Source organism: Streptococcus fryi, assembly GCF_053206505.1.
Genome location: NZ_JBRUGW010000015.1, coordinates 1 through 46,098 on the forward strand (window position 1 = coordinate 1; position 46,098 = coordinate 46,098).

The following is a 46,098-nucleotide window of genomic DNA, read 5'->3' on the forward strand; positions in this document are numbered from 1 at the left end:
ACCACTGCTCTTTCAAGATGGTTTGTACGAACATACTCACCATAAGGGTAAAAGACAGAGGATGCATGATAAGTTCGATGAAAGACCTTATTAACGCGATCGATATTTTCACGACTGATTGTCTCTTTTTGAACCCAACCACTGGTGACATCACTACTATCTGGTGTTTCAGTTCCAGAATCTGTACTTGAGTTCTCAACTGGTACAAACGCATCCAATCGTCCATCGGTTGCTGGTGGCAGGGTAACTGGCGAGCTCACTACCTTATCATACTCAAAATTTTCCTTTGTCGAGACCATTAATTCCACAACTAAAGGACTAAATAGATTGATAGAAGTATCGTCATTCGGGATGAGTGAATACGTTATATCAATACTTTCCTTAAGTGGAGAGCCAATAGCTAAGCTATATTCTCCTCCGCCTAGGTGAGTAGCGGAGATGCCAGAAACATTTAGTGCATAACCTTCTGGTACTCTCATTAGGATTTCAGAAACTTCTCCCTCAATAGACGGAGTGGATAACTGCTGGGGTTGTCCTATTGCTTGCCTAACAACGTTTTTGGCATCATTAAAATAAGTTTCTTGATGACTAATGGATTCTAAGAGAAGGGAATCAAGTCCATGCGCTTGTGCATAAGACAACGCAAACGCATTAAGTGCCTTCAAATACTGTTTATCCTCTTCAGAGAGATTCATGGCTTCAATCGCCTGATCACTATAACCAGAAAAACGATTAAACTCCATCTCAAAAGATTCTGTTAATAAGGATTCAATTGATTTTAAGTAATTACCTAAAGTAGCTGCTTGATCCTGAACATCAAAAGAAGAACTATTTTCTAGCGACTCCTTAACAGCCGCCTGTATTTTTGCATCATAGTCTGATAGAGCAGTGTCAATGTTCCCATTTAGTTCTCTAAGCTTAGCTGTAAAAGCTTCAACATCTTGTTTAATTTGATTTGCTTTAGTCTGTGTATCAGCTAAAATTTCAGGATTGCTATGTTCTGATGATATCTGTTCATTTAAAGCTGACAATTGGCTTAACTGCTCTTCAACATTCAGTTTAGAAAATTCATCATCATAGGTTTTGAGACTTTCTTCCCGCTTAAGAATAGACTCCTGCCATTCTTCTTGCAAAGATTTTATCTGCTCAAGTTCTGCTGTATAAACCTTATTGACATCGATAATTGATGTAAAGGCATCATTGGATTCGAGCAGACTTTTTTGAAAACTGGTATAAGCAGACAACAATTCCGTCGGAGAGGAAGAAACTCCTGTAAATTGTCTGGAATACATGGTCAGGGGGCTGATTAGATTATTATCAAAACTATTTAATACTCTACCGTCAGCACTAACAACATCACCGACTTGACCTTGAGCAGTCTGGAGATTTCCAACAACACTAAGGAAGTAAACGTGAATCAAATCTTGATTAAACAGTCTCTTCAAATCAACAACCGCTTGTTCAGCTTGTTTCACCAAATGGTTTTTATCTGATTTAATTTGATATTGAAATACTGCTTGAGCTGGAGAAGTGCTCTCCAAAGCTAATGAATCTTGTGAAAACTTAGTGGGTAACACAACCATCAACTGATACACACTATTCTCAAGTCCCCTCTCTGCAATAGAACGACTAACCACTTCAACAGAGTAACCGCCCTTATCAGCAAAGGAAGTTGTCAATAATTCACCAATATTGACCTGTTGGCCATTATAAAGCATACCAGCATCTTCATTAACAACCGCTATTTTTAGAGCATTATTTCTAGACAAAACCTGTTCTGATGACTCTGTCGAAAGAGTGCTAGGTTTAATAATTCCCCAGTAGGAGACTATAGAGACTATTGATAGCAACAAACCTATCAGTATTAAATTTTTTCTTGTCATACCATATTACTCCTTTGGGATAACATAACAAAAGGGCTGAGGAAGCCTCCCCAACCCAACACGTGTGTTTGTCTTTTCTTAATTAAGACCAAAGTTACGAGACAAATCTTGGTCGTTTTGTTGCATGGCTTGAGCCGTCTTGTCAAGCTGAGTATTGATTTGTTGCATCAATTCTGCAAAGTTCTGAACTTTTGGCTTCAATTCATTAAATTGGTTGTCAAAGCCTTGGAATGCAGCACCTTCCCATTCGCTACGAAGCGTGTCTTGAAGACGTTGCAAGTTGTTCAAAATTGTTGTGATATCATTTGAGGCTTTTCCATACTCTCGAGCACGACTTTGAAGCGTTTCTGGGGATACACGGATTTGTCCTGACATAAGGTTGGTCTCCTTTGTATTTGATTAATCTATTCTATCATGAAATAAAACTTATTACAAGTATTTTTGTACCAAATTCACAAACAATTTAATACTTTTTATCCCCCTACTTTTTAACGATTTAATCAAAGAGTATGCAAATACCATCATAAACCCCCACTAAGTAAGGACACTCACTATAAGGGAAACAATTCCACAATCATAAAGCTCTTGAAATCGAGCTATTTCAAATGTTTCGGAGTTTAAGATTGTATCAATTTCTATACACTCACTTCTACCGACCATATCGGTGACTTAAGAGAGGGGGGACATCTATTCCCTCATACTCCTTTACCCATGTCCCCTCCATGTGTCTGAGGAAATAAATCATCTAAAAATACACCAGCATATCAGCCACTTCAACTAAGGTAATTACTCTGATACTTCCCCACCCCAAGCTAAAAAGCCTTGTCTCCAAGGTTTTCTAGGCTTTCACCAGCAGAACGACTACCTTGACGTGTGCTGATAGGTCATATCTATATTATGGAACGGAATTAATTAGATTAAGTTTGAAATTATACTTTATCTTTATTTTTAAGAATCCCAATAGCGATAGTATCATATGTCTTGTCGGATAGTTTCAAGTTGTTGCTCCAAATCATCAATCCTGTCTTCAAGTGGCGTAGTGTCTTTTGCCATGTCAATTAAACGTTCCGTATTGGCAATAATCTCATCTCGATTACTGAGGAGCTGATTGATGGCTGAAAGAAACCATGCTTTAATCTCTTCTTCCGTCACATGAGGTGTCTGACATTTGTGCTCACCCTTATACTTGGCATTGCACTGGTAGATGGTTCGTTTGTACTTACTGGTCGAATGCCACACCTTACTTCCAAAAGCTGACCCACAATCACCGCAGAACAGCCTTCCTGTGAAGATATTACTGGTTTGCCGTTTCTTTTCCAACTTATCCAATTCAACCTGAACCAAATCAAAGACCGCTCGGTCAATAATGGCATCATGGTTGTTCTCCACGTAGTACTGAGGACCTTAGTCCCTACAGGATAGATTGTTTTTAGGTGGTTAAAGATTTTTGAGTTCATGTTATTCTCCAATGTAAGGAATGATACTTGCGGTTGTTGGGTAGATTTCATAGAGTTTTTCAAGTGTTGTTGTCATGGTTTTGTTCTCCTCTTCTTTTGTTGTGTACATATTAACTCTAAAGGAGATTTATATCCAGTCATTTCTCGATTATTTTGAAGATATTTTTGATAATGCTTCGCTTGCTAATATGGAGTTCGCTTCATCAAAGGTCAAAGTCTGTCCATCACGCAATACCGTCACGTTGTCATTTCCTGCTGACTCTATATAACGTTTGACAATAACATCCACGAACTTTTCATCAAGCTCAATGCCGTAGCACACTCGACCTGTTTGGTCTGCGGCCATTAGGGTTGAACCAGAACCAAGGAATGGATCTAGGACAAGCGTTCCTCGCATGGATGAATTTTGAATAGGATAGGCCATCAGAGGAATTGGTTTCATCGTTGGGTGGTCTTTGCTAGACTTTGGACGGTCATACTCCCAGATTGTTGTCTGTTTACGGTCACTGAACCATTGGTGTTTTCCTTTTTGTCGCCACCCGTACAAAACTGGCTCATGTCGCCATTGGTAGGGACTACGTCCGAGAACAAGTGAATTCTTCTTCCAAATGCAACACCCACTCAAATAAAATCCAGCATCCTTGAAAGCTTTTCTAAAGTTTAGACCTTCTGTATCCGCATGGAAAACATAGATAGAGGCATCAGCTTCCATATGCTTTTCTACTTGAGTGAACATGGAAAAGAGAAATTGGTAAAAGTCACTATCAGGCATATTGTCATTCAAAATCTTTCCAGCTGTTTCTTCTACATTAACGTTATAAGGAGGATCTGTCACAACAAGATTGACTTTCTTATCACCTAGTAGTTGATCGTAGGTTTCTGCCTTAGTGGAGTCACCACAAATCACTCGGTGTTTTCCGAGTTGCCAGATGTCTCCACGTCTAGCGACTGTTGGTTTCTTCAGCTCCTCATCCACATCGAAATCGTCTTCAGATAACTCCTTGTCATGAATGTTGGAGAGGATGTCATCAATTTCTGGCGGTTCAAAACCAGTCAGGTCGAGATTGAAATCAGACTCCTGTAAATCCAAAAGCAAGTCCGCCAAAAGCTGGTCATCCCATTGACCGGTGATTTTATTAAGGGCAATGTTTAAGGCCTTTTCATCTTCCTTGGATAAATCGACAATGACACATTTGGCAGTTTCATAGTCTAAGTCCTTCAATACAGTTAATCGTTGATGACCACCAATAACCGTCAAATCCTTGTTGACAATGATGGGGTCTACATAGCCAAACTTGAGCAGGCTTTGCTTAATCTTTTCGTATTCCTTGTCACCCTTTTTTAGCTTTTTTCGAGGATTATATGAGGCTGGGTGTAGTTCAGACAATCGAATTTCTCTAATTTCCATTGTTGGTTGGCTTGTCATTGGTTTCTCCTTTATAAAAGCGTGATTGAATGTAACACGAATGGCTACAAAATTTTCTATTTGGATTGGCATAAGATAAAAATGACCTGCCACAGTTTTGGCAAGTCAATTCATCGTATGCAGTTTTGGTTTTATCATGTTGGCTTTGATGGTTTCGCCACCAAATCGCTCGACAGCTATTCGAGCAGAACTTTTTAGGTCTGCCTTGGACTGCATGGTGTAATTTTTTCATGCAGTTCTTACAATAAGGACGTTCTCCTTCATCAAGCTGATACTTGACGAACTGACCCATTCCTTTTAATTCTGGGTATCTACGGCAATATTGCTTCACCGAACCAAGAGACAGATTTAACATTTGAGCAATGGCACCATAGCCAAATCCATCTCGCCTAAGCTTCCAAATGTCTCGACGCTGATTATCGTTCATTTGTTTTCCTCCAAGAACTAAAAATGATTGATTGCTCTATTTTTCATGTATTTACCCCTTCAAAAACAGGCTAAAACAGACACTAGCAAACGATACTTACCCTGCTAGAAAGATTGACACCATAATGGTTCACGTCACTTTTTAGCTGTTTTCGGTATGCCCCTAACGAATTTTGCGAAATTGCACGTTTGAGGGGGCGTCGGTCTTTGTGGGGCAAGGGTTTAGAGATTTGTACCCCCCTACCCCTGAAGATAAGTTTTATTTGCGTTTAATAATAATTTTCGTTATAATGTATATACGATATATACAGGAGGTTAAATCATGACTACTATTACTAAAAATTCTCAATTTAGCTTTAGAACAAACGAAGATTTACTATCCAAAGCTAAAGAAATTGTTAGCTACGAAAACATTGATATGTCAACACTCTTCAATAACCTGTTAATCCAAGTAGTGAATCAAGGTCAAGTTCCCTCTCTGCTTTTAAACGAGGAGCAGTCCAAAAAAGAACGTATCATCGATGAGCTCTATGGCGAGATACAACAAGGCTATCAAAGTTACCTTGAAGGAGAAGGTAAGTCATTAGATGAGGTGTTCGCAAAATATGGCGCATAATGTATTAATTACACCAGAAGCAGAAAACGACTTAGATGGTATTTATAACTACATCCTTAATCACTTTCTTGCACCTCAAGCTGCCGAAAATACAATGTCTAACATCAAACTTGCCATTACAAAAATTGCGGAAGTGCCAAGTCTCGGCATTGATGTATCTGAACGTGTCGGTCGTCAATTTTCAAACGAACATCCATTAAAAATGATGATTGCTGGCAATTACCTTGTCTTCTACGTTTTTGATGACACAACGGTCGCAATTCTTAGAGTTCTCTACCAAAAACAAAATTGGGTGCAACTCTTCAAATAAAACGAACCACTTACGAGTGGTTTTTTTGTTAGAACCAATAAGTATATTCCACATATCGGTCAGTCGTCTTAGTCTTTCTATCATGACAGGGTTTGCACAAGGCTTGCCAGTTGGATTGATTCCAAAAAAGGTCTTGGTCTCCTCGGTGAGGAATGATGTGGTCAACCACCGTTGCCTTGGTCAGTCGCCCTTTTCTTTGGCAGTAAACACACAGAGGATGGAGCTTCAGATAACGAAGCCGAGCCTTGTTCCACTGAGCGTTGTAGCCTTTTGATTTGGTGGACTTAGCATCAAGTAAGTGGTTGCTTTTATGGTCTTCACAGTACTTGTTTCCATAGGTCACAAGGTTGGGACAACCATGCTGCTTGCAAGGGGTGCTTGGTCGACGTGGCATCTTACTGCTCCCAAGGAAGATAAGGCTTGGTGAAATGCCCAAGGCAAGTGGTCTTGGTGTAGTCCACATCCAAGAGGTTCAGCTCCTTGATAATTCCTTGTGGGGTAAGATCATAGCGTTCACGAACCACTCCTACTAGTTGTTCAAGAGGATAATCACTTGTCCCAAAGATGTTCACATAAACACCTACAGGCTCTGCAACCCCAATGGCATAAGCTAACTGGACTTCACAGCGTTTGGCATATCCTTCACGGACAAAGTCCTTGGCAATCTTCCGTGCCATGTAAGCGGCTGAACGGTCGACCTTGCTTGGATCTTTCCCAGAGAAAGCTCCACCACCGTGGTGGGCAAAGCCACCGTAGGTATCTGCTACAATCTTACGACCAGTCACACCAGCATCAGCGTAAGAGCCACCAAGAACAAAGCGACCAGTTGGGTTAACCAAAACCCTGAAGTCAAGGTTCTGACGGTAGCGTTGAGCAACCGACATCATAGCTTGGGTGACAATGCGTTTGACTGAGGCAAGGTCAACCTCCTCGTCGTGTTGGATAGACACTAAGAAAGTCTCGATACGCTTGTTTTCATAATCGTATGTGACTTGAGCTTTGGCATCTTTGCCCAAGGCAGGGTGACCAAGGCTGGTTAACTTTTCAAGAACACGAGTCGCCAACACATAAGGAAGTGGTAAGAACTCAGGGGTTTCATCGGTCGCATAACCAAACATAATCCCTTGGTCACCTGCACCACCCTTATCCACACCTTGAGCGATGTCTGGGCTTTGAACTCCAAGAAGGTTCGTCACCATGACATCTGTCATACCGTAAGGTTCAAGAACCTTTTTGACAATACCTTCAAGGTTAAAGAAGTGCTTGGTTGAGACTTCACCTGCCACAACCACTTGGTTATCTTTGATTAAGGTTTCAACCGACACACGGCTATTCTTATCATGCTTGAGACATTCCGTCACAATAGCATCTGAGATTTGGTCACAGAGCTTGTCGGGGTGTCCACTTGAAACTTGTTCACTGGTAAAAATCATGTTTTCCTCCACGCAAAAAGCCCAACCCTTGAGGGCTAGGCTTTGATTTATTCTACTGATTGTTGGCCTGCTTCGTAGGCTCCCTCGAGTGCTCTTTTAATTCCCCAAACCGAAACATCGTAGAAATCGAGGTTATCGCTTCGGAGTGTTTCCAAAATTTTAGCTTGGAAATTTTTACATTTTTTGACATCTTAAGTATAACACAGTCTCAAAATAAAAACAGTTCGAATTTGGTACAAATTTGGTTCGAAAACAGTTCGAATTTGGTTCGAATTTAGTTCGAAAGAGGAATTTGAAACGCTGATTCATCTAAATCAATGTTCCTACTCATCCAACCATAACATTTCTTTAGTTGCTGATGCACTTTACGTTTACGGTAAGAGATTGTGGAACGACTAATCTCATAGTGACGAGAAATATCGTCCCAGCTCATCTCATTGAAAATCAAGTCCTTCGTAAATTGCTTCAAGTCATCTGGTATAAGGTTGACCATACTTTCAAAGAACTCTAGCTCAGTCTTAAGAAAATGATAACACTCCATCAAACTATTCCAATATTCCTTGTTTTCTTTCGCCAACTTTTCTCGGAAACTGAGTGCAATAGTCTCTGAACGTGAATTGGTCTGAGAAGTTTTTACCCTCTCCATATCTTGTTTTTCATAAACCAGTGACTGAATCACACTCTCCTCGCTGATGGGACGAAAGTTTAACAGTTGATTCTCCACCAATGCAAGCTTCAACTTCACATCGCTATAGTTTTTCATCAAATACTCAATCCTATCCATCCGTTCCTCCTACTTGTGCTTTGACGGCTTCAATCATCCGTGACTGTTGAGCATATTTGTTTTCCAGGGATTTAAGGATTTCCTCGTCAATAGTGCCTTCCGTTACAATGTGCTGGACGACCACAGTCTCTGCTTGTTGTCCTTGTCGCCACAGACGAGCGTTGGTTTGTTGGTAGAGTTCCAAGGACCAAGTCAGACCAAACCAAACGAGGTGGTGTCCACCTTTTTGCAGGTTCAGTCCATGACCACTACTCGCTGGATGAAGGAGACCAACTGTAATATTACCCTTGTTCCACTCACGAAAGTCCTGCTCAGTTTTAAGGACTGTTCCCTTAACTTTGATTTTTGCCAACCGTTCCTCAATACGCTGAAGGTCGTGCTTAAACCAATAAGCAACAAGAATTGGCTCATTATTAGCTGCTTCGATAATATCTTCAAGAGCATCCAACTTTTGATCATGGAGACTCAACACTTGATGGTCATCTGAGTAGACAGCCCCATTAGACATTTGAACCAACTTGTTTGACAGACTAGCCGCATTCGCAGCTGTCACTTCTATACCTTCTATCTCTGATAAAACGTACTCCTTCTTGAACTCTCCATACCGCTCTTTCTCTTTATCAGACATCCTCACTATCCTCTTGGTCGATATCAATTCAGGCATTTCCAGATAATCCATGGCTTTCATGGAAATGGTGATGTCATCAATCTTGTCAAAAATCTGACACTCTGCATAGTCCATAGGGATATACTCATAGACGACATTGCCATTTCTACGACCTTCTTCAAAGTATCGACTTCGGTATTCTCCGATGAACCGACCCAAACGTTCCCCACCATCAATGACCTTAAACTCCGCAAAGAGATCCATGAGTCCATTTGAACTCGGTGTCCCCGTCAAGCCAACCACTCGCTTCATGTAGGGACGCATGGTCATAAATGCCTTAAAGCGTTTGGACTGCCAAGACTTGAAAGAAGAGAGCTCATCAATGACCACCATATCCCATTTGAAGTAGGTGCTACATTGTTCCACCAGCCAAGGGAGGTTTTCTCGGTTAACAATATAGATGTCCGCATCTTTCTCGAGAGCTGCTTGTCTCTGTTTAGGTGTTCCTACAATCTTCGAATAGCGAAGGTGCTTGAATGCCTCCCACTGCTCAATTTCATCACTCCATACCGTGTTTGCGACACGAAGGGGGGCAATCACCAAGACCTTTGAAACTTCGTAACGGTCAAACATCAGCTCATTGATAGCTGACAAGGTGGTGGCTGTCTTTCCCATCCCCATGTCTAAGATGACTGCCGCATAGGGGGTTCTTATGATGAAGTCCTTGGTGACTTCCTGATACTCATGTAGTTTCAATTTCATCTAGTACTTCTCCAATCTTTTCAACACTATCTAGGACATAAACGTCAAAGCCTAATCGCTTGAACATCTTATGCCTTGATTCCTGTAACTTCCGCGGTTTCTTGTTAGGAGCCTTTACTTCCACCATACCACACTTGCCATTAGGCAAAAATACTAGCCTATCTGGCACCCCTGCAAAAGAAGGCGATATCCATTTGGGACAAATCCCACCACGCTTTTTCACTTCACTTACTAACTTTCTCTCAACAACTTTTTCTCGCATACCAAATCCTTTCGTCAAAACATCGCCAAGTGACAAGTGCAGTTCACGATAGTCAGTTGCATTACTTTCCTATATCTCTTTTATCTTTTTTATTTTTCTTTATATCAAAGTTATAGAAAAGACCTACTAAACCTGCACTTTAAAATCCCCTATGGCAATTTTTATATCCGACCTTCTCGACCTACACTTTTTACTCACCATGCAAGTCGTGGTAGTCTTTTATAAACTTTTCTCACCACTAAAAACAACAACTTTCAGTTATTCTGTAACTTGACTATCACGACTTGCACCAACACCTTTTGGCTATAAGGGAGTAACTTGCACTGATTTACACTATCAGTCACTGATTTACACTATCAGTCAAGGAAATCATCGTCCATTTTCAACTGTAAACCTTTTACCATAACACCCTTGTTTGTTCTTTTCTTAGTGAAGCCAGCATTCACAAGAGCTGTGTAAAAGTCCGTAGTGCTGCGCGTGTATTCGTTAATGCGGGTACAGTAGGCTCTATAAGCTGAGTAGAGTTCGCCTGATTTTTCCGTCAAATGTTCTCCAACCTCACAACAGTCACCGAGGAACTGCCCCATCCAGTCGTTGGCTTCTCGATAGGCTGAAACAGAGTCCGACACCACTTGTGGTAATATCAGCTTGAAGTTTGCCTTGATAGCTTTCTCTGCCCCTTCAATAATCCATGCCATAATTGCTTCGGATGCTTCATCGTAGAGGTAGTCCGCAAAATTCTTGATATCCGCTCGACCTGAAATTTTAGCATTAAAAGGAATGACAATCAGACGTCGCCAAATCCCATCATCGTTCGCTCCTACTTTTGGAAGATGGTTGGTGTAAAGCACAAGCGTATGTGATGGCACAAAATGAAACGGCGCTTTATATTTCTTCTCAGCCAAGATTTCATCCGTCGAACAGAGCTGTTTGACCATGGCTGTGTTCAGTCGCATGCCTTCACTCATCTCTGAAGCGATGATAAGACGCTTGCCTTTTAGCTCTGCCATTTCTGGACTGATATTTCGTCTGACACTCATGGTAAGAGCTTCTGCTGATAGCTTACCAGAGTAGTTCCCGAGCACTCTGGCAATCGTATTCCAAAAAGTAGACTTCCCGTTTGCACCACTACCGTAAGCAATAATCATATGTTCCTGATAGACCTTACCGATAGCTGCCATTCCCACAATTTCTTGAACATAATTGATGAGATCTGTGTCGCCACTAAAGAATGTTGCTAGTGTCTCTTGCCACAGTTCTTTTCCTTTATCACTCGGTGAAGCATTCGTCATCTTCGTTAGGTAATCCGCAGATTCATGGTCTCTGACACCAGCCAAGCCTTGGGATAAGTCAATAGTGGCTTCAGGGGTGTTTAAAAGGAGTTCATTCTTATCTAAATCAGACACACTCATACGAACCATATGTTTAGCCGTTTTAGCGATTGCGGAAAGGTTACGATAATCACGGTATTTCATGACAAATTTATAGAACTCTAGATCCTTCTTGTAATCTTGATAGGCAACTGCTTGGACAGGAGTCTCTATAGCATTCTCTAGCTTTTTACCACCTTGACGAATCAAAGATTCTGGAACTCCTGATTGCTTCAGTTTTTTGGTAGTCCTATCAAGCTTGGTAACTGCGACTTCAAGTTGAATATCAAGGAAGTGGTGAATTTGACGCATCGCTAACTGCTCATCTTCTACCCAACGTTTTCCATCATAGGCAAGGTAATCCGTCTCTCTAGTAAAGGCAATTTTGTCACCAAACTCCCTCGCTAGAAGACCTGCCTCACCAATATCAGAATAATCATCTGGTTGCATCTCCCCACGTTGAAATTCTTCTGGAGACTTATAATCTTTGGAGTTTTTGATAGTTTTGTTATAGAACCGTACAGCACTTCCCCAAATGGTATCAAGCTCTACTTTCTCAAGAGGGGGAACACATTTGAGAGCTTGTTCATCAAAGCCGTCTCTAGCTTCCTGTGTCACACCTAAGCGCTTGAGAATTTTTGCCGCAAACACTGACATGGTTGAATTTCGACTGCCCTGTTGGATTGGTCCATTTGGTGGAGTATAGAAATCTGCATCAAAATCCTCTTCATCTTCAAAAGGAATATTCTGAAGTAAATCCTCATCTATGGTCAACCACGAATCATGCCAAAGAACTTGAGCACTTGGGTTTCCAAAGAAGAAACGGGCTGCATCCTTGGCGTTGGTATCAAAAAATTTATAGGTGTTTACCAACTCCTCCTTCATGGCAGTATAGAGTGCTTTATCTGTCACCTCTTCAATCTGAAAATAGATATGAAACTTTGGTCGTGGCGCTTTTCCACCTTTAGCCTGCAAATGACTTCTACTAGTAACCAAAGCAAAAGTGTAGTCCGCAAACACATCGCATAGTTTTTCTTCAGTCATCCATTCATCAGAATTATCAGAATGGTCATTGTCAATATCCATGACTAACACATCCGACTCAATGAAGTTTGCATTGGAGCGAGTATTATTGGTAAATAGACCTGGAACATGGTCGAATTGAGCAACCGATTGTAAGGTTTCTTTATCTGAGATGACTACTTGGTTAGGATAGACCGTCGTTGTCTGAACACCAGTTTGACCAGAATGAGATAGGATAAATTGCATTTGATATGCCTCCGTCTTTCGTTTTAAAAATTAGAAATATTGCTTCCTACCTTACTAAGTAGAAAACAGATATGGTTTTCCGCACTTCCGTAAAATTTTTTTAGAAAAAATAAAAGTTTCCCATTAAATGCACAGGAAACTTTTTTCTTTGTTCAAAAAAATTATAGTGAGAAGCGGAAAAACATCTCTTAGATCTACTTAGTAAGATGTAAGAGATAAAAATATTCCTTACAAAACGGAAAAATCATTCGAAACCTTACTTAGTAAGATAGGAGGACCCAATATGGCAAACGAACCATACATCGAACCTGATGATGATGTAGCAGATACACTCATAGCCATCAGCGTTATCTCAAAACTACTCGCTCGGAAAATTATGGAGGAAGAAAACAATGAGCAAAATGAAGGAACTGAATAGACTGATTCATGATATGGAAGAAACCGCAAAGTACTACCTTCGATTGGTGGATGAGTTCAAGAAACTCCTCTCTTCTGAGGAAGAAACGGTAACAAAACCTGATCAATCTAAACCAGAACCAAAAAAGGAAATTCAATTGGAGGATGTCCGCGCTGTACTTACCACGAAAGCAAAAGATGGCTATAAGAACGAGGTTCGTGCTCTTCTAAATGCTTACGGTGCTTCTTCACTCTCAGCACTTGACCCAAAACACTTTGCGGCAGTACTTGAAGAAGCTGGAGGAATTGGTAATGACTAGCCACGCCATTCTATCTGCTTCTGCATCACATCGTTGGTTGAATTGCCCACCATCTGCTCGTCTCACCGAAGATCTGCCAGACACAACATCTGATTTTGCTCTCGAAGGCACTGATGCTCACGAGTTGTGTGCTTATCTAGTCGAGGAAGCCTTGGGTAGGAATGCGCGTGATCCAACTGAAGATTTAACATTCTACAACGATGAGATGCAGGAATGTGGAGAAGAATATCGCAACTATGTCATGGAACAAGTTGAGAAAGCTAGAGGTTACTCCCGTGACCCTACAGTTCTTATAGAACAACGACTGGATTTTTCTAAGTGGGTACCTGAAGGCTTTGGAACTGGAGATTGCATCATCGTGGCAGACGGACTCCTTCAGGTTATTGACTATAAACACGGACTTGGGGTTCTAGTTGATGCAGACCACAACCCTCAAATGATGTGTTATGCACTTGGAGCACTTGAGATGTTTGATGGACTTTATGATTTCGATAAAGTTACCATGACAATCTTTCAACCACGAAAACATAACATTTCTACCTTTGAGATGGAAAAGACTGAGCTGCTTGAATGGGCTGAAAACGTGCTCGCTCCAAAAGCTGAACTTGCATTCAAAGGTGAGGGGGAGATACAATCTGGTAAACACTGCCAATTCTGTAAACTCAAGAATGTCTGTCGAAAGCGTGCTGAGGATAATTTGGCACTAGCCAAGATGGAGTTTGCGGATCCAGCCACCCTTGATAACGAGGACATCGCTGATATTTTGCCTAAACTAGATTTGTTGATTTCATGGGCAAACGACATCAAAACTTATGCTTTAAATCAAGCAACAGATGGACATCATATCCCAGGATACAAACTGGTTGAAGGTCGCTCTGTTCGTAAATTCTCAGATGAGTCAGCCGTTAGTCAAGCAGTGATTGAAGCAGGCTATGACCCTTATGAGAAGAAACTGCTCACTATCACTGCCATGACTAAGTTACTTGGCAAGAAAACTTTTAATGACCTGCTTGGTGGTCTTATCATAAAACCAAGTGGAAAACCAACACTCGTTCCTATTGACGATAGCCGTCAAGAGATGAACCTAGCAAAAAATGAATTTAAAGAGGAATAACTTTATGACAACTAAAGTAATAACAGGACCAAACACTCGCTTCAGCTACTTAAATGCCAACGAGCCAAAATCTATCAATGGTAGCACTCCCAAGTACAGTGCCTCACTCATCATTCCAAAAGAGGATACTGCCACCATTAACAAGATCAAAGCAGCCATTGAGCAAGCATACAAAGAAGGTGAGTCAAAACTCAAAGGCAATGGCAAATCAGTACCTGCATTATCTACTCTGAAAACTCCACTTCGTGATGGTGACCTTGAACGCCCTGATGATGAAGCTTACAAAAATGCTTACTTTGTAAATGCCAACTCGCCACACAAACCTGGTGTGGTTGATGGCAACCGCCAAGAAATTATCGATACGTCTGAACTATACTCAGGTATCTATGGTCGTGCTTCTATTACCTTCTATGCTTTCAATTCAAATGGCAACAAAGGTATTGCTTGCGGTTTGAATAACTTACAAAAATTGCGCGATGGTGATCCACTCGGAGGACGCACTCGTGCCGAAGATGATTTTGCGACAGAAGACGATGATGACTTTTTGAACTAGAAATGGAGAATTAGATTGATGATGTATACTATTTTAACTTGTACTATTATGGGCCTCTGGGTGCTTATCGGACTATACTTCGGGTATATGACCATTAGAGATGACATTCGACATGAAATAGAAGGAAAGGCAAAGCAAAATAAAGAAAAACTTAGCCAAACACCACTCAGTCAAAAAACAAATAGAACTTTAGGTGGCAGTACTTCTGTCACCTTTTTCAGAAAGGACAAACTATGCCGATAAAAGAACTCAGCATTGACATCGAAACATATTGTGAAATTGACTTACGAAAATCTGGTGTCTATCGCTATGCGGAAGATAACAGTTTTGAAATCCTTTTGTTTGCGGTATCTGTCGATAATGGACCAGTGACTGTTTACGACTTAACTAATGAGAAATTACCACAAGATATCCTTGAGGCCTTGGTAGACGATAGTGTCATTAAATGGGCTTTCAATGCTTCATTTGAGCGAATTTGTCTATCCAATTGGCTCAAGAAATATCATCCTGATTTATTATTAGATGAATTTTTATCTCCAGTTTCATGGAAATGTAGCATGATTTGGTCAGCCTATTTAGGACTTCCCCTCTCCCTTGAAGGAGTTGGAACAGTTCTCAAACTCAAAGACCAAAAGATGAGAGAGGGTGCTGACCTCATTCGCTACTTCTGCGTACCTTGTAAGCCTACTAAGGTCAATGGAGGGCGAGTTCGCAACTTTCCTCATCACGCGCCTGACAAGTGGTCTACCTTTATCGATTACAACAGACGTGATGTTGAGGTCGAATTGGCTATCAAGGAACGACTGAAAAACTTCCCAGTACCTGACTTTGTTTGGGATGAGTACCACCAGGATCAGATTATTAATGATCGTGGTATTGGCATAGATGTTGACTTTGTAAAAGCCGCTATCAAAGTTGATGCAGAGAGCAAAGCTAAAATCCAAGAAGAACTAAAATCGTTAACTGGACTTGAAAACCCTAACTCTGTTCTACAGATGATTGGCTGGTTACGAAAGCAAAGAGTAACCACTGATTCTCTAGATAAAAAAGCTGTGAAAGGACTCCTCAAAACGGTTGATGAAACAACTGCTCAAGTTCTCAAACTTCGTCAGCAAGCTGCTAAATCAAGTGTGTCTAAATACCAGGCCATGATGAACTGTGTTTGTAAAGACGGTCGAGCAAGGGGAATGTTTCAATTCTATGGAGCAAACCGAACTGGTCGATGGGCTGGCCGTTTGGTACAGCTTCAGAATTTACCTCAGAACCATCTTCCTGACCTTGAGGAAGCTAGAGAACTTTTCGGAACAGGTGACTTAGAAGCTACTGAGCTAATCTACGACACACAAGATACCTTATCTCAACTTATCCGAACAGCCTTTGTCCCTAGTAAAGGAAAGAAATTCATTGTTTGCGACTTCTCTGCCATCGAAGCTCGAGTACTCTCTCACCTGGCTGGAGAGAGATGGCGTAGTAAAGTATTTGAACAAGGAAAAGACATCTACTGTATGTCCGCTTCTCAGATGTTTGGAGTACCAGTTGAAAAACATGGACAAAATTCTGAATTGAGACAAAAAGGGAAAATTGCAGAGCTAGCTTGCGGATATGGAGGTTCAGTCGGTGCATTGAAAGCCATGGGGGCGCTTGATATGGGACTAACTGAGGAAGAACTCCAACCACTAGTAAACTCATGGCGACTAGCTAATCCGAATATCGTTCTCTATTGGTGGGATGTTGATAATGCTGTAAAGACTGCTGTAAAGGAACTAATTCCAACATCTACTCACGGTATTCAATTTGAAGTAAAACGTGGCATTTTATTCATCACCTTACCATCTGGTCGTAAGCTGGCGTATATCAAACCAAGAATTGGCGATAACCAGTTCGGCGGAGAGTCCGTCACTTACGAAGGAACTGGAACTGCCAAACGTTGGGAGAGGCTAGAAAGCTACGGTCCAAAATTTGTGGAGAACATTGTTCAAGCTATCAGTAGAGACATACTTGCATTCTCTATGAAGCAACTAAAAAATTTCAAGATTGTAGGCCATGTCCACGATGAAGTCATAATCGAATGTCTAATTGAACAAAAACTTGATGAAGTTGCATCATTAATGGGGATAGCACCTGACTGGTTGTCTGATATTAATCTTAGGGCAGATGGATATGAATGCTTTTTCTATCAAAAAGACTAGCAAAAAATCGCCACCTCGTAATTGAGATGGCGATTCTGTTATTTATTAAATTTGTTGTAAAGCTCTAACCCTTCTTTCTGAGTATTTTTTACTTTCTTATAGCCAGCAGATTTCTGTACTCCTAGCTTTTCAAAGATTTCCTTATTTTCATAACCATCAAATAGCATTTCCAATATTTCTGGTGCTTGAAAATTCGATTCTGCAAGTTTTGCTTTCAGAAACTCAAACTGATCCATGAATATATAAAGCTCAATGCCATCATCTATCATTGGTAAATCTTGTTTCTCTGTGAATGCTTCCCAAGATGAAATCTTAGGAGCATTTTTACTAGGCTTACGAAAATCTTTGAGATAATCATTAACGGAGTTGTTATACCACCAGACCATCTTTTCATAGTCCTCTTCTGCGACTGGAACAAAAGCAGTTAGTATTGGAATACCCATGATACGACATTGACGAAACGTACCACGTAGCAAACCTGAATTGCGTGAAGCAATGTAATAATCCTGCACGAACATAGGTGCTAGTACTTCACCTTCAGTTGGTTCTACTCCAGTTGATGAAGATTGAGCTTGGCAGTAGTTGAAAAAGTTGACATTGATTGTCATGATTAATTGGCTTCCCAGTTAATACCGAAAGCACACATGACAAATCAAGGCATGCAAAAAATATTCTTGACCGCATAGTTACTTTCCTCTATGTTATCGGTCAGCTAACCTCACAGACTGACTGTGCACTCTCACACCATGACTTTGAGGTTCGCTATGATCAGTAGCAAATCACGGTATGAGATTACTTTTAGTCTAGTATCTCATGGAAAATGAAAAAGAAAATAGCAAGATTCTGACACGGTCAAAACCTTGCTATTATGCAATTTTCTCCTTAATACACAGAAAATATCACCGAAATAAGATAAAAATCGTGTCAACATTGTGACACGATTACTTGGTAGATATTCCTCTTTTTGTTAAAAATTGTTTTGCAGCCGCTACAGATTGTCCTTGGAAATGGTTCAGGAGGTATTGGTAAGCCATATCTTCTTTATCACCATTTTTTATTTTAAAGTTTGAGAGCGATAACAGATACTGATTTATAAAATCAGGTAACTCAAGATACACCAATACTAATACAAAGAGGTGCAAACTACCACCCGTTCCTTTAAACAGTCGTTTAATCGTAGATTCACTTGAATCTACTGCTTCTGCAATCTTTGGAAAAGTTTCTTCTTGATAATCTTTTACTTTATTCATTGCTTCAGTGAAGTCATTTGGCAATTGTTTAAACAATGTAAATTCACGATTTCGTTGCTCCGTTTCAACTTCAAGCTTTCTTTCATCAATAGAATATTCAATGCCATGTTTGTATGAAATCTCAAATTTATACGAGCTAGGATGTAAAAGATATAAGGTAAAATCTTTTTCAAAACCCATGTCCTCATATTCTTTACGCTTAATGTCAAAAATAATCGCATACTCATCTAATTTCTCAAGAGCTGCTGGCGATATCAAAGGATACTTAATAAAGTACCAAACTACTTCTGGACTATTAATAACCACATGTCCATCGACATAGATATAACGTTTAGAATCAATCAATTCTCGAAAATTACTATCGGAGGCATATAAATCAAACATTTGTTGTTCTGAAATAGTTAGAGTCTGATTGTGATTTACTTTTAGTTTATTAAAAGCATAATTGTTAACATATCGACCATCTACAAATTCCAAAACTCCACGAACTTCATCAAATCCTAATTCAATCAATCTTACTCTTGCTGACTGTTTTGAGACTTGGAAAAAATCTGCCAACTCTTCAATAGTAATTTGAAGAATATCTAGCATTCCAGTACGTTTGTTATTTTCTGCAATCTCAGTAATTAATTCTAATGCTTTTTTACAAAAAGTACTTCTTGGCATCAAAATTCTAGGTGGAACAACCTTCGCTTGTTTTTCTATCCACATTCTAGCGTTCTTAAAATCTTTATCTCTGGCATTATAATCATCTTGCGAAAGTAAAAATTCCTTCATCATTATGTGAGGTCGATGTCTATAGTGATGATATGCCTCATGAATGAGTGTTAGGTTTTTATTCCCTTTCACAAATTTACTTGCATCATAAATCACCGTTCCTTCAGAAACAACTAAACTTTTGTAAGAATTGTAAGTATGGTCATATACCCTAGCTAGTTCTGACCTAAAATGACTTTGACCACGAATGCTACCATCAGGGCTTAAGGGGCTTTCCAGCAATGTCAGTCCAAGGCTATTTATCGCAATTAGAGGGTCAATAGGTTGCAGTAACTTCAATGCAGAACTATAAAAGGTATTCAAAAATTGTTCTGCTTCTTCCTCGTACTTTGTTTGATACATATAGGGAAGTAACGTTGAATCTAGCTGTGTTTCACTATCAAACTTTACTTTTCGAAGTTCACCAATTTCTACTAGTGACATTATGACTTCATCATCAAAGAATAACAAATATTCAATCGTATGTTTTCTTTGGATATCTCTTATCTCTGTCTTCTCTTTACAAATAAACTCGAAATGTGTTTCTGAAGTCACATTAACTAATAATCGAATAGTTCGATAATCCTTTTGAAACGGAGTAACTTTAATATATTTTATGTTTGGAAGTTCTTTTGAGAACACTTGCCAGCTCTCAACACTGGTTTCTATCTTAGCTTTAATATCCAATAAAATATTACTATGAATATCTGACTTAATTTGATTTATAAATTTTCTTTTAATATATTCTGTAATTGGCATCTTACAACCTCAATTTCGTTGCTTTATAATGCAACATAATGTTGAGAATATTATATCAAAAATTGTTAAAAAAATCAGCACATTATTCTATTACAAGAAAATTTGTGCTAATGTTACTTTAGATATGATTGAACTACTAAAACCAGAAAAACGATTGATCAAATGATATATTTTACATATAGAATGGATGAATACTAAGCAGATTTTGCATCTGAATGTTCTTTTGTTGCAAAGTTTGATATTTTTGATATAATTGTTGCATAATAAAGCAACAAAGGTGGTGCGTCATGTTTTCTGGAATTCGTCTTAAAGAAAAAAGAATTGAGAGAAATTTTAATCAGTCTGAAATTGCCTATAAATTAGGTATCAATAGAGCTTCTTACAATAAGTGGGAATCCGGTAAATCAATCCCAAATCAGAAAAATCTCTCAGCTATAGCAAAAATCCTAGATGTCCCAGTAACCTATTTTGAATCTGAATACAATATCGTAAATAACTATCTTCAGTTAACTCCCGGTAACCAGCTAAAGGCAGAAGACTTTGTAGAGGAGCTTCTTCTATCCCAACAAACTTCAAACGTCATTCCACTCTTCTCAGTACAGGTACTATCAGATATTCAATTATCTGCTGGTCTGGGAGAAGGATTCTTTGACGAGTTTGAAACTGAAACTGTCTACTCCGATGAGGAACAATACGGCTACGATATAGCCGCATGGATCGAGGGAGATTCTATGGAGCCTGTCTATAAGAGCGGTGAAGTCGCACTTATACGTTCGAACGGTTTCGACTATGACGGGGCTGTATATGCATTATCATGGAATGACTCAGTTTATATCAAAAAACTCTACCGTGATGAGGATGGATTTAGAATGGTTTCACTGAATAAGGACTATCCAGAGAAGTTCATCCCTTATGAGGATGAACCAAAAATTGTTGGTCTAGTTGTAGGCCACTTTATGCCTGTCGAGGGAGTATAGTCATGAAATTGAATGATATTTTAGAACTTGGAACATACGGTTTCAATCCGGACTGTAAAGTCGAAATTTTCAATATGGACAACTTCGAGGAACGACTAGAAAATGAAGGATTCGATGAAATTCTTATTCCTCAAAATGAGGATGCTAAAATCTATCCTTACGCTTTTTTGATATAAGATTCTATTTTAATTGCTATAACCGAGGAGGATGACAATACCAATGAATGTTAAAGAAATGATCGACATCAAAGACGAACGCATTATCTTCACCCCTGATAAGTTTGAATACGACATCACTGATTACATCGGTGAACTTATCAAAGAGCTAGAGAAACTCAAACGGAGATAATCCTATGGGCTATATCGATTATTCTATTGAACCTCAAAGTGACATAGCCTTCCTCGATATGAAGTCCTTCTACGCTTCCGTAGAATGTGTGGATAGAGGTTTACATCCACTCTACACTTCACTGTGCGTCATGAGCCGTGCAGACAACTCGGCAGGATTGATTCTCGCTTCTTCTCCTATGTTTAAGAAAGTTTTCGGAAAAGCAAATGTAGGTCGTTCCTACGATTTGCCATTTGATATAAACACTCGAAAATTCAGCTATCAAAATGCATGGAAACAGGGAATTGAGGTAACACCAAAGTATAAATCGTTTATTGAACACTGGGCAAAGCGTACACTCATCGTTCCTCCTCGAATGGACAGATATATTGAGAAGAGTCTAGAGATTCAGCATATCTTTCAAGACTATGCTGCTCCTGATGATATTCTGCCATATTCGATAGATGAAGGCTTTATTGACCTGACAAGCTCACTTTCTTATTTTATTCCTGATAGTTCAATGTCTAGGAAAGATAAGTTGGATAATGTTTCTGCCTTGATTCAGAGAGATATTTACCGTAAAACAGGTATTATCTCAACTGTTGGAATGAGCAATTCCAATCCTCTTCTAGCTAAGCTAGCTCTAGATAATGAAGCTAAGAAAACTGCTACAATGAGAGCTAACTGGTCATACGAAGATGTAGAAACTAAAGTATGGGCAATACCAAGATTAACAGACTTTTGGGGGATTGGTAGTAAAACCGAGATTCATTTACAAAAACTTGGTATTCATTCAATCAAAGAATTAGCCAATTTCAATCCTGATATTCTCAAAAAAGAATTCGGTAAAGTCGGTGTTCAGCTATGGTTTCATGCTAATGGTGTTGATGAGAGCAACGTCCATGAACCCTATAAACCAAAATCACGAGGGTTGGGGAACTCACAAGTACTTCCTAGAGATTACAGAACCCAAAGAGAAATTGAAATCGTACTAGCTGAAATGGCTGACCAGGTTGCTAACCGTCTTCGCTCGGCACATAAAAAAGCTACTGTCGTTTCTATTCATATTGGATATTCTAGGACTGAGATGAAAAAATCTATAAATGCTCAGAAAAAAATTGAACCCGCAAATCTTCCAAAAACAATGGTTGGTCATGTACTAGAATTATTCCGAAAAAAATACACCTCTGGTGCAGTGAGACAAATTGGTGTATCTTATAGCGGCTTCGTAGATGAAAGTTATACTCTACTATCACTCTTTGATGATGTCGAACAAATTGAAAAAGATAATAGACTTCAGACAGCTATTGATGTTATCAGAGAACAGTTTGGCTTTTTAGCCATACAAAAAGGAACCGTCCTAACTGAAGGTTCCAGAAATATTGAACGCAGTAAACTTATCGGCGGTCATTCCGCTGGTGGATTGGAGGATTAAAATGATTGACCGTTCATACTTACCATTTCAGTCAGCAAGAGAGTACCAAGATACTAAGATGCAAAAATGGATGGGCTTTTTCCTATCTGAACATACATCAGCACTCTCCGATGATACAAACAAATTAACATACATGTTAGATTTGTCACTAGAGAAGAAATTATTACTCCTCAGTCAAGTATACGCTAGCCAACTGCACACGCGCATTCATGTGATTGAGAAAAACAAGCGTGTTTCCTACACTGGAACCATACCAAGTCTGAATAAAGATTTCTTTTTGATAAAAACTACAACAGGTCACTTCAATTTGAAATTGAAAGACATTATTAGTATTGAACTTGTTGAGGAGGTGCTTTATGAATCAGCTTGAGTTTCAGCGTAATCACCTGCAAATGGACTATTACAGCGAGAGCTACCAAGATTTTGAACGTGACTTCTACCGCTACTCCAACATGAATATTCCATTGACCTTCCTGACCGATGATATCCTCAAAACAATGGCGACTTCACGTAAGAATTACTTTGTCCTGAATAAGGAAAAGTCCAAAGATAACCGCGATCACTTCTTCCTATTTGAGATAAGTACCATAGATGAGAATCCGCTAATCTATCATTATACATATAAGAAAACTACAACATATTTAACATATAAATTTCCTCAAGCTCAATGATGACAATGCCGAAGACTACCGAGATCACTACATTCTATTCAATATTAATCCTTTCGAGAACAATATGCTCATCAGAAAATATGTTTACCTAAAGTCCGTTTACTCTACAAACTAAAAAGGAGTCTTATGCTCCTTTTAGTCTATACCACTTTCAATACCAAGCTCCAAATTTCTCAACATCAATTGAGAAATTTGGCTTTTTGCGTTGCTCAGTTAAAGCGTCCTTTAGTTGTATATTTCCTGTTAATATCCCTTTTGAAGCATAACATTGTTTTCAATGATCGCATCCGATTGTTGACACCCATTTTAGAACCTATTCTTTGATTTTCAATAAGCGTAAACTGTTTAATGTTACAAGTAAAGTTGCTCCCATATCAGCAAATATCGCTATCCAAAGTGTTAACCAACCGGGCATGACCAAAAGTAATGCCACTAATTTAATCGCCAAAGAAAAGGTAATGTTTTGCTTGATGATTGCTAAAGCCTTACGGCTTAATTTTATTGTATATGGCAATTTACTCAAATCATCAGACATTAAGGCGATGTCAGCCGTTTCTAAAGCTGTATCAGTTCCAGCACCACCCATTGCTACACCAACGGTAGATGCCGCAAGGGCTGGAGCATCATTCACGCCATCTCCGACCATCCCCACACTTTGATGTTTTTCTCGAAGTTCCTTAATAAAATTAAGCTTATCTTCTGGAAGTAAGTCAGCTTTAATATCCAAAACACCAACTTGTTTTCCGATGGCTGTTGCCGTTCTTTGGTTATCGCCTGTTAGCATCACTGTTTCGATTCCTATATTGTTCAACTTGCCGATAACTTCTTTAGACGATTCCCTCATTTCATCGGCTACGGCAATAAACGAAAGAATTTCTTTTTCTGTTCCTAACACCATCACCGTTTTACCTTGAGTTTGCATATCGGCAATTTTTTCTTTTTTATCGCTTGAAATGCTTCCGTGTAATTCCTCAAAAAGATTTTGACTTCCCACATAATACATTTCATTATTTATTTTGGCTTTAACGCCTTTACCTGTAATGGATTGAAAATCCTCTACTGTTACTTCAATGAATTTTAATCCATTTTCTTCTGCTTTTCGCATAATCGCTGAAGCAAGAGGGTGCTGCGATCCTTTTTCAATAGCTGATGTTATGGTTATTAATTCATTTTCATTTCTACCATATGTCACAATGTCTGTTACAGCTGGAATCCCTTTGGTTAATGTTCCTGTTTTATCAAAGGCTATCGCTTTTAAGTGTCCTGCTGCTTCTAAATGGATACCACCTTTAATTAATACACCATTTTTCGCTGCATTTCCTATTGCTGTAACCACAGCAACTGGAGTTGAGACTACTAAGGCACAAGGACAACCAACCACTAATACAGCTAATCCTTGATAAATCCATTGGCTCCAGTCTCCGCCAAATAATGGTGGAACTACTGCAATTAAAAGAGCTAGTATGACAATAGCTGGTGTATAGTATTTTGCAAATTTATCGACAAACGCTTGAGAGGGGGCCCGTTCTGCTTGGGCTTCTTCTACCAAGTGAATGATTTTTGAAAGAGTAGTATCTTCAACTCGTTTTGTTACTTTAACCTCAAGTAACCCTTCTTCATTCAAGGTTCCTGCAAATACTTCATCATTTGTGATTTTCGTTACTGGAACACTTTCACCTGTAATCGCAGCCTGATTTAATGTCGATGTACCTTTAACCACTATTCCATCCATTGCTAACTTTTGACCGGGCTTAACTATCATGATGTCTCCAACTTGAATCTCATCAACATGAATCATCACTTCTTCATTTCCTCGTCGAATTAACGCTTCTTTTGGGGCAATATCCATTAAAGATTCAATAGATTGACGTGCTTTATCCATTGAATAACGCTCTAATGCTTCACTAATCGCAAATAGGATAACAACGGTTGCCCCTTCACCCCATTCACCAATAATTGCAGCTCCTATTATGGCAATAGTCATAAGCGTATTCATATCGAAATTTAATCTGCTTAAATTTTTGAGACCTTTAATAAATAACGAATATCCACCGATTAAAATGGACGCTGCATAACCAATTGTCGGTAGAACATGCTCTTCACCATACTGCTCTCCTAAGAACCAGCTAACTACAAGTAAAAGAGCTGATATATATACCTTAATGTTTTCTTTCTGCTTCCAAAAAGGTTCTCCTCCTACCCTTTGTTCTTTTTCATCTCGAATTTTTAAATTTTCAAATGCTCCTGCTTTTTCTAATTCTTCAATGGTTGTCGTCCCTTTAACATAAACTTTAGATGCTCCGAAATTTACTTTCGCATCCTGAACACCGGGAAGTTCTTTAACATTATTTTCAAAAATGGCTGCACAGTTAGTACAAGTAAATCCTTGAACACGATAGGCTTTCATTTCTTCTTCAAACTGTTTTGCTTTCCCTCTAGACATTGATCTTCACCTCTTTCTTAAGTGCCAATGCAATCATCATAATTTGTCTGATATGCTCATCATCTAAGGAATAAAATGCAATTTTTCCCTCTTTTCGAAACTTAACAATCCCTTGCTTATGGAGCGTTCGCAGGTGATGAGAGGTATTTGCAACCGTAACACCTATAATATTTGCAATATCACACACACACAGTTCGTCATCTTGACACAATGCATAGGTAATTTTTGCTCTATTTTTATCTGCAATAGCTTTTAACATTTGGGCAACACTAGAAATATCTACTGTCTGTAAATTACCTTGTATTCGATTGACCTTTTCTTCGTCATAACAATAAATTTCACAAGTATCTTTTTTAATCATATTCTCACCTCAATTTCATTCAAGTATTTGTTTGAATATAGTATAACCCTTTTCATTAATTAATTCAAGTGTTTTCTTGAATGAATAAAAAAATTCATAAAAAAAGACTTGGAGTACCCAATTCTAATAACAAAATAACCAATCTGCATAAGACTTTAAGTACATAACATTATTAGTATTGAACTTGTTGAGGAGGTGCTTTATGAATCAGCTTGAGTTTCAGCGTAATCACCTGCAAATGGACTATTACAGCGAGAGCTACCAAGATTTTGAACGTGAGTTCTACCGCTACTCTAACATAGATATCAATACAAATAATAAGAAGAATTTTTTCAATTTGACCGTATTCACAGATATGTAACCCACTATTTTTTCTTAATAAAACCTGCTTTGTCTCCAAGCCAAACCAAGATGGCAACTGCCGCAGCAACAACACTTCCCAAACCTGAACTCATTTCTTGAGATAAATATTACCATTTTTTTGTGCTAAGCTCAATCCTTTAATTTGTTGTACTAATCCATGATTGCCAAGCGGCTTTAATAATGTTGAAACTTCATTTATTAATCTTCATTTTATCATTACCAAGTTTTAAGATGATTAATAGTATATTTATATGGTACAATCATTTGTAGATAGCCCCCTTATATATAGCAATTAAAATCTAAAATTAGTGCAAATAGAAGCCCAAAGGAGATAAAAATGTCTATAAAACAAGCTATTTACCCCTTGCTAATCTCAGTAATAACATCAATTTTTTTCATTATTTCTATACTAGCTTTAAATATAGTTCCCATTAGTGAACAATTTGAAGTTTTGATTCTAATCAATTACATCTTACAAGCATTCTTTTTCCCAATACCGATAATATTTTTTCCAAAATATACTAGGCAAGTAAGCTTTAAAGTTAAATACCTCGTAGTAATAGCGATTGGCATTACTCTAAGTTCCTATCTGGTACTATCTTCACTTTTAGAATCTCGATTAGCTATAATAATAGCCTTAAACATCTCTTTAGTTTTTTATAACTCTTATTTTCTGAATAAATATCAACTAACAATAATTACTACTAGACTATTATTATTAGTCTTAGTATTGATTACCACATTAATCAGTAGTTATGTAAGCTCGTCTTATGATTTAAACTACTCACTTCTAATTCAAGTCGTTTCTCAATTAATAATCAATCAGTTAATATTACTGATTGTATACAAATTAACTACTTAAACTTTACTTTAATGACTAATATGTCTCATAAATCCCTTTACAACGAATTATAAAATACAAAAACACATGAAATACTGCGTTAACAACAATAATTTCATGTGTTTTCACGATTCTAAAAGCTAGTTACTTAAGTTATTTTGTACTATAAAGGATAAAATTAACAAAAGTATTTTTACACGAGGTAGCGACTTTTGAATCGACAAAACCGCTTTCCACTGTGGATAATAAATCCACAAAAGTTTTATTAAAAGTTTCATCTACTGCTTCCGTGATTTCTTTTTTATTACGAGTTACCCCCAAATCTGTGAGATAGTTTTTAAATCGATTCTTATGCTTACCAGAATAATATGATGCAAATGTCTCGCTTAATTTGTTATTCTTTGAAGTATTACTTTTTAAAATACTTGCTAATTCAATTGCATCAGCATCACTACACATGTCTGCATAGCCAAATCTGTTGTATGCCCCTGATGGCATAATTACATTACTTGGTAAATCTAAACTAGGAGAAGAACTACCAATAAATGCTCTAGAAATAATATCAACGTTTACTGATTTATTTTTCTCCCAAACCAACTGAACACTTTTCATAGCACTTGCTAAATCTCCTGCCCAACCGTTCCACGAACCTGGATTAGCAGTTGTATTAAAGTAACTCAATGTCGTAATGGCTAAATGTGGTAAGTCAATTTCGCCATTAAAATCATCAAGTAATATCTCGTTACCTCCATCAATATATTTCTCAATTTTTTGATAAAGGTGCTTATATTCATTTTTCAAAAAATTCTCAAATACTTGATTTGAACCACTTCCTGTTACCAACCTGAATCCTAATCTCTCTAATAAAATCCCTTTTAAACCAGTACTAAAAAAGTATTTTTTAGCAAGAAGGAGTAGAATACTATTATGTACACTTTGCCTATCTTGATGCAAATAACCTCTATTAACAAAATCGATACGTGCTTCTTCAAGTTCTTTAATAATAGGGAGAAAATTACGAATCGTAGCTGAACCGTGACGCTGTCTTGTTGGTAAACTATATTTAAACATAACATCATTTGGATTCGATATAGGATTATGTCCACTAGATGAACTACTTCCTACCAGTGTTGTGCTCGTAATCACTGCTACACATCGGCCATACCAGTATTTCCTATCTGCTAGACCATTGTAACCACCATTTACACGTCTAGTAACTTGTTCAACGGTTGGATTAGTATCACACAAAGAATTCATCCCATTCTTATGCCACCAAAAACCAGCACTTGTCCAAGGATAATGTGATGCAACATATGAAACCCCCTCATTAACAATACGTTGGTCTCCAATAGCATTGGCAAATTGAGTATAGTTATATCGACCTGTTAGCTGAATATAGCCCCCACCTTTATATTTAGGTCCATCACCTGGATAAGTATTTCCCAAATCTGATCGACCATTATAAGCTTCTCCAGAAGCAAGTTCCATTGTCCATTTCCCTCCACCAGACTCGTGGCTACATTGGCTAATAAAGTGACGAATGCGAGATAAAGTTGTGATATTATATCGGCGTAAACAATTATTTAAATCATTAATCATGCTCGTATTAACGACAGTCCAACCAATTTGACGTAGTTGTTCTGCTGTAACAAGATAGCCATTACCTGTTAATGAGACATTACCATCGGTTATAGGTTGACTTTGTGAAGCAATACCATTTATTCTTAGAACCTGACCTGCATAAATTAAATTAGGATTACTAATGTTGTTTAAACTTTGAATAGAAGCAACTGTTGTGCCAAATTTTGCTGCAATTCCACTCAAAGTATCTCCTGATTGGACTGTATAACTTGTCATAACTGTTCCTGAAGATGAATTCCCAGATGAGACACCTTTATGAGTGATTCTTAGAACCTGACCAGCATATATTAAATTGGGATTACTAATATTGTTTAAACTTTGAATAGAAGCAACTGTTGTGCCAAATTTTGCTGCAATTCCACTTAAAGTATCCCCTGATTGGACTGTATAACTTGTCGTAACCGTTCCTGAAGATGAATTTCCAGATGAAGAAACACCCTGACGAATGATTAGAACTTGACCTACTTGAATCAAGTTAGGATTACTAATATTATTCAAAGATTGTAAGGTTGATACTGTTGTTCCAAACCTAACTGCAATTCCACTTAAAGTATCCCCTGATTGGACTGTGTAAGTTACTTTAGAGCCATTATTACCTGTATTAGGTTTATTTGGGACATTAGGTGTACTAGGTGTTGAAGATACCGATGAAATTAGTCTCAAGACCTGACCAACATAGATGGCATCAGGATTAGAAATCCCATTTAATCGTTGTAATTCCGCAACTGTTGTTCTGTGACGTTGTGCGATAGCACTTAAGGTATCGCCTGATTTTACCGTATAATAACCATTTCCTGATCTAACTGGCGGTAATGTTTTACCACTCACTTTAATAACTTGCCCCACTTGAATATGGTTAGGATTTTTAATACCATTCAATCGCTGAAGTTCAGCAACTGTTGTTTTGAATTTAGCTGCAATTCCACTTAAAGTATCGCCTGATTTTATTGTGTAGTTCATAAATGTATTTCCTTTTATCTTTCTATAATTAAACTATGAATAAGAGCATTTGAGTTGTTCATTTCATTTAAAAGCTGTAGGACTTCTAATTGTAAGCACTTGATTACCTCCTTCACTTACTAGGCACAGTTTTACGACGTTTAGTCTAAAAATTTTTTTAAAACTTGCCCTTACACTTTACTAAGTAAAATTGGAGACCATTTTTCCGCTTTTTCGTAAAAAAAATAAAAAAAAGTAAGAACACAACAAATGAATTCCTACTTAATAGACTATTAACTATATACTCACTATTCATTTAAGTGCAGAAAACGTTTGATAGTTCTAATTTAAACCAAATTGAAGGTACTTTCTATTCACACAAAACTCCTAATCAATAGAATAAAAACGTACCCAATGAGTTAATGTAAATAAAATCAGATAGTTTCTACTATCACTTCTACTCAAGCCAAAAAAATTACTTACTATAATACTTCCCCACAACACAAGAAAAACCTTGCAATCAAGGCTTTTACGATCAGAACTACTCACTCCACATGATTCGTCTTTGATAACATAAAATTTAACGATTTACTTATCAAAGGTGTCTCAACGAAAACATATCATTACTAAAAACTTTACTTTCTATCTAAAGATAGTTTAAAAGCCTTGGAAACAGCTTATTCCAAGGCTTTCTTTGTATTCTATTGTATCAATTTCCTTATTCCGATTTCTGTTGCTATCACTTTAATCATACAATCTAACCTTTATCCTCTCAGGGGGGTGCAAAAATAGTCCCGTAGTTTCTCATCCCATTATAACACAGAAAACAAAAAAAGGCGTGCCAAACTGACACGCCCTTATCATTTATAAAGCAATCTGTACGCCATTTTTAAAAGTTAGACTAATTGTCTTGCCCTCTTTGATATCCAATCGCTCGACACTAGTCTGCCAGAGTTCTTGGTTGAAGGCTGTGATGAGGTCATCCTGCTCTTTGAGTTGCTGGATAAAACGATCAAGCCTTATGCTTTTACTTTTCTGCTCTCCCAAGATTGAATTGGTCTCATGTAGCTCTTTCTGTTTTTCTTGGTAGGCTATTAACAGAGTATCGTATTGCTTTTGGTAAAGCTCTTGATTCTGAGCCTTCCTTGCATTCCTATCAACTAAATCCATTATGTCTTGTCGGATAGTTTCAAGTTGTTGCTCCAAATCATCAATCCTGTCTTCAAGTGGCGTAGTGTCTTTTGCCATGTCAATTAAACGTTCCGTAATGGCAATAATCTCATCTCGATTACTGAGGAGCTGATTGATGGCTGAAAGAAACCATGCTTTAATCTCTTCTTCCGTCACATGAGGTGTCTGACATTTGTGCTCACCCTTGTATATCATTGTTGAAAAAGCCCACAAAGCACCTACGATTAGTACGAGTACAGTGAGCACAATCATTCGTACTCTTAATTTTTTGAGTTTCTCATTAAAAATCGTGTTGGTAGAAAAATCGTCTACTTCTACCAACACGATTTTACAAAGAGCCATTACTTACATCTCTTTTTCTCCTGTAAAACTATTGTATCTTGATACTTTAAGGAGTTTCAATCATTCGATCTGTTAACCGTTATTTTTTGGATCTAAACGTAATAACATAGCATTAATGGCGACGATGACTGTTGACACAGACATTAGGATTGCTCCTAATGCAGGGCTTAATGTGATACCAATAGGAGCCAAAATTCCTGCAGCTAGAGGGATAGCTATAAAGTTATAACCAGCTCCCCAAAATAGGTTTTGTTTCATTTTACGAGTTGTTTTGTGTGCTAAATCAATGAATGATCCAATATCTCCTGGATTGGATTGAGTCAATATGACATCAGCTGAATCCAACGCAACTTGAGTTCCAGCACCTATAGCTATACCAATATCTGCTAAGGCAAGAGAAGGAGCATCATTTACACCATCACCTACCATGATAACTTTCTTTCCTTCATCTTTAAGTGTTTTAACTAACTCATATTTGTCTTGTGGAGATTGATTTGATCTATATTCAATCCCTAAATCTACTGCCGCGCCTTGAGCCGCTTTTTCATTATCACCTGTTGCCATAATTGGTCGAATATTGTTCTTTTTAAGAGCTTTAATTAACTCTTTACTTGTTGGTTTTAATTCGTCCCCTAAAGCTACAGCACCAATGGCATCATCGTTTTCTACTAAGACACTAAGAGTTGCTCCTTTTGGAGTATCCATATCAAGATTACGTCCATAGGCTTTTTGACTGATTAATTGGTAACGGTGCCCACCTGCTTTACCCTCTACTCCAGAACCGGAAATCACATCAATCGAATCAAAAGATGCTGGACGTATATTTTGCTGCTCGGCGAAACTTACAATTGATTGAGCAATTGGGTGGCTAGATCCTCCTTCAATACCTGCCAATAAGGCAATGATTTCCTCTTTTGTATATTTGTCATTAAGAAGTTTTACATCTAATACTTTAAATTCACCAGTTGTTAAAGTACCCGTTTTATCTAAAATCATCACATCTGCATCTTGAGCTATTTCTAAGGCTTGGCGGTCTTTTACTAGTAAGCCACGGCTAGCTCCTAAGCTTGTGCTACGGGCGGTTACCAATGGAATAGCCAGACCCAATGCGTGAGGACAAGCAATAACTAATGTAGTAATAGTAAATATAACTGCCGTTGGGATATCTCCAATAATCATCCACACTACAAAAGCAATTAGCGCGACAATAACAGCAATATAGAAGAGCCACCCTGCAACCTTTTGCGCAATATTTTCTGCCCTGGAAGGCTGACTTTGAGCTTGGCTGATTAAATTCTGTACTTGAGAGATAAAGGATTGATCACCTGTCTCAAGCACTTTAATATAAAGAACCCCTTCTCCATTTGTTGAGCCCCCGATTACTTCATCGCCAGGGCCTTTTTTTACTGCTTTTGACTCCCCAGTTAGAAGAGCTTCATTTAAACGTGATTCGCCACGCTCGATAATCCCGTCTGCTGGCACATTTTCTCCGGCTTGAACACGAATTAAATCACCTACCTGTAAGTCAGCAACTGGACGTATTTCAATTGAACCATCTTCTAATACAACGTGAGCATCTTTCGGCACTAACTTAGCCAATGCTGCTTGTGCGTCTCCTGCTTCTCCAATAGCTTTCATCTCAATCCAGTGACCTAATAGCATGATTAATAGTAATGAAGCAAATTCAAAGAAAAAGTCCATCACGTGTTCACCCGTTACGTAGGTAATGATCACAGCATAAATACTGTACAAATATGAAACACTTATACCTAAAGAAACGAGTGCCATCATTCCAGGTTTTTTTTGTTTAAATTCGTCAACTGCACCTTGATAGAATGGACGTCCACCATAAATAATTAATATAGTAGATAAAATAGCTACTACAATATCAGAATATGGAAAAGTAAACTGGAATGGTAGTTTAAATCCATGCAAAGGGGAAAAGAACATAATAATGATTCCTAGTGGCAATGACTTTAAGAAAAGTTCCTTAAAGCTTCCGTGATGATGGTGGGCATGCCCACTGTGTCCGCTGTGATCATGTCCACTGTGTTCGCTGTGATCATGTCCACTGTGTTCGCTGTGATCATGTCCACTGTGCCCGCTGTGGTCATGTCCACTGTGCCCGCTATGATCATGTCCACTGTGCCCGCTGTGATTAGGCCCACTATGCCCGCTATGATCATGTCCACTATGTCCGCTATGATCATGTCCACTATGTCCGCTGTGGTCATGCCCACAGTGCCCGCAGTGATCATGCCCGGCATGATGTTGATCCTTATGGTATCCATGTTTATCTGTGTTTCCATGCTCGTGTTTTAACTTATCCATGTTATCATTATTCATTTTTAATTCCTCCTTATGTTAATGATGATGTAAATGACACTCGCATTGTCCTTCTGGACAATTGCAATCCACTTCTTCTACTGCGAAAGATTTTTTTATCTCTAATATTTTTTCTAGTCGATCTATATCATCGAAGCTTAAGACATGATCTTCAATGATGCTTCCTATTACATTTCCGACTTTCTTTTTGCAAATACGGTTAAAAATATCTTCTGCATAATCCCTTACGGCTTCTTTCTCTTCAATATTGGCAGTGTAAATAAACTTTCTACCTTCTTGCTCTGTATTTAGTACGCCTTTTCCAACTAATCGACCTAAGATCGTTTTGATAGTGGATTGTGTCCAGTCCATTTTTTCTTGCAATACAGAAATGACTTTTTTACTAGTTACTCGATCATTTGCCCAAACTACACGCAGGACCTCCCATTCAGCATCTGTGATATAAGTATTAAATTCTATTGTGCTCATTCTCCTCCCCCTAGCTGTCTACAGGTGTAAACAAATACAACCAAAATAAGTTTACCATTGTAAACGAATTATGTCAAGTCTTTTTAATAAATTTAAGCAATGGTTTCCCACTGTCGTTACAGCTTTTATTCTACTTTATAAATCAACCTCAGTTCCTTCCAGGAAGCGAACGGTTATTTCGCCATCAAACCCTATCCTGATATAGTCGAGCACTCGGTACATGTCTGAAGGGTTGAAGTCTATCTTCTCCTGCCTAAGCAGGTCACTCAATGCCATGCTGTAGTGCTTATCAAGCAGGCGATTCTCTGCTAGGATGTTCTCCCAGTTGACATCAAGCAAATCATGGTCTAACTCCTCTCAAGCCTTGTTGACGTTCTAATTCATACAGTAATCGCTCACCTACCATATCCGCAAGACGTGTCAAATCCATCTCCTCACGGATGGCATTACCAGTGATGGTAATCTGTATAGGCGGTAAGCTTCCTGCCATGGTTTTGGCAATCCCACGACCAATAGCTCCAAGCGTCTGCTCATTCAAAGGTAGAACCGCTTCTCGCCCTGCTTCCCCACCAACCATCAGACTATTGCCGTTCATGTCAAAAGCTGTGGGCTTGGTTAAAATACCTCCTTTGGCATACCAGTCAATGGCAATAGAAGGTAAGCCGCCTTTCAACCAGTCAAGTGGATCAGGAGACCCCGACACCCTGAAGTGCGGTAAGGGAATATGTGGCCATCGTATTTGGAAATTAAAGAGATTCTTGATGGCTGAAATAGCACTTGAAACGGCATCTCTTGCACCATTAATAGCGGTCGTAATGGTCGACTTAATCCCATTCCAAATGGAAAAGACCGTCCCACTAATATTGGACAAAACTGACGAAATGGTCGACTGGATACCAGACCAAATGGAGGATACCACGCCACTAATGGCTGTTAAGAGATTGCTCGTGGTTTGTCTAATCCCATTCCAAGCGTTAGAGATGTACTGACCGATAAAACTCAAGGCAAGCGAAATAAGGGACTTAGCTTGTCCATAACTTTCAAGCGTTGAAGTAACCCCTGCGAGTTTGCTTTCGTAAGATGCTAGTACCGTCTGAGTCGTTTCGATCTCACGTTGAAAGGCTCGGTACTGGTCTTTACCAATATTGCCTGCCTTGAACTGGGCTTCAACTTGCGACTGAGCCTGACGAAGCGTTGCCAATTTTTCTTTGGTTGTCTCGATTTGTTTGGCCAAGACTTCCTGCTTTTGGGTCAAAAGAGTGACATTGCCAGTGTCAAACTTGAGAGCCTTGTCAATCTGACGCAGTTCCTTGGTGGCTTCAGAAGCCTGTTTGTTCACACCCTTTAAGGCATTTTGTAAGGGTTGGGTATCACCACCGATTTCAATGGTAATGCCCTTAATGTTTCCTGCCATCGTCACTCCTCCTCTCTAAATGAATATGACTTGACTTCCTCTCCTTTTCGGTGTATACTTGTATATACAAAAAGGAGGGATTACTAAATGGTACTCGTTAAAGCAAGAAAAGTCGGAAACTCCGTGTCTGTTACACTTCCAAAAGAATTTGGAATTGAAACCGGTCAAGAGTTCGTTATTGAAAAAGGTAAAAACAATGTTCTCATCCTTGCACCAAGATTGAAGAATCCTTTTGACGGAGAAACTGACCTTAGAATGACTGATGATTTTGAAGGAGTTAAACTACTAAGCAATGAATACTAGATATATCCCTGAACAGAAAGATATCATCTGGATTGATGTCGATCCATCAGCTGGGCGTGAAATTCAAAAGCGAAGACCTGCTTTAGTCATTTCAAATACCAATTACAATAAACAGACTGGCTTTGTAGCAGTCTGTCCAATCACTCATGGACAAATGAAACTCAAAGAACAAGGCCTCCTAGTTGACGTCATAAATGATAAAGTCGATGGTTCAGTAAACCCGCTCCAACTTCACACTTTCGATTTCCGCTCAAGAAAATCTGAAAAAATCACAGAATTAGATGATTTCTCTTTTGTTCAGGTTAAACAACTAATACAATTCATTTTCTAATCTTAAAAAGCATCAAAGTCAGCTTGGGTAGCCTTACGGCTATCCCTTTTTTCTTTTGTCCTTAAAGTCACATAATCCGTTTGGTAATCAAGAGCCATCCCAATCGAGATATGCTTTAAATCGTCAATGGAAAGTCCAGTCTCCTTACAACAAGAGAGGTAGCTTTCTACAGTGAAGACTTCTTCGCTCGCTCTTTCTGAGTGATCTGCTTTTTTCTCGTGGTCATCCCCTGATGTAACATCTCCATCAAGACTGGTGCCACTTCTTGAACAGGGAAAATCTCCATCTCTCTAAAGAAGTCCACGAAAGGTTTGACCCTTGGGTTGGCAGACTTGGCAAAGACCCAAAAGAGACGGTGGAAAAAGGTCATGTTGACCTACCTGTGTAGACGGCTGCCAGATATAGTTGCCGTTATTGTCCTTGAGTTTACGAATGGCTTTGACAGTTGTATCGTGCAAAATCCATGCTGCATTCTTACGATAAGGAGCAGGCAATGAGTGATAAAGCTCAATCATATCGTCAAAGGTGATGTCTTTTGTGGCTGTTGTTGGACCAGTGACATCAGCTTGTGTGAAGATACCAGTTGGTTTCTTAGAGCCGTCTCCGATAAGAAAGGCCTTCTCTTCTTCTGTTCCAATACGACGGGCAAACTCTGTCGTCATATAGGACTCAAGATCAAATACTGAATCATTTAACAGCTCCTCTGAAATGCGAATCGCCGTCCCAATCTTATGGGAATCAAGTGTCACATGACCGAAAACGTCATCGCTTTCAGGGTAAATGCCATTTTCATCCATCCACGAAGCTGATCCATGCCCTGAGACAACTGGAATCTTACGCTCGCCACTTGACGTTTTGATAACTGTCGCAAGCTTGCGAAAGAAGTTCTCTTCTTGAAGACCTTGAACCAATTTCTTCTCGTATTCATCTGGAACTAAGTGTCCACCTTCTGTATCCTCACCCACACGCAGCACATCTTTAATATCAAAGAAGTGACGCTTACGCACGTTTGTCCAGAAGGTTTTGGCATAGACATCAGAGGAAATACCCTTTTTCTCATCCTCTTTTTCAGAGTCCTTGATGACAGTGGTTGGTTGACTAGTCAGAGCTTGTGAAGTTGGTTGAGCCAGTTCAAGGTCAATCTTTTCTTGACGCTCCAGGCGAGCAATCTCTTGATTGTAAAGAGTGATTTTTGCTTCCATATCATCATAGCGTTTGGAATCTTCCTCAGATACAAGTCCATCTTCTGTTCGAACAGAATCAAGGAAGGTTTTTGCTTGTTGCCAAGCTAGGTTACGTTTTTCTTTCAATTCAAGTAATTTAGACATCAGTTCATATTCCTTTCGTTATCTGAGCAAATTCAATCGTTTTTCCAACTGATTGATAGGGATTGTTTTCTTTGGTTGTTGGACTTCAAGCTTCGCCTGCATTTTGACAAGTAAATCTTGTTGGGCAGCAGTTCGACTGAAAGAATAACTCTCAATATCCGTTCCATGTTCCCCTTGTTTGTCAAAGAGAATCTTGTCCGCAAAGCCCAGTTCAACAGCCTTTTTGGCATTGAACCAAGACTCTGAGTCCATGAGGTGTGATAGCTTGGTTCTTGAAAGTCCTGTTCTTAATTCATAGGCATTGATGATGGACTCCTTGATTTCACCAAGCATCTCAATAACTTTTGCCATATCCTTGGCTTCACCTTGTGCAATCGTCCAAGGATTGTGGATCATCATCATGGCAACAGGACTCATAGAAACCGTTGTACCTGCCATGGCAATGACACTAGCAGCACTTGCAGCTAATCCATCAATTACGACATGAACATCACCCGTGTAATCCATAAGCATGTTATAGATTTGAGCAGCCGCAAAAATATCACCCCCTGGACTATTAATCCAGAGGGTGATGTCTCCGTTTCCTGCATGTAAATCATTTTTAAATACTTGTGGTGTGACTTCATCGCCAAACCACGTCTCATCCGCAATCTGTCCTTCTATACGAAGTGTTCGACCACTATCATCTTCTGTAAAATTCCAAAACTTATGCATCCATATCCTCCTCAGATTGAGTTTCTTGTTCTAACGGTGCTTGTTTCATAAAGCCACCCGCATCCTTTAGTTTCGTCATGTTTCCGTTTATCAAGTAGAGATTGCCTCCTTCCTCATCTGAAAGGAGGTTCAAGTCCTCAAGTTCACGAATATCATTCGTCGATAGCCAGCCATTTTGTCTCCCAATCGCATAGCCATTCATTCGACTCTGATAGTCACCACGAAGAAGACCATCCACATTAAACTTTACAAAGTAGGTTTTCTTTTCTTCGGGTAAAAAAAGAGACCTCTTGAAAGCCTGTTCGAGACGAACTACCCAAGGGTCTAATGTATATTTAACAAATTCTAGAGATTGTTGTTCGATGTTAGAAAAAGAGGACTTCTCCAAATCCCCAACCATGTGTGGTGGGATACGATAGAGCCTTGCGATTTCATTGAGCTGAAACTTTCTCGTCTCTAAGAACTGGGCTTCTTCTGGTGGGATACCAACTTGAGTGTACTTCATACCTTCTTCAAGAACAGCCACCTTATGGGCATTGGTTGCTCCATTATAGACCGCATTCCAAGAGTCACGGACACGTTTTGGGTCTTTGAGAATCCCCGGGTGTTCCAAGACACCACCAGGATTAGCACCATTTTTAAAGAATGATGCCCCATAATTTTCCGTAGCCAAGGTCATACCGATAGCATTTTTTGCAAGGGCAATTGGAGAATAGCCAATCAATCCATCAAAACCAAGCCCCGGTATATGGAGCACGTCTTCTTGTTTTAAGATGACTGCCCCTTTATCCTTAAAGTTTGGATTTTCCTCGGTTTTTCTTTGGTACTTATAATAGAGTCTTCCACTATCATCTCGGTGAACAGACATCTTATCTGGCAAGAGTGGGTAAAGGCTAATGACATTGCCACTCCTCTCTCTGATAATCTGAACATAGGCATTTCCCCAGATTAAAAGATGAGTCATCAAGGTCTCACGAAAGACAAAAGACGACATCTCAGGGTTGGGTTCATCATGGAGTAAGAAGTAAAGTGGATGATCCATCTTTCTCTCCTTACCGTTGATTGTTCTTCCATAAACATGGAGAGGAATACTTGCGATAGCTTCTGCCAAGATACGCACACAAGCATAAACTGCTGTCGTCTGCATAGCCTTAAACTCATCCACATTCTCCCCACTGGTCGTTCGACCAAACATATAGGAAAAATCCTGCCCCTCATAGCTATTCTGCGGCTTATCTCTAACACGCTTACGTCCCAGTAAATCTAGTAGTCCCATACTTCCTCCTTTTGAGTACGAAAAAAGCACCTCAATTGAAGTACTTTTAGTCTATTCTTAAAGTATCACCAATCGACCTTCTTCAAGTTGATACCACATTTTGTCACTTTCTTGAAGTTATATCCTCAATAAGAAAAGTTTTAATGATTCCGAATGTATTCTAAAATTGCATCATAATCTAATTCTGATGAAGCTACTCCAAGTCCTAGCTTCACTACTTCATCATCACTCTGATTTAACACGATGCCATTTAATTCTAGGAAAATAATCATGACAAAAACTCCAATTCGCTTGTTCCCATCAAGGAAGGCATGATTATTAACTAGCGAATAACAAAGTCTAGCAGTCTTTTCTTCAATACTTGGATATTTCTCAACATCAAAATAAGTACTAAAAGCTGAAGATAATGAAGATTCTATTAAACCAACATCCCTAACACCATCTAATACTTAACTAATTTCAGAAACTGAAGTATAATAGAAACATGGAATTTACTAACGAAATGATTACAGAGCTCAAAACAGCTCTAAAAGATAAAAACTTAGCACCTTATCACAAACGTATTCAAGCAGTTTATCTCAGGGCAATTCAAACTCCCTACAAATTCATTATGGATATGCTTGATATCTCACATGATACGGTTTGGAGATTGACGAAGAAATATCAAGAACATGGTTTAACAGGCCTTGTTTCAGATGCTAGAGGAGGTCGTCGCCACTCTTATATGACAGTTGAAGAAGAAGAAGCTTTTTTGAGTGAGCAGTTAGCTTCTGCTGTAAATGGAGAGTTTGTAACTGTTGAATCCCTCTATAGAGCTTATCAAGATAAACTTGGTCGTACGACGACTAAAGATGGTTTTTACCAACTATTGAAACGTCATGGATGGGTCAAAGAATCAAGAGATTCTTTGAGGTGGGAGATAGAGCTTACGCAGTAAGCAACAAAAGTAACTCCCCGTCCAGAACATCCAAAGAAAGCAGACGCCGAAACGATTTTAGCGTCAAAAAATAAACTCTTTGTACAAGGAAAAATCAAGTAAGCGATTTCTTGAACAAAATGCCTATAAGCAAACCCGTCTTATGTATCAAGATGAGGCAGGGTTTGGTCGGATTAGTAAACTGGGGACATGTTGGAGTCCTAAAAACTATCGTCCGAATTTCTCAAGCCATCACATCCGAGAATTTCGTTACTGCTATGGTGCGGCAGATGCACATACAGGGGAATCTTTCTTCATAATAGCTGGTGGTTGTAATACCGCTTGGATGAATGAATTTTTACGTCAACTATCAAAAGCTTATCCCAATGACTACATCATTTTAGTCATGGACAATGCCATTTGGCATAAATCTCAGGCACTTGAAATACCTGATAATATTGAATTTGCGTTTATACCACCATATACCCCAGAGATGAATCCAATTGAACAAGTTTGGGCAGAAATCCGCAAGCGCGGATTTAAGAACAGAGCCTTTCAAACATTGGAATCAGTCATTGATAAGCTCCAAGAAATCATTCAAGGGTTAGATAGTGAAACTCTAAAAAGTATTGTCCATAGAAAATGGATTTGTTCAGATTTTGAAATCAAATGAGTATAAACCCCCAGTAGCTTGAATTAACCTAGTGTGTAATTCAATAACCTGTTCAACAGTTAATACTTTCATTTTGCCAATTCCTTAAATGCATCAAGATGGCGTGATAAAACCGAAGTCGCAACTTCATCCAACGTTGATTGTTCAACAACCGTAGGGGTTGCCTGGTCCTCTTTAATTAGACTCTGATAGTCCACTAATACATACTTTGGTGTGTTATTTTTCAATATTACTGCAGTACCATTCGTATCGACCATACGAGCTACCTTAGAAAAGTTTTGATTTGCTTCAGAAATAGAGACTAAGTTTTCAATATTGATTTGCATTGTAATATCCTCCTTTTCTCTATTCTACCACTTTTTAGGATATATTCAACCTATTTAGGTTATTTTCATCCTAAAAACTCAATATTCCACGTTCATCATACACACTTCCTTCATCGGTTTGATGACGTATACAACGGTCAAGTCCCATGATAAGTGCCACAATACCGTCAATCTTCTCGACAGACTTTTCCTTATCTGGCTTGATGTTGCCAGCAGGGTCTTGTCGCATGACCACATTTTGTCCCATCCATTTGAGGACTGGGTGCCCACCATGTTGGATTTTCCCTTCCATCATCAGTTTGTAGAGTTCCTTGGACGGTGGACTCATATCTTTATAGCCCTGTCCAAAAGGCACCATGGTCAAACCCATTCCCTCAAGGTTCTGCACCATCTGTGTCGCATTCCAACGGTCATAGGCGATTTCCTTGATGTGATAGGTTTCAGAGAGTTGTTCAATAAAGGCCTCGATGAAACCATAGTGAACAACATTTCCTTCGGTTGTCTTGATATAGCCCTGCCTTTCCCAAACGTCATAAAGAACGTGGTCACGACGGCATCTGAGTTCCAAGGTATCTTCAGGTAACCAAAAGAAGGGCAAAATAATGTAGTTCTCCTCGCTATGTCGTGGTGGAAAGACCAAGACAAAGGCTGTAATATCTGAAGTGCTTGATAAGTCAAGCCCTGCGTAACAGTCACGACCTTTTAGAGATTCATAGTCGATAGGGGCATTGCCTTTCGCATAGACATGTTCAGGAATCCAAGCCACGCTGGAACTCGTCCACATGTTGAGACGGAGTTGCTTAAAGACATTCTCCTCTGCTGGGTTATCAAGAGCCTGTTGATAGGCTTCACGAACACGGTCAATCCCAATGGTGTGACCAAGCGAGGGATTGGCTTTCAGCCAGTTGGCTTCGTCATTCCAATCATCTTCATCAAAAAGACCGTAGACTACTGGATAAAAGGACGTGTCCTTCTTTCGACCTTTAAGGATATCGAGAGCCTTGGTATGGAGCTCATAACAGATGGAGTTTTTATCCGTTCCAGCTGTCGTGATGATGAAAAAGAGGGGTTGTTCCCTAGCGTCACCAGAACCTTTGGTCAAGACATCATAGAGATGGCGATTGGGTTGGGCATGGATTTCGTCAAAGACTAGTCCTGACACGTTGAGTCCGTGTTTGGTTCCTGTCTCAGCAGATAGGACTTGGTAAAATCATTTAGTTTTAAAATAGTATTCTAAAGCAGACTGAACAGAACATCCTGTTCTTAATAACTCAGTCACCTTTCTTTTTAGAGTAGCCCAAAACTGTTCAATGGGATTGAGTTCAGGAGAATAGGGTGGCAAAGGAAGAAAGTAATGCCTGCTTGCTATAGAACACTCATCAAGGTGCTTTTTAGGATGAAAAGTAGCATTATCCATAATAATCAGATGCGGCTCTGATAAGCACGGTAATAGTTCCTTTTCATACCATGTCATAAAGAGATCTGCTGTCATTGTGCCCTGATATAACAATGGTGCTACAATTTGGGAACCAATTTGCCCTGCGACAACTGAAAGCCTTTCAAAGCGACGTCCACTGACTTTATCATAGACTTTTTGACCGCGTACAGCTCGGGCTTTTTGACGATAAAGATAGGTATCAATGCCAGTTTCATCACTATAGACAATTGGGGTATTAGGAAAACATCCTAGAACATCTAAGTAGCGTCTAACCTTGTCACTATCTTGTTCTTTATAGGTTGTCGTCTTTTTTTAAAGTGATGTTCAGTTTTTTTAAGGCTGCCCAAACTGAAGGAATACTGCAGTCAAAATGCTCTGCTATTTCCCTTAAGAAAGCATCTGGATGTTGGCTAACAAAGGCTTCTAACTCATCCAATGGCAATTTGCGAGGGCTTGGTTTCCTTTTTTGACGCTCCAAATGCCCAAGTTCTTTGAGTTGTTTCTCCCAAAGATACAGTGTATTAGTGCTAATGCCAAATAACTGACACGTTTCTTTTTTGGAATGACCAGTCTCTACATAAGCAATAACGCGTTTTCTAAAATCTATTCCGTAACTTTTCATAAGTATAGTATAATAAATACTATACAGAAACTAAAGGATTATAAAATCCAGCATTGGAATAGTTGACGATCCTCTTTGTCGCCCCCACAATCTTGGAGCGTTTCTCAAGCGGTCGACTCATGAGAACCATTTGTTTGGCGACATCAAAGACGATAGACGCTTGGTTTCGGTCACAAGCCGCCCCATAAACTTCGGCACTGGCTTCATTGTTGGCGTACAAAAGATAAAGGGCAATAGCTGCAGCGAGTTCAGACTTGCCGTTTTTCTTTGGAATTTCAATGTAGGCTGTCAGAAACTGACGGTTGCCATCTTCCTTAACAATCCCAAAGAGGTCACGGACAATATGTTCCTGCCACGGCAACAAATCAAACTTCTTCCCTGCCCACTTACCTTTGGTGTGGGCAAGGTTGTTAATAAAGGTGACTGCCCTATCTGCCTTTGCCTTGTCGTAACGAGAAGTCGGATGCATAAAGGGTTGACCCAGACCCAAGGAAAGGATCCAATACCAAAGTCCCTCTCATGGATGAATTTTGAATAGGGTAAGCCATGAGCTGAATCGGCTTCATGGTTGGATGGTCTTTACTGGACTTAGGACGGTCGTATTCCCAAATGGTTGTCTGTTTACGGTCACTGAACCACTGGTGTTTGCCTTTTTGACGCCACCCGTATAAAACTGGCTCATGTCGCCATTGATAAGGACTGCGTCCAAGAACTAATGAATTCTTCTTCCAAATGCAGCACCCACTCAAATAAAATCCTGCATCCTTGAAAGCTTTTCTAAAGTTAAGACCTTCCGTATCCGCATGGAAAACATAGATGGAGGCATCAGCTTCCATGTGGTTCTCAACTTGAGTAAACATAGCTAAAAGAAACTGATAAAATTCAGAATCACCCATATTGTCATTTTGAATTTTACCTGTCGTCTTTTCAACATCGCAATTATACGGCGGGTCTGTCACAACAAGATTGACTTTCTTATCACCTAAAAGTTGGTCGTAGGTTTCTGCCTTAGTGGAGTCACCACAAATCACTCGGTGTTTACCAAGTTGCCAGACGTCCCCACGTCTTGCTACTGTCGGTTTCTTCAACTCCTCGTCCACATCAAAATCATCTTCAGATAACTCCTTGTCATGAATGTTGGAGAGAATGTCATCAATTTCTGGTGGTTCAAAACCAGTCAGGTCGAGATTGAAATCAGCCTCCTGTAAATCCAAAAGCAAGTCCGCCAAAAGCTGGTCATCCCATTGACCGGTGATTTTGTTAAGGGCAATGTTCAGTGCCTTTTCATCTTCCTTGGATAAATCGACAATGACACATTTGGCAGTTTCATAGTCTAAGTCCTTCAATACAGTTAATCGTTGATGACCACCAATTACCGTCAAGTCTTTATTGACGATGATGGGGTCAACGTAACCAAACTTGAGTAGGCTTTGCTTAATCTTTTCATACTCCCTGTCACCCTTTTTTAGTTTTTTTCTAGGATTGTATGAGGCTGGGTGTAGTTCAGACAATCGAATTTCTCTAATTTCCATTGTTGGTTGACTTGTCATTGGTTTCTCCTTTATAAAAGCGTGATTGAATGTAACATGTATGGCTACAAAATTTTCTACTTGGATTGGCATAAGATAAAAATGACCTGCCACAGTTTTGGCAAGTCAATTCATCATATGAGATTTTGGTTTTGTCGTGCTGGTCTCGATGGGTATCCCAGTGAACTTTGCGACACTTAGCAGAACAAAACTTTTTGGGTCTGCCTGTCGAATGATGAAGAAGTACCTGATGGCAGGTCTTGCAATAAATACCCCACCCCTCATCCAAGTTCTCTTTGACAAGGCTACCCAATCCCTTTAACTCAGGATGACGTCCACAATACTTTTTGACAGTATCACGAGAAAGGTTTATGGTCTTAGCAATAGTACCATACCCCACCCCTTCATGACGAAGTCGCCAAATCTGTCGTTGCTGGCTTTCGTTCATTCATTTACCTCCTTGCTAAAAAATGACCTAAAAGAGCTATTTTTGAGCCCTTTTATATCTATTTTCTGCTATTTTTTCTTACTAAAAAACGAAACAGCCCCTCCCTATAAAACTAATAACCACAAGGCTTTATCTACCGAAAATCTCATTTTTAGTGTACCCCCTCCCCAATTTTGCGAAATTGTACGTTTGAGGGGGCGTCGGTCTTTGTGGGGCAAGGGTTTAGAGATTTGTACCCCCTACCCCTGAAGATGAGTTTTATTTGCGTTTAATAATAATTTTCGTTATAATGTATATACGATATATACAGGAGGTTAAATCATGACTACTATTACTAAAAATTCTCAATTTAGCTTTAGAACAAATGAAGATTTACTATCCAAAGCTAAAGAAATTGTTAGCTACGAAAACATTGATATGTCAACACTCTTCAATAACCTGTTAATCCAAGTAGTGAATCAAGGTCAAGTTCCCTCTCTGCTTTTAAACGAGG

General features: G+C 39.1%; 41 protein-coding genes and 14 pseudogenes. 19 read left to right on the top strand and 36 right to left on the bottom strand.

Features of this window, described 5'->3' with window-relative positions:
- The 5 genes and pseudogenes from esaA to ACVRZH_RS05260 all read right to left on the bottom strand — a co-directional run.
- Positions 1-1,883 (bottom strand): type VII secretion protein EsaA (gene esaA, locus ACVRZH_RS05240; RefSeq protein WP_447454273.1); only part of this gene is annotated, 1,883 nt, incomplete at its 3' end.
- Positions 1,884-1,961: 78 nt separating this feature from the next.
- Positions 1,962-2,258 carry a WXG100 family type VII secretion target gene (locus ACVRZH_RS05245; RefSeq protein WP_120171819.1) on the bottom strand — a complete coding sequence of 99 codons (297 nt, stop codon included), beginning with the start codon at positions 2,256-2,258 and terminating at the stop codon, positions 1,962-1,964.
- A gap of 600 nt (positions 2,259-2,858) precedes the next feature.
- A pseudogene (locus tag ACVRZH_RS05250) lies at positions 2,859-3,284 on the bottom strand (recombinase zinc ribbon domain-containing protein); the annotation flags it as partial.
- Positions 3,285-3,488: 204 nt separating this feature from the next.
- Positions 3,489-4,766: a site-specific DNA-methyltransferase gene (locus ACVRZH_RS05255; RefSeq protein WP_447454274.1), complete on the bottom strand. Its 1,278-nt coding sequence runs from the start codon at positions 4,764-4,766 to the stop codon at positions 3,489-3,491.
- Positions 4,738-5,193 (bottom strand): helix-turn-helix domain-containing protein, encoded by a 456-nt coding sequence (locus tag ACVRZH_RS05260; protein ID WP_447454275.1) that lies wholly within the window; start codon positions 5,191-5,193, stop codon positions 4,738-4,740. Before ACVRZH_RS05260 ends, ACVRZH_RS05255 begins: the two co-directional genes overlap by 29 nt.
- A gap of 321 nt (positions 5,194-5,514) precedes the next feature.
- Here ACVRZH_RS05260 and relB point away from each other — a divergent pair, with 321 nt between their 5' ends.
- Together relB and ACVRZH_RS05270 are read left to right on the top strand one after the other, a co-directional pair.
- The gene (relB, locus tag ACVRZH_RS05265) at positions 5,515-5,808 is read left to right on the top strand and encodes a type II toxin-antitoxin system RelB/ParD family antitoxin (RefSeq protein WP_164683105.1); all 294 of its coding nucleotides are present in this window, start codon (positions 5,515-5,517) and stop codon (positions 5,806-5,808) included.
- The gene (locus ACVRZH_RS05270) at positions 5,798-6,118 is read left to right on the top strand and encodes a type II toxin-antitoxin system RelE/ParE family toxin (protein WP_164683106.1); all 321 of its coding nucleotides are present in this window, start codon (positions 5,798-5,800) and stop codon (positions 6,116-6,118) included. Before relB ends, ACVRZH_RS05270 begins: the two co-directional genes overlap by 11 nt.
- 28 nt (positions 6,119-6,146) lie before the next feature.
- Here the strand turns inward: ACVRZH_RS05270 and ACVRZH_RS05275 are convergent, their stop codons facing one another.
- The 7 genes and pseudogenes from ACVRZH_RS05275 to ACVRZH_RS05305 form a co-directional block, all read right to left on the bottom strand.
- Positions 6,147-6,512, bottom strand: a complete 366-nt coding sequence (locus ACVRZH_RS05275; RefSeq protein ID WP_164683108.1) for an HNH endonuclease — start codon at positions 6,510-6,512, stop codon at positions 6,147-6,149.
- Between the two features lies 1 nt (position 6,513).
- Entirely contained in the window at positions 6,514-7,551 is a 1,038-nt protein-coding gene (metK, locus tag ACVRZH_RS05280; protein WP_447454276.1) for a methionine adenosyltransferase, read from the bottom strand.
- Between the two features lie 47 nt (positions 7,552-7,598).
- Positions 7,599-7,727 (bottom strand): annotated as a pseudogene (locus tag ACVRZH_RS05285) (DUF6900 domain-containing protein); the annotation flags it as partial.
- Between the two features lie 98 nt (positions 7,728-7,825).
- Positions 7,826-8,335 carry a hypothetical protein gene (locus tag ACVRZH_RS05290; RefSeq protein WP_447454277.1) on the bottom strand — a complete coding sequence of 170 codons (510 nt, stop codon included), beginning with the start codon at positions 8,333-8,335 and terminating at the stop codon, positions 7,826-7,828.
- Positions 8,328-9,704, bottom strand: coding sequence for an SNF2-related protein (locus ACVRZH_RS05295; RefSeq protein ID WP_447454278.1), 1,377 nt, complete (start codon positions 9,702-9,704; stop codon positions 8,328-8,330). Before ACVRZH_RS05295 ends, ACVRZH_RS05290 begins: the two co-directional genes overlap by 8 nt.
- A complete protein-coding gene (locus ACVRZH_RS05300; protein WP_447454279.1) occupies positions 9,685-9,966 on the bottom strand; it encodes a VRR-NUC domain-containing protein in 282 nt (93 codons plus the stop codon). Before ACVRZH_RS05300 ends, ACVRZH_RS05295 begins: the two co-directional genes overlap by 20 nt.
- 356 nt (positions 9,967-10,322) lie before the next feature.
- Positions 10,323-12,605, bottom strand: a complete 2,283-nt coding sequence (locus tag ACVRZH_RS05305) for a phage/plasmid primase, P4 family (protein ID WP_447454280.1) — start codon at positions 12,603-12,605, stop codon at positions 10,323-10,325.
- 283 nt (positions 12,606-12,888) lie between these two features.
- Between ACVRZH_RS05305 and ACVRZH_RS05310 the strand changes: the two genes are divergently transcribed.
- Genes ACVRZH_RS05310 through ACVRZH_RS05335 form a run of 6 tightly spaced genes read left to right on the top strand, consistent with a single transcriptional unit; the run spans position 12,889 to position 17,177 of the window.
- Entirely contained in the window at positions 12,889-13,023 is a 135-nt protein-coding gene (locus ACVRZH_RS05310) for a hypothetical protein (RefSeq protein WP_447454281.1), read from the top strand.
- Positions 12,998-13,321: a hypothetical protein gene (locus tag ACVRZH_RS05315; RefSeq protein ID WP_447454282.1), complete on the top strand. Its 324-nt coding sequence runs from the start codon at positions 12,998-13,000 to the stop codon at positions 13,319-13,321. Before ACVRZH_RS05310 ends, ACVRZH_RS05315 begins: the two co-directional genes overlap by 26 nt.
- On the top strand, positions 13,314-14,435 hold the full coding sequence (locus ACVRZH_RS05320; RefSeq protein ID WP_447454283.1) for a DUF2800 domain-containing protein: 1,122 nt from the start codon (positions 13,314-13,316) through the stop codon (positions 14,433-14,435). Before ACVRZH_RS05315 ends, ACVRZH_RS05320 begins: the two co-directional genes overlap by 8 nt.
- Before the next feature lie 4 nt (positions 14,436-14,439).
- Entirely contained in the window at positions 14,440-14,988 is a 549-nt protein-coding gene (locus ACVRZH_RS05325; RefSeq protein ID WP_105112601.1) for a DUF2815 family protein, read from the top strand.
- Positions 14,989-15,006: 18 nt separating this feature from the next.
- Positions 15,007-15,231: a hypothetical protein gene (locus tag ACVRZH_RS05330; protein WP_447454306.1), complete on the top strand. Its 225-nt coding sequence runs from the start codon at positions 15,007-15,009 to the stop codon at positions 15,229-15,231.
- A complete protein-coding gene (locus ACVRZH_RS05335; RefSeq protein ID WP_447454284.1) occupies positions 15,222-17,177 on the top strand; it encodes a DNA polymerase in 1,956 nt (651 codons plus the stop codon). Before ACVRZH_RS05330 ends, ACVRZH_RS05335 begins: the two co-directional genes overlap by 10 nt.
- 38 nt (positions 17,178-17,215) lie before the next feature.
- On the opposite strand, the gene ACVRZH_RS05340 is transcribed toward ACVRZH_RS05335, so the two are convergent.
- Together ACVRZH_RS05340 and ACVRZH_RS05345 are read right to left on the bottom strand one after the other, a co-directional pair.
- Entirely contained in the window at positions 17,216-17,785 is a 570-nt protein-coding gene (locus ACVRZH_RS05340; protein WP_447454285.1) for a hypothetical protein, read from the bottom strand.
- A gap of 333 nt (positions 17,786-18,118) precedes the next feature.
- Positions 18,119-19,942 carry an ImmA/IrrE family metallo-endopeptidase gene (locus ACVRZH_RS05345; protein ID WP_447454286.1) on the bottom strand — a complete coding sequence of 608 codons (1,824 nt, stop codon included), beginning with the start codon at positions 19,940-19,942 and terminating at the stop codon, positions 18,119-18,121.
- A gap of 287 nt (positions 19,943-20,229) precedes the next feature.
- Here ACVRZH_RS05345 and ACVRZH_RS05350 point away from each other — a divergent pair, with 287 nt between their 5' ends.
- From ACVRZH_RS05350 to ACVRZH_RS05380, 7 genes are read left to right on the top strand one after another with little or no spacing between them, the layout of a single operon-like run.
- The gene (locus ACVRZH_RS05350) at positions 20,230-20,919 is read left to right on the top strand and encodes an XRE family transcriptional regulator (protein WP_447454287.1); all 690 of its coding nucleotides are present in this window, start codon (positions 20,230-20,232) and stop codon (positions 20,917-20,919) included.
- Positions 20,920-20,921: 2 nt separating this feature from the next.
- Complete coding sequence (locus ACVRZH_RS05355; RefSeq protein WP_447454288.1) at positions 20,922-21,095, top strand: hypothetical protein; 174 nt, start codon at positions 20,922-20,924, stop codon at positions 21,093-21,095.
- Between the two features lie 43 nt (positions 21,096-21,138).
- Positions 21,139-21,267 (top strand): hypothetical protein, encoded by a 129-nt coding sequence (locus ACVRZH_RS05360; RefSeq protein WP_447454289.1) that lies wholly within the window; start codon positions 21,139-21,141, stop codon positions 21,265-21,267.
- Positions 21,268-21,271: 4 nt separating this feature from the next.
- Positions 21,272-22,681 carry a Y-family DNA polymerase gene (locus tag ACVRZH_RS05365; protein ID WP_447454290.1) on the top strand — a complete coding sequence of 470 codons (1,410 nt, stop codon included), beginning with the start codon at positions 21,272-21,274 and terminating at the stop codon, positions 22,679-22,681.
- Between the two features lies 1 nt (position 22,682).
- Complete coding sequence (locus tag ACVRZH_RS05370; RefSeq protein WP_447454291.1) at positions 22,683-23,051, top strand: hypothetical protein; 369 nt, start codon at positions 22,683-22,685, stop codon at positions 23,049-23,051.
- Positions 23,038-23,352: a DUF5960 family protein gene (locus ACVRZH_RS05375; protein WP_447454292.1), complete on the top strand. Its 315-nt coding sequence runs from the start codon at positions 23,038-23,040 to the stop codon at positions 23,350-23,352. Before ACVRZH_RS05370 ends, ACVRZH_RS05375 begins: the two co-directional genes overlap by 14 nt.
- A gap of 31 nt (positions 23,353-23,383) precedes the next feature.
- Positions 23,384-23,467 carry a hypothetical protein gene (locus ACVRZH_RS05380; RefSeq protein ID WP_258862895.1) on the top strand — a complete coding sequence of 28 codons (84 nt, stop codon included), beginning with the start codon at positions 23,384-23,386 and terminating at the stop codon, positions 23,465-23,467.
- 198 nt (positions 23,468-23,665) lie between these two features.
- Here ACVRZH_RS05380 and ACVRZH_RS05385 read toward each other — a convergent pair whose 3' ends face one another.
- Both ACVRZH_RS05385 and ACVRZH_RS05390 read right to left on the bottom strand, forming a co-directional pair.
- Positions 23,666-25,795, bottom strand: a complete 2,130-nt coding sequence (locus ACVRZH_RS05385) for a heavy metal translocating P-type ATPase (protein WP_447454293.1) — start codon at positions 25,793-25,795, stop codon at positions 23,666-23,668.
- On the bottom strand, positions 25,788-26,156 hold the full coding sequence (locus ACVRZH_RS05390) for an ArsR/SmtB family transcription factor (RefSeq protein ID WP_447454294.1): 369 nt from the start codon (positions 26,154-26,156) through the stop codon (positions 25,788-25,790). Before ACVRZH_RS05390 ends, ACVRZH_RS05385 begins: the two co-directional genes overlap by 8 nt.
- Positions 26,157-26,358: 202 nt before the next feature.
- Here ACVRZH_RS05390 and ACVRZH_RS05395 point away from each other — a divergent pair.
- Positions 26,359-26,463: pseudogene (locus tag ACVRZH_RS05395) on the top strand (DUF5960 family protein); the annotation flags it as partial.
- A gap of 1,050 nt (positions 26,464-27,513) precedes the next feature.
- Here ACVRZH_RS05395 and ACVRZH_RS05400 read toward each other — a convergent pair.
- From ACVRZH_RS05400 to ACVRZH_RS05430, 7 genes and pseudogenes are all read right to left on the bottom strand, one after another.
- On the bottom strand, positions 27,514-29,961 hold the full coding sequence (locus ACVRZH_RS05400) for a LysM peptidoglycan-binding domain-containing protein (RefSeq protein ID WP_447454295.1): 2,448 nt from the start codon (positions 29,959-29,961) through the stop codon (positions 27,514-27,516).
- An 843-nt stretch (positions 29,962-30,804) separates the two neighbouring features.
- Positions 30,805-31,320, bottom strand: a pseudogene (locus ACVRZH_RS05405) (recombinase family protein); the annotation flags it as partial.
- A 225-nt stretch (positions 31,321-31,545) separates the two neighbouring features.
- On the bottom strand, positions 31,546-33,819 hold the full coding sequence (locus tag ACVRZH_RS05410) for a heavy metal translocating P-type ATPase (protein ID WP_447454296.1): 2,274 nt from the start codon (positions 33,817-33,819) through the stop codon (positions 31,546-31,548).
- 18 nt (positions 33,820-33,837) lie between these two features.
- On the bottom strand, positions 33,838-34,287 hold the full coding sequence (locus ACVRZH_RS05415) for a CopY/TcrY family copper transport repressor (RefSeq protein WP_447454297.1): 450 nt from the start codon (positions 34,285-34,287) through the stop codon (positions 33,838-33,840).
- 135 nt (positions 34,288-34,422) lie between these two features.
- A complete protein-coding gene (locus ACVRZH_RS05420) occupies positions 34,423-34,626 on the bottom strand; it encodes a site-specific recombinase resolvase (RefSeq protein ID WP_447454298.1) in 204 nt (67 codons plus the stop codon).
- Position 34,627: 1 nt separating this feature from the next.
- Positions 34,628-35,311 (bottom strand): annotated as a pseudogene (locus ACVRZH_RS05425) (phage tail protein); the annotation flags it as partial.
- 6 nt (positions 35,312-35,317) lie between these two features.
- Positions 35,318-35,701, bottom strand: a pseudogene (locus ACVRZH_RS05430) (phage tail tape measure protein); the annotation flags it as partial.
- 87 nt (positions 35,702-35,788) lie between these two features.
- Here ACVRZH_RS05430 and mazE point away from each other — a divergent pair.
- The gene (gene mazE, locus ACVRZH_RS05435; protein ID WP_447454299.1) at positions 35,789-36,004 is read left to right on the top strand and encodes a type II toxin-antitoxin system PemI/MazE family antitoxin; all 216 of its coding nucleotides are present in this window, start codon (positions 35,789-35,791) and stop codon (positions 36,002-36,004) included.
- Positions 35,994-36,335: a type II toxin-antitoxin system PemK/MazF family toxin gene (locus ACVRZH_RS05440; protein ID WP_447454300.1), complete on the top strand. Its 342-nt coding sequence runs from the start codon at positions 35,994-35,996 to the stop codon at positions 36,333-36,335. The genes mazE and ACVRZH_RS05440 overlap by 11 nt, the downstream gene beginning before the upstream one ends.
- Positions 36,336-36,501: 166 nt before the next feature.
- On the opposite strand, the pseudogene ACVRZH_RS05445 reads toward ACVRZH_RS05440, so the two are convergent.
- From ACVRZH_RS05445 to ACVRZH_RS05465, 5 genes and pseudogenes are all read right to left on the bottom strand, one after another.
- Positions 36,502-36,708 (bottom strand): annotated as a pseudogene (locus ACVRZH_RS05445) (hypothetical protein); the annotation flags it as partial.
- A pseudogene (locus tag ACVRZH_RS05450) lies at positions 36,698-37,663 on the bottom strand (phage major capsid protein); the annotation flags it as partial. The pseudogenes ACVRZH_RS05445 and ACVRZH_RS05450, both read right to left, overlap by 11 nt.
- An 18-nt stretch (positions 37,664-37,681) precedes the next feature.
- Positions 37,682-38,377, bottom strand: coding sequence for a head maturation protease, ClpP-related (locus ACVRZH_RS05455; protein ID WP_447454301.1), 696 nt, complete (start codon positions 38,375-38,377; stop codon positions 37,682-37,684).
- Positions 38,370-39,653 carry a phage portal protein gene (locus ACVRZH_RS05460; RefSeq protein WP_447454302.1) on the bottom strand — a complete coding sequence of 428 codons (1,284 nt, stop codon included), beginning with the start codon at positions 39,651-39,653 and terminating at the stop codon, positions 38,370-38,372. Before ACVRZH_RS05460 ends, ACVRZH_RS05455 begins: the two co-directional genes overlap by 8 nt.
- Positions 39,654-39,793: 140 nt before the next feature.
- A pseudogene (locus ACVRZH_RS05465) lies at positions 39,794-40,099 on the bottom strand (type II toxin-antitoxin system death-on-curing family toxin); the annotation flags it as partial.
- Positions 40,100-40,137: 38 nt separating this feature from the next.
- Between ACVRZH_RS05465 and ACVRZH_RS05470 the strand changes: the two are divergent.
- A pseudogene (locus ACVRZH_RS05470) lies at positions 40,138-41,242 on the top strand (IS630 family transposase).
- A gap of 3 nt (positions 41,243-41,245) precedes the next feature.
- On the opposite strand, the pseudogene ACVRZH_RS05475 reads toward ACVRZH_RS05470, so the two are convergent.
- The 8 genes and pseudogenes from ACVRZH_RS05475 to ACVRZH_RS05510 form a co-directional block, all read right to left on the bottom strand.
- Positions 41,246-41,314, bottom strand: a pseudogene (locus tag ACVRZH_RS05475) (type II toxin-antitoxin system death-on-curing family toxin); the annotation flags it as partial.
- Entirely contained in the window at positions 41,311-41,568 is a 258-nt protein-coding gene (locus ACVRZH_RS05480; RefSeq protein WP_447454303.1) for a type II toxin-antitoxin system Phd/YefM family antitoxin, read from the bottom strand. The pseudogene ACVRZH_RS05475 and the gene ACVRZH_RS05480, both read right to left, overlap by 4 nt.
- 70 nt (positions 41,569-41,638) lie before the next feature.
- A pseudogene (locus ACVRZH_RS05485) lies at positions 41,639-42,778 on the bottom strand (terminase large subunit); the annotation flags it as partial.
- Entirely contained in the window at positions 42,779-43,234 is a 456-nt protein-coding gene (locus ACVRZH_RS05490) for a transposase (protein ID WP_447454305.1), read from the bottom strand.
- Between the two features lie 64 nt (positions 43,235-43,298).
- A complete protein-coding gene (locus tag ACVRZH_RS05495; protein ID WP_277696732.1) occupies positions 43,299-43,628 on the bottom strand; it encodes an IS630 transposase-related protein in 330 nt (109 codons plus the stop codon).
- Positions 43,629-43,659: 31 nt separating this feature from the next.
- A pseudogene (locus ACVRZH_RS05500) lies at positions 43,660-44,097 on the bottom strand (terminase large subunit domain-containing protein); the annotation flags it as partial.
- A pseudogene (locus tag ACVRZH_RS05505) lies at positions 44,087-45,178 on the bottom strand (site-specific DNA-methyltransferase); the annotation flags it as partial. The pseudogenes ACVRZH_RS05500 and ACVRZH_RS05505, both read right to left, overlap by 11 nt.
- The gene (locus ACVRZH_RS05510) at positions 45,150-45,605 is read right to left on the bottom strand and encodes a helix-turn-helix domain-containing protein (protein ID WP_447454304.1); all 456 of its coding nucleotides are present in this window, start codon (positions 45,603-45,605) and stop codon (positions 45,150-45,152) included. The pseudogene ACVRZH_RS05505 and the gene ACVRZH_RS05510, both read right to left, overlap by 29 nt.
- Between the last annotated feature and the right edge of the window lie 493 nt (positions 45,606-46,098).

Coding starts and splice junctions, on each gene's coding strand:
- mazE (WP_447454299.1), top strand. CDS start 35,789: ATGGTACTCGTTAAAGCAAGAAAAGTCGGAAACTCCGTGTCTGTTACA.
- ACVRZH_RS05320 (WP_447454283.1), top strand. CDS start 13,314: ATGACTAGCCACGCCATTCTATCTGCTTCTGCATCACATCGTTGGTTG.
- ACVRZH_RS05455 (WP_447454301.1), bottom strand. CDS start 38,377: ATGCATAAGTTTTGGAATTTTACAGAAGATGATAGTGGTCGAACACTT.
- ACVRZH_RS05350 (WP_447454287.1), top strand. CDS start 20,230: ATGTTTTCTGGAATTCGTCTTAAAGAAAAAAGAATTGAGAGAAATTTT.
- ACVRZH_RS05335 (WP_447454284.1), top strand. CDS start 15,222: ATGCCGATAAAAGAACTCAGCATTGACATCGAAACATATTGTGAAATT.
- ACVRZH_RS05315 (WP_447454282.1), top strand. CDS start 12,998: ATGAGCAAAATGAAGGAACTGAATAGACTGATTCATGATATGGAAGAA.
- relB (WP_164683105.1), top strand. CDS start 5,515: ATGACTACTATTACTAAAAATTCTCAATTTAGCTTTAGAACAAACGAA.
- ACVRZH_RS05245 (WP_120171819.1), bottom strand. CDS start 2,258: ATGTCAGGACAAATCCGTGTATCCCCAGAAACGCTTCAAAGTCGTGCT.
- ACVRZH_RS05310 (WP_447454281.1), top strand. CDS start 12,889: ATGGCAAACGAACCATACATCGAACCTGATGATGATGTAGCAGATACA.
- ACVRZH_RS05260 (WP_447454275.1), bottom strand. CDS start 5,193: ATGAACGATAATCAGCGTCGAGACATTTGGAAGCTTAGGCGAGATGGA.
- ACVRZH_RS05275 (WP_164683108.1), bottom strand. CDS start 6,512: ATGCCACGTCGACCAAGCACCCCTTGCAAGCAGCATGGTTGTCCCAAC.
- ACVRZH_RS05480 (WP_447454303.1), bottom strand. CDS start 41,568: ATGCAAATCAATATTGAAAACTTAGTCTCTATTTCTGAAGCAAATCAA.
- ACVRZH_RS05255 (WP_447454274.1), bottom strand. CDS start 4,766: ATGACAAGCCAACCAACAATGGAAATTAGAGAAATTCGATTGTCTGAA.
- ACVRZH_RS05390 (WP_447454294.1), bottom strand. CDS start 26,156: ATGATTAAAAAAGATACTTGTGAAATTTATTGTTATGACGAAGAAAAG.
- ACVRZH_RS05365 (WP_447454290.1), top strand. CDS start 21,272: ATGGGCTATATCGATTATTCTATTGAACCTCAAAGTGACATAGCCTTC.
- ACVRZH_RS05360 (WP_447454289.1), top strand. CDS start 21,139: ATGAATGTTAAAGAAATGATCGACATCAAAGACGAACGCATTATCTTC.
- ACVRZH_RS05370 (WP_447454291.1), top strand. CDS start 22,683: ATGATTGACCGTTCATACTTACCATTTCAGTCAGCAAGAGAGTACCAA.
- ACVRZH_RS05300 (WP_447454279.1), bottom strand. CDS start 9,966: ATGCGAGAAAAAGTTGTTGAGAGAAAGTTAGTAAGTGAAGTGAAAAAG.
- ACVRZH_RS05270 (WP_164683106.1), top strand. CDS start 5,798: ATGGCGCATAATGTATTAATTACACCAGAAGCAGAAAACGACTTAGAT.
- ACVRZH_RS05355 (WP_447454288.1), top strand. CDS start 20,922: ATGAAATTGAATGATATTTTAGAACTTGGAACATACGGTTTCAATCCG.
- ACVRZH_RS05375 (WP_447454292.1), top strand. CDS start 23,038: ATGAATCAGCTTGAGTTTCAGCGTAATCACCTGCAAATGGACTATTAC.
- ACVRZH_RS05510 (WP_447454304.1), bottom strand. CDS start 45,605: ATGAACGAAAGCCAGCAACGACAGATTTGGCGACTTCGTCATGAAGGG.
- ACVRZH_RS05400 (WP_447454295.1), bottom strand. CDS start 29,961: ATGAACTACACAATAAAATCAGGCGATACTTTAAGTGGAATTGCAGCT.
- ACVRZH_RS05415 (WP_447454297.1), bottom strand. CDS start 34,287: ATGAGCACAATAGAATTTAATACTTATATCACAGATGCTGAATGGGAG.
- ACVRZH_RS05295 (WP_447454278.1), bottom strand. CDS start 9,704: ATGAAATTGAAACTACATGAGTATCAGGAAGTCACCAAGGACTTCATC.
- ACVRZH_RS05460 (WP_447454302.1), bottom strand. CDS start 39,653: ATGGGACTACTAGATTTACTGGGACGTAAGCGTGTTAGAGATAAGCCG.
- metK (WP_447454276.1), bottom strand. CDS start 7,551: ATGATTTTTACCAGTGAACAAGTTTCAAGTGGACACCCCGACAAGCTC.
- ACVRZH_RS05290 (WP_447454277.1), bottom strand. CDS start 8,335: ATGGATAGGATTGAGTATTTGATGAAAAACTATAGCGATGTGAAGTTG.
- ACVRZH_RS05340 (WP_447454285.1), bottom strand. CDS start 17,785: ATGACAATCAATGTCAACTTTTTCAACTACTGCCAAGCTCAATCTTCA.
- ACVRZH_RS05345 (WP_447454286.1), bottom strand. CDS start 19,942: ATGCCAATTACAGAATATATTAAAAGAAAATTTATAAATCAAATTAAG.
- ACVRZH_RS05330 (WP_447454306.1), top strand. CDS start 15,007: ATGATGTATACTATTTTAACTTGTACTATTATGGGCCTCTGGGTGCTT.
- ACVRZH_RS05385 (WP_447454293.1), bottom strand. CDS start 25,795: ATGTCTAGAGGGAAAGCAAAACAGTTTGAAGAAGAAATGAAAGCCTAT.
- ACVRZH_RS05440 (WP_447454300.1), top strand. CDS start 35,994: ATGAATACTAGATATATCCCTGAACAGAAAGATATCATCTGGATTGAT.
- ACVRZH_RS05305 (WP_447454280.1), bottom strand. CDS start 12,605: ATGCAATTTATCCTATCTCATTCTGGTCAAACTGGTGTTCAGACAACG.
- ACVRZH_RS05410 (WP_447454296.1), bottom strand. CDS start 33,819: ATGAATAATGATAACATGGATAAGTTAAAACACGAGCATGGAAACACA.
- ACVRZH_RS05495 (WP_277696732.1), bottom strand. CDS start 43,628: ATGAAAAGTTACGGAATAGATTTTAGAAAACGCGTTATTGCTTATGTA.
- ACVRZH_RS05325 (WP_105112601.1), top strand. CDS start 14,440: ATGACAACTAAAGTAATAACAGGACCAAACACTCGCTTCAGCTACTTA.